General features: G+C 63.9%; 58 protein-coding genes and 1 pseudogene (1 of these 59 cut by a window edge). 36 read left to right on the forward strand and 23 right to left on the reverse strand.

Annotation, left to right across the window (positions count from 1 at the left end):
• The 3 genes from WCJ41_RS03755 to WCJ41_RS03765 all read left to right on the forward strand — a co-directional run.
• Positions 1-394 (forward strand): DUF1800 family protein (locus tag WCJ41_RS03755; RefSeq protein WP_336904494.1); only part of this gene is annotated, 394 nt, incomplete at its 5' end.
• A gap of 5 nt (positions 395-399) precedes the next feature.
• The gene (locus tag WCJ41_RS03760) at positions 400-1,038 is read left to right on the forward strand and encodes a hypothetical protein (protein WP_336904495.1); all 639 of its coding nucleotides are present in this window, start codon (positions 400-402) and stop codon (positions 1,036-1,038) included.
• Positions 996-1,829, forward strand: a complete 834-nt coding sequence (locus WCJ41_RS03765) for a DUF1501 domain-containing protein (protein WP_336904496.1) — start codon at positions 996-998, stop codon at positions 1,827-1,829. The genes WCJ41_RS03760 and WCJ41_RS03765 overlap by 43 nt, the downstream gene beginning before the upstream one ends.
• A 57-nt stretch (positions 1,830-1,886) precedes the next feature.
• Here WCJ41_RS03765 and WCJ41_RS03770 read toward each other — a convergent pair whose 3' ends face one another.
• Together WCJ41_RS03770 and WCJ41_RS03775 are read right to left on the reverse strand one after the other, a co-directional pair.
• Complete coding sequence (locus WCJ41_RS03770) at positions 1,887-2,318, reverse strand: RbsD/FucU domain-containing protein (RefSeq protein WP_336904497.1); 432 nt, start codon at positions 2,316-2,318, stop codon at positions 1,887-1,889.
• Positions 2,318-3,544: an ROK family transcriptional regulator gene (locus tag WCJ41_RS03775; protein ID WP_336904498.1), complete on the reverse strand. Its 1,227-nt coding sequence runs from the start codon at positions 3,542-3,544 to the stop codon at positions 2,318-2,320. The genes WCJ41_RS03770 and WCJ41_RS03775 overlap by 1 nt, the downstream gene beginning before the upstream one ends.
• 221 nt (positions 3,545-3,765) lie before the next feature.
• Between WCJ41_RS03775 and WCJ41_RS03780 the strand changes: the two genes are divergently transcribed.
• From WCJ41_RS03780 to WCJ41_RS03790, 3 genes are all read left to right on the forward strand, one after another.
• Positions 3,766-4,785, forward strand: a complete 1,020-nt coding sequence (locus WCJ41_RS03780) for a substrate-binding domain-containing protein (protein ID WP_336904499.1) — start codon at positions 3,766-3,768, stop codon at positions 4,783-4,785.
• 106 nt (positions 4,786-4,891) lie between these two features.
• Positions 4,892-5,977 (forward strand): ABC transporter permease, encoded by a 1,086-nt coding sequence (locus WCJ41_RS03785; protein WP_336904500.1) that lies wholly within the window; start codon positions 4,892-4,894, stop codon positions 5,975-5,977.
• Positions 5,978-6,016: 39 nt separating this feature from the next.
• Positions 6,017-6,805, forward strand: coding sequence for an ATP-binding cassette domain-containing protein (locus tag WCJ41_RS03790; protein WP_336904501.1), 789 nt, complete (start codon positions 6,017-6,019; stop codon positions 6,803-6,805).
• Positions 6,806-6,825: 20 nt separating this feature from the next.
• Here the strand turns inward: WCJ41_RS03790 and WCJ41_RS03795 are convergent, their stop codons facing one another.
• From WCJ41_RS03795 to WCJ41_RS03805, 3 genes are read right to left on the reverse strand one after another with little or no spacing between them, the layout of a single operon-like run.
• Entirely contained in the window at positions 6,826-7,764 is a 939-nt protein-coding gene (locus WCJ41_RS03795; protein WP_336904502.1) for a 3-hydroxyacyl-CoA dehydrogenase, read from the reverse strand.
• Entirely contained in the window at positions 7,761-8,786 is a 1,026-nt protein-coding gene (locus WCJ41_RS03800; protein WP_336904503.1) for an aldo/keto reductase, read from the reverse strand. Before WCJ41_RS03800 ends, WCJ41_RS03795 begins: the two co-directional genes overlap by 4 nt.
• Positions 8,783-9,514 carry a GntR family transcriptional regulator gene (locus tag WCJ41_RS03805; protein ID WP_336904504.1) on the reverse strand — a complete coding sequence of 244 codons (732 nt, stop codon included), beginning with the start codon at positions 9,512-9,514 and terminating at the stop codon, positions 8,783-8,785. The genes WCJ41_RS03800 and WCJ41_RS03805 overlap by 4 nt, the downstream gene beginning before the upstream one ends.
• 92 nt (positions 9,515-9,606) lie before the next feature.
• Between WCJ41_RS03805 and WCJ41_RS03810 the strand changes: the two genes are divergently transcribed.
• Entirely contained in the window at positions 9,607-11,112 is a 1,506-nt protein-coding gene (locus WCJ41_RS03810) for an altronate dehydratase family protein (protein WP_336904505.1), read from the forward strand.
• A gap of 173 nt (positions 11,113-11,285) precedes the next feature.
• Entirely contained in the window at positions 11,286-13,412 is a 2,127-nt protein-coding gene (locus WCJ41_RS03815; protein WP_336904506.1) for a penicillin-binding protein 1A, read from the forward strand.
• 190 nt (positions 13,413-13,602) lie between these two features.
• Here the strand turns inward: WCJ41_RS03815 and WCJ41_RS03820 are convergent, their stop codons facing one another.
• The 3 genes from WCJ41_RS03820 to WCJ41_RS03830 all read right to left on the reverse strand — a co-directional run bounded on the left by WCJ41_RS03820 (position 13,603) and on the right by WCJ41_RS03830 (position 16,256).
• Positions 13,603-14,352 (reverse strand): SprT family zinc-dependent metalloprotease, encoded by a 750-nt coding sequence (locus WCJ41_RS03820; RefSeq protein WP_336904507.1) that lies wholly within the window; start codon positions 14,350-14,352, stop codon positions 13,603-13,605.
• Entirely contained in the window at positions 14,300-15,574 is a 1,275-nt protein-coding gene (gene phaZ / locus WCJ41_RS03825) for a polyhydroxyalkanoate depolymerase (RefSeq protein ID WP_336904508.1), read from the reverse strand. The genes WCJ41_RS03820 and phaZ overlap by 53 nt, the downstream gene beginning before the upstream one ends.
• A gap of 73 nt (positions 15,575-15,647) precedes the next feature.
• A complete protein-coding gene (locus WCJ41_RS03830) occupies positions 15,648-16,256 on the reverse strand; it encodes an SCO family protein (protein ID WP_336904509.1) in 609 nt (202 codons plus the stop codon).
• A gap of 81 nt (positions 16,257-16,337) precedes the next feature.
• Between WCJ41_RS03830 and WCJ41_RS03835 the strand changes: the two genes are divergently transcribed.
• Together WCJ41_RS03835 and WCJ41_RS03840 are read left to right on the forward strand one after the other, a co-directional pair.
• Positions 16,338-17,687, forward strand: a complete 1,350-nt coding sequence (locus WCJ41_RS03835) for an ActS/PrrB/RegB family redox-sensitive histidine kinase (RefSeq protein ID WP_336904510.1) — start codon at positions 16,338-16,340, stop codon at positions 17,685-17,687.
• Between the two features lie 75 nt (positions 17,688-17,762).
• Positions 17,763-18,308 (forward strand): ActR/PrrA/RegA family redox response regulator transcription factor, encoded by a 546-nt coding sequence (locus tag WCJ41_RS03840; RefSeq protein WP_336904511.1) that lies wholly within the window; start codon positions 17,763-17,765, stop codon positions 18,306-18,308.
• On the opposite strand, the gene WCJ41_RS03845 is transcribed toward WCJ41_RS03840, so the two are convergent.
• Positions 18,309-18,773 (reverse strand): MmcB family DNA repair protein, encoded by a 465-nt coding sequence (locus tag WCJ41_RS03845; protein WP_336904512.1) that lies wholly within the window; start codon positions 18,771-18,773, stop codon positions 18,309-18,311.
• Between the two features lie 125 nt (positions 18,774-18,898).
• Between WCJ41_RS03845 and WCJ41_RS03850 the strand changes: the two genes are divergently transcribed.
• Complete coding sequence (locus WCJ41_RS03850; protein ID WP_336904573.1) at positions 18,899-20,296, forward strand: aspartate ammonia-lyase; 1,398 nt, start codon at positions 18,899-18,901, stop codon at positions 20,294-20,296.
• Here the strand turns inward: WCJ41_RS03850 and dhaK are convergent.
• Genes dhaK through dhaL form a run of 6 tightly spaced genes read right to left on the reverse strand, consistent with a single transcriptional unit; the run spans position 20,293 to position 24,554 of the window.
• Complete coding sequence (gene dhaK, locus WCJ41_RS03855; protein WP_336904513.1) at positions 20,293-21,276, reverse strand: dihydroxyacetone kinase subunit DhaK; 984 nt, start codon at positions 21,274-21,276, stop codon at positions 20,293-20,295. The genes WCJ41_RS03850 and dhaK overlap by 4 nt on opposite strands.
• Positions 21,273-21,707 (reverse strand): hypothetical protein, encoded by a 435-nt coding sequence (locus WCJ41_RS03860; protein WP_336904514.1) that lies wholly within the window; start codon positions 21,705-21,707, stop codon positions 21,273-21,275. The genes dhaK and WCJ41_RS03860 overlap by 4 nt, the downstream gene beginning before the upstream one ends.
• A gap of 1 nt (position 21,708) precedes the next feature.
• Entirely contained in the window at positions 21,709-23,289 is a 1,581-nt protein-coding gene (gene ptsP / locus WCJ41_RS03865; RefSeq protein ID WP_336904515.1) for a phosphoenolpyruvate--protein phosphotransferase, read from the reverse strand.
• Positions 23,279-23,572 carry an HPr family phosphocarrier protein gene (locus WCJ41_RS03870; RefSeq protein ID WP_336904516.1) on the reverse strand — a complete coding sequence of 98 codons (294 nt, stop codon included), beginning with the start codon at positions 23,570-23,572 and terminating at the stop codon, positions 23,279-23,281. Before WCJ41_RS03870 ends, ptsP begins: the two co-directional genes overlap by 11 nt.
• Entirely contained in the window at positions 23,569-23,955 is a 387-nt protein-coding gene (gene dhaM, locus WCJ41_RS03875) for a dihydroxyacetone kinase phosphoryl donor subunit DhaM (RefSeq protein WP_336904517.1), read from the reverse strand. The genes WCJ41_RS03870 and dhaM overlap by 4 nt, the downstream gene beginning before the upstream one ends.
• Positions 23,952-24,554 (reverse strand): dihydroxyacetone kinase subunit DhaL, encoded by a 603-nt coding sequence (gene dhaL / locus WCJ41_RS03880; protein ID WP_336904518.1) that lies wholly within the window; start codon positions 24,552-24,554, stop codon positions 23,952-23,954. The genes dhaM and dhaL overlap by 4 nt, the downstream gene beginning before the upstream one ends.
• Positions 24,555-24,720: 166 nt before the next feature.
• Here dhaL and WCJ41_RS03885 point away from each other — a divergent pair, with 166 nt between their 5' ends.
• Entirely contained in the window at positions 24,721-25,290 is a 570-nt protein-coding gene (locus WCJ41_RS03885; protein WP_336904519.1) for a tetratricopeptide repeat protein, read from the forward strand.
• A gap of 3 nt (positions 25,291-25,293) precedes the next feature.
• On the opposite strand, the gene WCJ41_RS03890 is transcribed toward WCJ41_RS03885, so the two are convergent.
• The gene (locus WCJ41_RS03890) at positions 25,294-25,905 is read right to left on the reverse strand and encodes a TetR/AcrR family transcriptional regulator (protein WP_336904520.1); all 612 of its coding nucleotides are present in this window, start codon (positions 25,903-25,905) and stop codon (positions 25,294-25,296) included.
• Between the two features lie 194 nt (positions 25,906-26,099).
• Between WCJ41_RS03890 and WCJ41_RS03895 the strand changes: the two genes are divergently transcribed.
• From WCJ41_RS03895 to WCJ41_RS03935, 9 genes are all read left to right on the forward strand, one after another.
• Positions 26,100-27,239, forward strand: a complete 1,140-nt coding sequence (locus WCJ41_RS03895) for an aromatic ring-hydroxylating dioxygenase subunit alpha (RefSeq protein ID WP_336904521.1) — start codon at positions 26,100-26,102, stop codon at positions 27,237-27,239.
• Positions 27,236-28,453, forward strand: a complete 1,218-nt coding sequence (locus tag WCJ41_RS03900; RefSeq protein ID WP_336904522.1) for an aromatic ring-hydroxylating dioxygenase subunit alpha — start codon at positions 27,236-27,238, stop codon at positions 28,451-28,453. The genes WCJ41_RS03895 and WCJ41_RS03900 overlap by 4 nt, the downstream gene beginning before the upstream one ends.
• Before the next feature lie 33 nt (positions 28,454-28,486).
• Positions 28,487-29,596, forward strand: coding sequence for a polyamine ABC transporter substrate-binding protein (locus WCJ41_RS03905; protein WP_336904523.1), 1,110 nt, complete (start codon positions 28,487-28,489; stop codon positions 29,594-29,596).
• Positions 29,597-29,600: 4 nt separating this feature from the next.
• The gene (locus WCJ41_RS03910) at positions 29,601-30,704 is read left to right on the forward strand and encodes an ABC transporter ATP-binding protein (RefSeq protein WP_336904524.1); all 1,104 of its coding nucleotides are present in this window, start codon (positions 29,601-29,603) and stop codon (positions 30,702-30,704) included.
• A 5-nt stretch (positions 30,705-30,709) separates the two neighbouring features.
• Positions 30,710-31,624, forward strand: a complete 915-nt coding sequence (locus tag WCJ41_RS03915; protein ID WP_336904525.1) for an ABC transporter permease — start codon at positions 30,710-30,712, stop codon at positions 31,622-31,624.
• 26 nt (positions 31,625-31,650) lie between these two features.
• Complete coding sequence (locus tag WCJ41_RS03920) at positions 31,651-32,460, forward strand: ABC transporter permease subunit (protein ID WP_336904574.1); 810 nt, start codon at positions 31,651-31,653, stop codon at positions 32,458-32,460.
• Complete coding sequence (locus WCJ41_RS03925; RefSeq protein ID WP_336904526.1) at positions 32,453-33,310, forward strand: dimethylsulfonioproprionate lyase family protein; 858 nt, start codon at positions 32,453-32,455, stop codon at positions 33,308-33,310. The genes WCJ41_RS03920 and WCJ41_RS03925 overlap by 8 nt, the downstream gene beginning before the upstream one ends.
• Before the next feature lie 88 nt (positions 33,311-33,398).
• Positions 33,399-33,548 carry a cbb3-type cytochrome c oxidase subunit 3 gene (locus tag WCJ41_RS03930; RefSeq protein ID WP_336904527.1) on the forward strand — a complete coding sequence of 50 codons (150 nt, stop codon included), beginning with the start codon at positions 33,399-33,401 and terminating at the stop codon, positions 33,546-33,548.
• Between the two features lie 162 nt (positions 33,549-33,710).
• Positions 33,711-35,372 carry an alpha/beta-hydrolase family protein gene (locus WCJ41_RS03935; protein ID WP_336904528.1) on the forward strand — a complete coding sequence of 554 codons (1,662 nt, stop codon included), beginning with the start codon at positions 33,711-33,713 and terminating at the stop codon, positions 35,370-35,372.
• Positions 35,373-35,687: 315 nt separating this feature from the next.
• Here WCJ41_RS03935 and WCJ41_RS03940 read toward each other — a convergent pair whose 3' ends face one another.
• Entirely contained in the window at positions 35,688-36,302 is a 615-nt protein-coding gene (locus WCJ41_RS03940; RefSeq protein ID WP_336904529.1) for a response regulator transcription factor, read from the reverse strand.
• Positions 36,303-36,472: 170 nt separating this feature from the next.
• On the opposite strand from WCJ41_RS03940, the gene WCJ41_RS03945 reads away from it, so the two are divergent.
• The 7 genes from WCJ41_RS03945 (at position 36,473) to WCJ41_RS03975 (ending at position 42,411) form a co-directional block, all read left to right on the forward strand.
• Positions 36,473-37,666, forward strand: a complete 1,194-nt coding sequence (locus tag WCJ41_RS03945; RefSeq protein WP_336904530.1) for an aminotransferase class V-fold PLP-dependent enzyme — start codon at positions 36,473-36,475, stop codon at positions 37,664-37,666.
• A 10-nt stretch (positions 37,667-37,676) separates the two neighbouring features.
• Positions 37,677-38,876 (forward strand): malate--CoA ligase subunit beta, encoded by a 1,200-nt coding sequence (locus tag WCJ41_RS03950; RefSeq protein WP_336904531.1) that lies wholly within the window; start codon positions 37,677-37,679, stop codon positions 38,874-38,876.
• Positions 38,873-39,760, forward strand: coding sequence for a succinate--CoA ligase subunit alpha (sucD, locus tag WCJ41_RS03955; protein ID WP_336904532.1), 888 nt, complete (start codon positions 38,873-38,875; stop codon positions 39,758-39,760). Before WCJ41_RS03950 ends, sucD begins: the two co-directional genes overlap by 4 nt.
• 7 nt (positions 39,761-39,767) lie before the next feature.
• Complete coding sequence (locus WCJ41_RS03960) at positions 39,768-40,115, forward strand: LuxR C-terminal-related transcriptional regulator (protein WP_336904533.1); 348 nt, start codon at positions 39,768-39,770, stop codon at positions 40,113-40,115.
• A gap of 21 nt (positions 40,116-40,136) precedes the next feature.
• On the forward strand, positions 40,137-41,114 hold the full coding sequence (locus tag WCJ41_RS03965; protein WP_336904534.1) for a CoA ester lyase: 978 nt from the start codon (positions 40,137-40,139) through the stop codon (positions 41,112-41,114).
• Positions 41,115-41,197: 83 nt separating this feature from the next.
• Positions 41,198-42,136, forward strand: coding sequence for a J domain-containing protein (locus tag WCJ41_RS03970; RefSeq protein WP_336904535.1), 939 nt, complete (start codon positions 41,198-41,200; stop codon positions 42,134-42,136).
• Entirely contained in the window at positions 42,133-42,411 is a 279-nt protein-coding gene (locus WCJ41_RS03975; RefSeq protein ID WP_336904536.1) for a chaperone modulator CbpM, read from the forward strand. The genes WCJ41_RS03970 and WCJ41_RS03975 overlap by 4 nt, the downstream gene beginning before the upstream one ends.
• A 132-nt stretch (positions 42,412-42,543) precedes the next feature.
• On the opposite strand, the pseudogene WCJ41_RS03980 reads toward WCJ41_RS03975, so the two are convergent.
• Both WCJ41_RS03980 and WCJ41_RS03985 read right to left on the reverse strand, forming a co-directional pair.
• Positions 42,544-43,116, reverse strand: a pseudogene (locus WCJ41_RS03980) (NAD(P)H oxidoreductase).
• Positions 43,117-43,136: 20 nt separating this feature from the next.
• Positions 43,137-44,195, reverse strand: coding sequence for a GlxA family transcriptional regulator (locus tag WCJ41_RS03985; RefSeq protein ID WP_336904537.1), 1,059 nt, complete (start codon positions 44,193-44,195; stop codon positions 43,137-43,139).
• Positions 44,196-44,366: 171 nt separating this feature from the next.
• Between WCJ41_RS03985 and WCJ41_RS03990 the strand changes: the two genes are divergently transcribed.
• Positions 44,367-44,966 (forward strand): TMEM175 family protein, encoded by a 600-nt coding sequence (locus WCJ41_RS03990; RefSeq protein WP_336904538.1) that lies wholly within the window; start codon positions 44,367-44,369, stop codon positions 44,964-44,966.
• Between the two features lie 10 nt (positions 44,967-44,976).
• Here the strand turns inward: WCJ41_RS03990 and WCJ41_RS03995 are convergent, their stop codons facing one another.
• Together WCJ41_RS03995 and WCJ41_RS04000 are read right to left on the reverse strand one after the other, a co-directional pair.
• Positions 44,977-45,771, reverse strand: coding sequence for an SDR family oxidoreductase (locus tag WCJ41_RS03995; RefSeq protein WP_336904539.1), 795 nt, complete (start codon positions 45,769-45,771; stop codon positions 44,977-44,979).
• A gap of 30 nt (positions 45,772-45,801) precedes the next feature.
• Positions 45,802-46,914, reverse strand: a complete 1,113-nt coding sequence (locus tag WCJ41_RS04000; RefSeq protein WP_336904540.1) for an iron-containing alcohol dehydrogenase — start codon at positions 46,912-46,914, stop codon at positions 45,802-45,804.
• A 106-nt stretch (positions 46,915-47,020) separates the two neighbouring features.
• Between WCJ41_RS04000 and WCJ41_RS04005 the strand changes: the two genes are divergently transcribed.
• On the forward strand, positions 47,021-47,722 hold the full coding sequence (locus WCJ41_RS04005) for a GntR family transcriptional regulator (protein WP_336904541.1): 702 nt from the start codon (positions 47,021-47,023) through the stop codon (positions 47,720-47,722).
• Entirely contained in the window at positions 47,719-49,245 is a 1,527-nt protein-coding gene (locus tag WCJ41_RS04010) for a GMC family oxidoreductase (RefSeq protein ID WP_336904542.1), read from the forward strand. The genes WCJ41_RS04005 and WCJ41_RS04010 overlap by 4 nt, the downstream gene beginning before the upstream one ends.
• An 11-nt stretch (positions 49,246-49,256) precedes the next feature.
• Here WCJ41_RS04010 and WCJ41_RS04015 read toward each other — a convergent pair whose 3' ends face one another.
• Positions 49,257-50,606, reverse strand: a complete 1,350-nt coding sequence (locus tag WCJ41_RS04015; RefSeq protein WP_336904543.1) for an ATP-binding protein — start codon at positions 50,604-50,606, stop codon at positions 49,257-49,259.
• On the reverse strand, positions 50,603-51,262 hold the full coding sequence (locus WCJ41_RS04020) for a response regulator transcription factor (RefSeq protein WP_336904544.1): 660 nt from the start codon (positions 51,260-51,262) through the stop codon (positions 50,603-50,605). Before WCJ41_RS04020 ends, WCJ41_RS04015 begins: the two co-directional genes overlap by 4 nt.
• Before the next feature lie 141 nt (positions 51,263-51,403).
• Here WCJ41_RS04020 and WCJ41_RS04025 point away from each other — a divergent pair, with 141 nt between their 5' ends.
• The 5 genes from WCJ41_RS04025 to WCJ41_RS04045 form a co-directional block, all read left to right on the forward strand.
• A complete protein-coding gene (locus WCJ41_RS04025) occupies positions 51,404-51,697 on the forward strand; it encodes a PepSY domain-containing protein (protein WP_336904545.1) in 294 nt (97 codons plus the stop codon).
• 219 nt (positions 51,698-51,916) lie between these two features.
• Complete coding sequence (locus tag WCJ41_RS04030; RefSeq protein WP_336904546.1) at positions 51,917-52,273, forward strand: hypothetical protein; 357 nt, start codon at positions 51,917-51,919, stop codon at positions 52,271-52,273.
• 34 nt (positions 52,274-52,307) lie between these two features.
• The gene (locus WCJ41_RS04035) at positions 52,308-52,781 is read left to right on the forward strand and encodes a DUF2271 domain-containing protein (RefSeq protein ID WP_336904575.1); all 474 of its coding nucleotides are present in this window, start codon (positions 52,308-52,310) and stop codon (positions 52,779-52,781) included.
• A 13-nt stretch (positions 52,782-52,794) separates the two neighbouring features.
• A complete protein-coding gene (locus WCJ41_RS04040) occupies positions 52,795-55,002 on the forward strand; it encodes a PepSY domain-containing protein (protein ID WP_336904547.1) in 2,208 nt (735 codons plus the stop codon).
• A protein-coding gene (locus tag WCJ41_RS04045) for an FAD:protein FMN transferase (protein WP_336904548.1) crosses the window boundary here: on the forward strand, positions 54,983-55,126 show its 5' end (the start). Its footprint extends 822 nt past the window's final position; the window shows 144 of its 966 coding nt (coding positions 1-144); its start codon is at positions 54,983-54,985; its stop codon lies off the right edge, out of view. Before WCJ41_RS04040 ends, WCJ41_RS04045 begins: the two co-directional genes overlap by 20 nt.

The raw sequence follows: 55,126 nt of genomic DNA on the forward strand, positions 1-55,126 counted from the left end.
CGTCGTTATTGGCTTCTTCGCGATTGATCATGAATTAAACCGGACACTACTGACCTCGATCATGCAAAAAGCCCGCGGCTTTCACTCGATCGTCGGCCAGCTTAGCCAGCCGACTTGGGGCAGGATTACGCCGGATGGCTATCCTGATGATGACTATTACTGGAGGAACCCAGGCTCCGCATTCGTCCGCAAGGATTTTGCATTTTCGATGATGCAATGGGCTCTCGGCGTCGACAAGATGGTGATCGACCCGGAATCGCGCGCCGCAGAACTGCTGCCCGGTGTCTGCTCTGCTGCGCTGACATCCACCATGGCCGAAATGAAAACGAAGAGAATCTACGCCGGCAGCAGGCTCGCGGTGCTCTTCTCCTCCCCCGAATACATGCTCAGGTGACACCCATGTCAGATCACGACCACGAAACGCCCGTTGTTCCGCAACACCTGCTCGATGCAGCTGCGGAAGGCTGTGAGGAATCACGCTTTCTCATCAACCGCCGCAACCTTCTTGGCCTTTCGGCGGGCCTCTTCGCCTGGGCCCACATGCCGCGGCACGCGGAAGCCGCCGGCACCGAGACTCGGCTTCTCATCGTCAACCTTGCTGGCGCACTGGACGGCCTGCATGTTGCCGTTCCGCTGAACGATTATGCCAACTACACGTCACTCCGGGGCGGGCTTGCACTTCCCAAGACTCTGCTGCTTCCCTTCGCATCGGAGTTTGCGCTCAACGCCGCAATGCCGAAGTTCCGCGACATGTTCCTCACCGGGGACGCAGCACTGGTGCAAGCCGTTGCTCCGCCCCTGCAGACAAACTCGCATTTCGAATGCCAGTATAATCTCGAGTCCGGCTTGCCCGGAGACGGACCCCGGTCCTGCACGACCGGCTGGATGAATCGCCTTCTCAATATCCTTCCGGCGGGAGCCGCCGTGAAGACCGATGCGATGCACGTTGGCCCGACCCCTTTCATCCTCGCTGGACCGGCACCCGCATTTCGTGGTTGCCCGGCCTTCGCTCCAACCCAAGCCTCACGGACCCGCTGACCAGCCTTTACCAGCGTGCTGGAAGTCCACTGTCGGTCGTGTTCGGTGAGGGTGTGCGCATATATCAACTCGCGGAGTCCGGAGCGTCAGGCACGACGACTCCCTCGACTGCGAGCGTCCTGATGAGGTCGTTCCTCGGCACCGCCCGTCTCCTGAAGGAACCCGCCGGGCCCCGCATCGCCGTGCTCAGCACCGTTGGTTGGGACACCCATGCCGGCCAGACCTCGATTCTCACAGAGAAGCTGAGCGAACTTGATGCCTGCCTCGATGCCTTCCGGATCGAGATGGGTGAAGCGGCCTGGAAGACGACCGCGGTTGTCTGCGTCACCGAAATGGGTCGAAGGGCATATGTCAACGGCACCTCGGGCACCGACCACGGTGTTGCATCGGTTGCTTTCCTGCTTGGCGGCGCCATCAACGGCAACAAGGTCTTTGGCAGCTGGCCTGGCCTCGCCAAGGCAGATCTCGTGAACGGCGTTTCGCTGCGCGCCACAACCGACATGCGTGCCGTCTTCAAGGGTCTCCTGCAGGATCACCTTGGTGTTCCACGCACTCTGCTTGACACGGAGGTCTTCCCGGCGAGCCAGACCGTTGCGCCGATGCAGGATCTGCTCAAGACGCCGACAGTGGCATCTGCCAGCCCTGTGCCCACCATGGCAGTCGCACGTTCCATGGCAGCGGCAGGCTCCACGGCAGCAGCACGCTCCAAGTCAGCGCGGGCCACCGCAAAGGCCAGCCCGCGCCGCGAAACGGCACTCGCGCGGTTCCGCAGGAAGAATGGTCTCAGCTGAAGCCGTGAGCGGCCAGTTGAATGGCCGACCGGGGCGTGATGCGCCCCGGTCGGACTGTCACGCCGGATAGATCACGCCTTTCTTGACGATAATGTTGCCATAGAGGCGCGGTTCGCTGGAGGCGACGATGGCGAAGCACGCCTTTACCTTGTTGTAGAAGGCATCGCCCACCAGCGGCACGATCTTCTGCTCGGGTTCATGCTTCAGCAGGACGGAGGCGAAGTCCTCGAACACCGGCTCCATGCGTTTGGGATCCATGTGGGCGGCGGGCCGCCACACGGCCTCCGGCACCATGTCGTCCACCGGCATCACGGAGAGGATGGCGTCGAGGATGCGTGGCGCGCCGTGGCCGTCGAGCCTGACGACACGCTTGCCATGCTCCTCGGCAGGATAGTTGCCGTCCACGATGGCGATCTCGTCGCCGTGGCCCATCGCGCGCAGCACGCGCAGGAGATCCGGGCTCAGCAGCGGATCGATACCTTTGAGCATCAGGCCTTCTCCTTGAACAAGACATTCCGGTTGATGATGAAATTGTCGAACAGTGGCAGGCTCGCGGCGCCGAGCGCGCGTGCGTCCGCGCCGATGGTACCTTCGAGGATCGGAAAGTCGGCCAGCCCCTGGCGATCGACGCGCGCCAGAGCCTGCTGAACCGCTTCCACGAAGCGGGCCCGCACATGGAGCGGCACTGCACCATCGATGATGATCGCCGAGCAGTCGAGAACGGCCATGACGCCTGAGGCAGCAGTTGCGACGTTGAAAGCCGCACGGGTGAGCCAGCGATCGAGTGATGGTCCCGCCCCGCGCCATTCGCCCAGATCGCGCCACAGCAGTTCTGGATCCCCACCTTCGCGCTTGATGTCGCGCTCAAGCGACGCAAGCGATGTCGAATGCACCAATTGTTCTGATTGTCCCAGTTCCGACGTCACCGGGAGCGAGGCCAGTGCGCCGGCATTGCCATGGCGGCCCAGATACAGGCTGCCATTCAGCACCACGCCGCCGCCGATGAAGTAGCCGAGATAGAAATAGGCGAAGTCCTGCAGATCACGGCCGCGGCCGAACAGCAACTCCGCCGCGCAGGCAGCGGAGGCATCGTTGCAGAAATGAATGGGCCAGGTGAAGCGCGTGGCGATTTCCGCCTGCAGGTCAAATCCCTTCCATGCCATCAGCACATCGGGCGGTGCGCCCACATCCTCTGCCCAGTTCCACAGCTCGAAGGGTGCGGCGATCCCCATGCCGCTGATCCGCCCGCGCTGCTCAGGCGTCAGCCCCGAGACGAGTTCTTCCACACCCGAGGTCACGAAGCTGATCATCTCGGTAGGCGAAGGGAAGGTGTAGGGCCGGTGGATGGTGTGGCGTACGTGGCCAGCGAGATCGACAAGCATCAGGTCGCCCGAACGTCGCCCCACCTTGAGCCCGATCGAGAAAGCACCATTCGGATCGAGCTCGAAAGGCACCAGCGGCTGGCCCACCTTGCCGCGCTGGGGGGTGCATCGCTTCAGCAGTCCGTCAGCCTCGAGCTGGCGTACGATGACCGAGACAGTTTGTGCAGAGAGGCCGGTCAGCCGCGCCATTTCGGCCTTCGGCAACTGCCCGTGCAGGCGGACGAGGGACAGGATCAGGCGTTCATTGTAGAGCCGGACGCCCGTCTGCGTGGTGCCACGCGAAAGCTCGGGGTAACTGTCCCCGCGCGTGCCGCTGGCCCATTCGATCGACATTGCAGTCCCGTTCCCTGTGCAGATGGCGCACAGATTTCCAGCAGCCCGGGAGACTGTCAATCAATAAATCATTCCGGTTTACTTATTGACAGTGGTCAATTTTTGAGTTGAGAATGCTCCCATGTGCAGGAGTGTGGACACACATTCCCCTCCCGCACCTGGAGTAACGAAACGTCACCTAACCCCTTGATAGGGGTAAAACAAACTGATGGGAGGCCTATGTGAAGACCCTTTTCAAAGCTGCTCTGCTCGGCGCTGCGGCGACCGCTGTTTTTGCCGTCACCCCCGCTCTTGCGGCTGATGGCGTCTGCCTGATCACCAAGAACAACACCAACCCCTTCTTCGTGAAGATGAAGGAAGGTGCAGAAGCCAAGGCCAAGGAACTCGGCCTCGAATTCCAGGCCTTCGCCGGCAAGGTCGACGGTGACGCCGGCCCGCAGATCGAAGCCATCGAGAACTGTGTCGCCTCCGGCGCCAAGGGCATCCTGATCACCGCGTCGAATGACTCGGTCATCCCCGCCCTCAAGGAAGCCCGCGGCAAGGGCCTGCTGGTCATCGCCCTCGACACGCCGATTGGCGATGCCGAAGCGGCCGACTCGACCTTCGCCACCGACAACTTCGAGGCTGGCGTCCTGATCGGCAAATGGGCCAAGGCCCAGATGGGCGATGCCGCCAAGGATGCCAAGATCGGCATGCTCAACATCAACAAGGACAACATCTCGGTCGACGTCCTGCGTGACACCGGCTTCCTCACCGGCTTCGGCATCGAAGTTCCGAACGGCAAGGTGATGGGCTCCGAAACCGATCCGCGCGTGATCGGCCACGAGACTTCGAACGCCAATCCCGAAGGCGGCCTCAAGGCAGTAGAAAACCTGCTCGCCAAGGAGCCGAATATGAACCTGATCTACACGATTAACGAGCCGGCAGCCGAAGGCGCCTTCCAGGCGATGAAGGCGGCGGGCAAGGAAGCTCAGGCTCTCATCGTCTCGGTCGACGGTGGCTGCCCGGGCGTGCAGAACGTGAAGGCTGGTGTCATTGGCGCAACCTCCATGCAGTTCCCGCTGCTGATGGCATCGAAGGGCGTCGAAGCCGTCGCTGCCTTCGCCAAGGATGGTTCCAAGCCGAAGAACTCGGAAGGTCTGACCTTCTTCAACACCGGCGTCCAGCTCATCACCGACAAGCCGGTCGATGGCCTGCCCTCCATCACCTCGGAAGAGGGCCTGAAGATCTGCTGGGGTTGATCCCAACGCAGTTTTTCTGAGTTGAACAGCATGAGGGGCGGCCTTAACGTCGCCCCTCATACAAGATGCGGAGAAACATCCGCACGTTATCACCGGGGATGGACAGATGAGCAACAGCGGTCAGCCGACGAAAACTATTCCTGACTTCGAAGGGACGCTCACCAAGGCCGACACCTCGGTTGCTTCGTTCGAGGCGGAACACTTGGGCGGTCTGCAGAGGCTGCGCATTTTCCTCCAGGCCTATCCGGTCGCGGTGCCGATCTTCGTTCTCCTGCTTTCAATCCTGCTTTTCGGATTCACAACCGACGGCAAGATCTTCCTGCCGGGTAATCTTTCAACCATCCTCAAGCAGATCACGCCGATCGGCATCATCGCAATCGCCCAGACCATCATCATCCTGACGGCTGGCATCGATCTGTCCATCGGCGCCATCATGGTCCTGGCCACCATCATCATGGGCAAGCTAGCAGTCCAGTCGGGCGTCCCCGCGCCTGCCGCCATGGCCATCGGTTTCTTCGCTGGCGGCGTCATGGGTTATTTCAACGGCTTCCTCGTCACGCGCTTGCGCTTGCCGCCATTCATCGTCACGCTCGGTACGCTCTATATCTTCCAGGCGCTGAAGCTCTGGTATTCGCAATCTGAATCGATCCGCAATGTTGATACCGAGGCAACGGCACCGCTGCTGATCTGGTTCGGCAAGGTCATCTCCATTGGCGGCTTCCAGATCCTCTATGGCACCATCGCGTTCCTGCTGCTGGCGTGGCTCATGTCATATATCCTCAAGCATACCGCATGGGGACGCCACGTTTACGCCGTCGGCGACGATTTGAACGGCGCCATGCTTTCAGGTGTGCAGACCGATAAGATCCTGCGCTCCGTCTATTCCGTGGCAGGCGTTATCGCTGCTTTCGCCGGCCTGGTTCTGATCGGGCGCGTCGGTGGCACGGTCACGCCGCTTGCGGGTGAAACCGCCAACCTCGACTCCATCACCGCCGTGGTGATTGGCGGCACCTCGCTGTTCGGGGGCCGCGGCACCATCGTAGGCTCTGTGCTGGGCGCCATCATCGTCGGTGTGTTTCGCTTCGGCCTGTCTCTGTCACGTGTTGACGTGCTCTGGCAGGACTTCACCGTCGGCATCCTGATCATTGCCGCCGTCGCCATCGACCAGTGGATCCGCAAGGCCTCGGCCTGAAAATTCCAACACGTCAACGCGTCAAGCACGGGCACCGTCATGAACACCACCGTCGAACCGATCCTCACGACGCGCAATCTGGTGAAGCGCTATGGCCGCGTCACCGCGCTCGATCACTGCGACTTCGACCTCTACCCCGGCGAAATTCTCGCGGTGATCGGCGACAACGGGGCGGGCAAGTCCACTCTCATCAAGGCCATTTGCGGCGCCGTGACGCCGGACGAGGGTGAGATCAGGCTGGATGGCAAGCCCGTGCACTTCCGCTCTCCGCTCGAAGCGCGCAATGCCGGGATCGAGACCGTTTATCAGAATCTTGCGCTGTCGCCCGCCCTGTCGATTGCCGACAACATGTTCATGGGCCGCGAAATCCGCAAGCCGGGCTTCCTCGGCAACGTGCTCAAGAAGCTCGATCACAAGGCGATGGAAAAGATCGCCCGTGACAAGCTCACCGAACTGGGCCTCATGACCATCCAGAACATCAGCCAGGCGGTGGAAACGCTGTCCGGCGGCCAGCGTCAGGGCGTCGCCGTGGCACGCGCTGCCGCCTTCGGCTCCAAGTTGGTCATCATGGACGAACCAACTGCCGCGCTTGGTGTCAAGGAATCACGCCGCGTGCTGGAACTGATCCTCGACGTGAAGCGCCGAGGCCTGCCCATCGTTCTCATCTCGCACAACATGCCGCATGTCTTTGAAGTGGCGGACCGCATCCATATCCACCGTCTCGGCAAGCGTCTCTGCGTGATCAACCCGAAGGATTTCACCATGTCGGATGCGGTGGCCTTCATGACTGGCGCCAAGGCACCACCTCCGGAATTGATGGCCGCCTGATAACAGAAACGAACGCCGCCTCAGCGCGGCGTTTTCTTTTCCTGCGCGCGCTTGTGCGCGGTGAGTGCCATCATCCGCCTGTCACGCCAGGCCGTGGCGTCTTCGAGCTTTTCCTTCGGCACGGCGGCCCGCCGTTCCACATCCAGGGTTGCGCCAATTGAGTCAGGCCAAGCAGCTGCAGCGGACTGGCTGTCACCAACGCGGCGAATGGTCGGTCCATAGCGCTCGAGGTAGTCTGCCACGCCTTGCGGCGCATTGAGGTCGATGGTCTCGATCGGACCCATGAAGCTCCAGCGCAACGCCAGGCCGTCCTTGATGGTCTTGTCGAGGTCTTCGGCAGACACATAGCCCTCTGCGATGAGCCTGAAGGACTCATTCAGGACGGCCAACTGCAGCCGGTTGAGGATGAAGCCCTCGATTTCACGCTTCACCGTGATCGGGGACATGCCGCAACTTGCCATGAAGTCGCCTGCCCGCGTGATGATGTCTGGCGAGGTAAAGTCCGCGCCGCAGAGTTCGACGATGGGTGCCAGGTGCGGCGGGTTCAGTGGATGCGAAACGAGGCAGCGCTGGCGGGTGGCGAGCCCGCCAAAGATAATCGATGGCATGATCGCCGACGTTGAACTGGAGATGATCGCATCGGCCGGGGCAAGCTTCTCCACTTCGGCGAACAGCTTCTGTTTGGGCGCTGCCCGCTCCACGATGTTTTCCTGAATAAACTCCACCCCTGACACTGCGTCGGCAAGGCTTGCAGCTCCGGTGATGCGCCTGCGCACGGTCTCTGCATCCTCGATGAGGCCTGCCTCCGCCATGTCGGGCAGGGTGCGCGCGATATGTGCAAGCGCCTTGTCCACCTGCGCGACGTCCTGGTCCCACAGCACCACCTCGTGTCCGCCACGGGCAAACACCATCGCCCATGACCGCCCAATCAGTCCTGAACCAAGGATCGCCGTCTTCAACGCGGCACCGGTGCGTTTGTGTGCAGCAGCCCCGCCGCCTTCAGGTCCTTCCACAGCGCCTTTGGGATCTTGGCGTCGAGGGTGGCCACGTTGAGCGCCACTTCCTTTGGACTGACCCCGCCGGGAATGACACTGACCACGCTCTTGTGATGCATCGGGAAGCGGAGTGCTGCCTGCGCCAGCTTCACCTTGTGTCGCTTGCAGATGGCCTCGATCTTCGCCACCCGCTCAAGGATCGCCTTGGGGGCATGATCATAATTGTACCACGCACCAGGCTTTGGGCCTGTGGCGAGAATGCCTGAATTATAAGGACCTCCAAGCACAATGCCGATGCCGCGATCCTCGCACAGCGGCAGGAAGGAGTTGAGTGAGTCCTGCTCGAGCAGTGTGTAGCGTCCGGCCAGCAGGAAGATGTCGACATCCGCATTCTTCGCCAGAACTTCGCAGACCTCCCATTCGTTGACGCCAGCGCCATAGGCCTTGATCACCTTTTCGCTGCGCAGCTTTTCCAGCGCCTTGATGCCGCTGTTGAGAATGGTCTTCACATGCGCGTCACGCGCCGCCACGGTCTTGTGGTTGAAGACATCGACGTCGTGGATGAAGATCACGTCGATGGAATCGACGCCGAGGCGCTCCAGCGAAAACTCGATCGAGCGCATGAAGCCATCATAGCTGTAGTCATAGATTTCCCGGCGTGAAGGCGTGGCGAAGAATTTTCCGATGCCGGTACGCTGCTTGGGGTCACAGACTTCGAACAGTCGACCTACCTTGGTGGAGAGCACATAGTCCTTCCGCTTCTTGCCAAACAGGAAGCGGTTGAGCCGCGTTTCTGACAGGCCGAGGCCGTAGAGCGGTGCAGTGTCATAATAGCGGATGCCAGCCTTCCAGGCCGCTTCCAGCGTCTTCTGGGCCTCTTCCTGACCCGTCGCCTTGTATAGGTTGCCGAGCGGTGCCGTGCCGAAGCCCAATTCGGTGAAGGAGATCGATTCTCCCGATGGCGCCCTGAAATTGCGCTTCTTCATGTCTCCGGTCCTCCCGTATTGTTGAGATCGGCGAAAAGCTCCGGCCTTTCGCGGGCAAATGTTTCGAGTTCTGCCATCACCGCATCGAGGTGACCGTACATGGCCCTCGCAGCGGCATCGCGATCATGTGCCTCCAGTGCCGCCACGATGACCTTGTGTTCGGAGAGCGTCAGTTCGAGGCGGCGACGCGTATTCAGCAACTGCCGCACACGGTCGAGGCCGAGGCGTGCTGTCTCGGTCGCGTTGCGGACCCGCTCGAAGCCAAGGTGGTCCTGCAGCAGGGCATGGAAACTGAGGTCAAAGCCGTGGAAGCCCTTCAGGTCCTGCGCTTCAATGGCTGCCTCTTGGTAGCGCAGGTTGCTGGCGAGCTGGTCGATGAGTTCCGGCGACGCTGTCGCCGCCAGCCTTCGCACCGTTTCCACCTCGAGGGCGCGACGCAGGAACATGTTCTCGCGGGTGTCGGAAATCTTGATGAGCGCAACGCGCGAGCCGCTCTGAGGAATGATGTCGACCAGCCCCTCGGCAGCCAGGCGGTTCATCGCTTCGCCGACGGGGAAGCGGGAAACCCCCATGCGTGCGGCGATGGCCTGCTTGTCGAGGAACTCGCCCGGTTTCAGGTCGAGCTGGACGATGGCTTCACGCAGGGCGGCATGCACGCGGGCCGTGGCGCCCTTGGCCGCAATTCGGCCTGGACTCAAGAAATCATAGGTGACGGAAGCCACTGGCATGCTAACATGTTAGCGTTATTCATAGGGCGGGCAAGCCCCGCAGCAGAGAAGCGAGCCTTCAGATGATTGCACCCGTACCAAAAACCCCCCGCATGCTCCGTCTGTCCAGCGCCGACAACGTCCTTGTGGCGATCGACACCGTCGACAAGGGGGCCGAGGCTCCTGAGGGCATTATCGCGCTGGACCGCATCGGCAAGGGCCACAAGATGGCGTCCGTGGCAATCAAGTCCGGCGAACCTGTGCGCAAGTTTGGCCAGATCATCGGCTTTGCCAAGCAGGATGTTCCCAAGGGTGCCTGGGTGCATGAGCACAACACCGGCATGCAGGACTTCGACCGCGACTACGCTTTTGCGCAGGATGCGAAGCCCGAAGACATTCTGCCGCTCGAGAAGCAGGCAACCTTCCAGGGCATCCGCCGCGCCAATGGCAAGGTTGGCACGCGCAACTACATCGGCGTCCTCACCTCGGTGAACTGCTCGGCCACCGTGGCGGGCTTCATCGCCGAGGAGGTGAAGCGGTCGGGCATGCTGGATGCCTATCCCAACATCGATGGCATCGTGGCGCTGAAGATGGACAATGGCTGCGTGGTCGACTACCGCGGCGTGATTTTCGACATCCTGAAGCGCACGGCGTGGGGCTATGCCACCAACCCCAACATGGGTGGCGTGCTGATGGTGGGCTTGGGCTGCGAAGGTTTTCAGATCCCGCGCTTCAAGGAAGCCTATGGCGTAGTCGAGAACGAGACCTTCCGCACCATGACCATCCAGGAGACGGGTGGCACCAAAAAAACGGTTTCAGCGGGCGTTGCCGCAATTCGAGATATGCTTCCGCATGTGAACAATGTGAAGCGCGAAACCTGTCATGCATCCGATCTCATCGTGGCGCTGCAGTGTGGCGGTTCGGATGGCTATTCAGGCATCACGGCGAACCCCGCGCTGGGTGCGGCGGTGGACATTCTGGTGCGGCATGGCGGCACCGGCATCCTGTCGGAAACGCCGGAAATCTACGGTGCGGAGCATCTCCTGACGCGGCGCGCCGCCAACCGCGAGGTGGGCGAAAAGCTCGTCGATATCATCAAGTGGTGGGAAGATTACACCAAGCGTAACAACATGGAAATGAACAACAATCCGTCTCCGGGCAACAAGCTGGGCGGGCTCACGACCATTCTCGAGAAGTCGCTGGGTGCAGCCGCCAAGGGCGGCACCACAACGCTCCGCCACGTCTATCGCTATGCCGAGCCGGTGACTGGCAAGGGCTTCGTTTTCATGGACACGCCGGGCTATGACCCGGTGGCGGCAACGGGTCAGGTGGCGGGCGGTGCAAACCTTCTGTGCTTCACCACGGGGCGCGGCTCGGCCTATGGCTGCAAGCCGGTGCCGTCGATCAAACTGGCAACGAACACAGACATCTATAACCGCATGATCGACGACATGGACATCAACTGCGGTGACATCCTCGACGGCGTGTCGATCGAGGAGAAGGGGCAGCAGATCTTCGAGCTGATGCTGAAGGTCGCGTCTGGTCACAAGACCAAGTCGGAAGAGCTCGGCTATGGCGACAACGAGTATGTTCCCTGGCATGTCGGCGCGATGATGTAGTTGCGTTTTCGCGTTGCTGCTGGATGCATTTCGGATGCTGCCCGAGCCATCATTGCACCATGATTGCGGAACAATGGTCTGCCCCAGCGGGAGACCTCCGGTTCACGGCATGTACGGCATGTAAAGTGGACCCCGGCTAGGTTTGGCCCCGCATCCGGTGTTCCGGGGGAGTGATGGGTCGGTCGGGTAAGAAAGGTCAGGGACGGCAGCGGGAGGAACCGCAGCTGTTCACGGGCAAGGCAAAGGCCAGGGCCAAGGGCCCGGGTAGCGGCTCGCAACCCGCCCGCGCGCCACGCGCCCGCCGTCGCCGGTCCTTCCTGTGGCCCATCATCCGTTTTGGCATCACCTTGGCCGTCATCGGCTGCATCGGCCTTGCCGGCCTCTTCGGCTATGTCTGGATGACGCTCGACAAGCAGGGACTGCTGCAGATCCCGGATCGCGACCCCGGCATCATGATCCTTGCCAATGACGGGTCGGTGCTGGCCGAGCACGGCTCGTTCAACGGCGACGAGGTGCGGATCGCCGACCTGCCGGACTATGTGCCCAACGCCTTCATCGCCATCGAGGACCGCCGCTTCCGCAGCCACTTCGGTGTCGACCCGATAGGGTTGGTCCGTGCCATGTATACGAACTACCGCTCCGGCCGCGTTGTGCAGGGCGGGTCGACGCTCACCCAGCAGCTGGCCAAGAACCTGTTCCTGTCACCCGACCGCACGCTGCAGCGCAAGCTGCAGGAGGTGGTTCTCGCCCTGTGGCTGGAGAAGCACTACTCGAAGGACGATATCCTCCAGCTCTATCTCAACCGCGTCTATTTCGGTTCCGGCGCCACAGGGATAGAGAAGGCCGCACAGGTCTATTACAAGAAATCCGCCTCCGACCTCACGCTTGCGGAAACGGCCACTCTGGCGGGCGTCGTCAAGGCGCCAAGCGCCAACAACCCGATCTCCGACCCGCAGGCCGCTGCCGAGCGCGCGAGGCTGGTGCTGCAGAGCATGGCGGACGGCGGCTTCATCACACCCGAAGAGGCCGCCGCCGCGATCAACAATCCGGCCGAGGCCAAGACCGACAGCTACATGTCGGCCAAGAATTTCGTCATCGACTGGATCGGCGAACAGCTGCCGGAATTCGTGAAGGACTACCAGCAGTCGCTCGTCGTCGAGACGACAATCGATCCCGCGATCCAGAACAGCGCAGAGCTCGCGGTGGCCAAGGAACTGGGCGCACAGGGGCAAAAGCTCAAGGTGTCCCAGGGCGCCATGGTGGTGATGGATGGTTCCGGCGCGGTGCTCGCCATGGTGGGTGGCCGGTCCTACAAGAAGAGCCAGTTCAACCGCGCCACCAAGGCCAAGCGCCAGCCCGGCTCGTCGTTCAAGCCCTTCGTCTATCTGGCCGCCCTCGAGCACGGCTTCACGCCCGAGTCGGTGGAGGTCGACGAGCCGATCCGCGTCGGCAGCTGGACGCCGGAAAACTATCGCAAGAAATATCTCGGCCCCGTGGCGCTGGAAACAGCACTGGCATTGTCGCTCAACACCATCTCGGTGAAGCTCGTGCTGCAGGTTGGGCCGCAGGCCGTCATTGCCGTGGCGCATCGCCTTGGTATCGTGTCGCCGCTCAAGGACGATGCTTCGATCGCACTCGGCACCTCGGAGGTGACACCACTTGAGCTGACGTCGGCCTTCACGCCCTTCTCCAATGGTGGCTATCCCGTGACCGCCTATGCGGTGACGCGCATCAAGACGCGCGACGGCACGGTGATCTATGAACGCAATGGTTCGGGCTTCCCCAAGGCCATCAACGACAATGACCTCTATGGCATGAACCGCATGATGCGGCTCGTCGTGACCGATGGCACCGGCACGCGCGCCGCCTTCCCGGGCTTCGACATTGCGGGCAAGACCGGCACCAGCCAGGATTATCGCGATGCCTGGTTCATCGGCTACACCAGCGAACTCATTGCCGGCGTGTGGGTTGGCAATGACGATAATTCGCCCACCAACAAGGTAACAGGCGGCCTGATCCCCGCGATGATCTGGCACGATGTCATGGAGCCTGCGCACCGCGGCCTGACCCCGCGACCGCTGCCGGGTACTCCGCAGGTGGCGCTGAGTGGCCCGGCGACGGTGACGGACCAGCAATATGACCAGGGCGCTGCTGAAGAGCCGGCACCGCCGCCTGAAATCAATGCCGGAGGCTTCCTCGAGCGCTTGTTCGGCGGTGGTCGCCAGAACAATCAGAATGCCCAGAAGAAGCACAACAGCGCGCGTGAGCGCGCGCTGCGTGACAAGCGGGACGAGCCTTAGGGGGCTCGCGAGGGCGGAGCCTTCTGTCTTCTCCCGCTTTCTCAGCGGGAGAAGAAGGGACCCGTTGCGGTACGCAACGGGGAGATGAGGGAAAACGCGTGCTGCGGTTTATTCGGCGTGTGCATTCCCTCACCTCCCCCAACTGCGTTGGGGCCCCGTCCTCTCCCGCGAGCGGGAGAGGACGAGAGTCCTACACCACCACGCGGTGGACGTCCTGGCCGTGGATGCGTAGCCAGTTTCGGGCGCGGGTGGCGTTGGGGCAGTGGGTGAGCACAACCCGCCAGAATCGCGGGCTGTGGTCGAGGTGGCGGAGATGCGCCACTTCATGCGCGGCGACGTAGTCCAGCACATAGTCGGGCGTGAGGATGAGGCGCCAGGAATAGGAAAGATCGCCGCCGGCCGAGCAGGAGCCCCAGCGGCTGCGTTGGTCACGGATCGTGATGCGGCGGAACTTCACGCCCATCAGTGCGGCATATTTCGTGGTGGCCCTGGTGAGATCGGCGCGCGCTTCGGCCTTGAGGAAATCAAGGACGCGGCGCGGCAAATGCGCGGGGTCGCCCGGCACGTTGATGTAGTAGCGGTCGCGGTCGGCCGTCACCACGCCGCGGCGGCCGGGAATGTGCTGGATGTCATGCTCGATGCCGCGCAGGGGCAACGCGCTGCCATGCGCAAGCTTGATGAGCCCGCCACGCGCCCGCACGCGGTCCTCGATCCAGCTGCGCGAGCGTTCGGTGAATTCAAGCGCGCGCGCGCGCGACACACCCTTCGGCACGGTCACCAGCACGCCGGTTCCCGTGGCGTTCAATCGCAGGACAAGGCGGCGTGCCTGGGCATGGCGGCGGAAGACAACCTCCAGCACCTCGTCGCCGACGAGGAGCCGGGAGGGTTCAAGCGGTCTTGGCGCGACCGTTCGCTGAAGGCTTCTGAGAAGTCCGATCATCAGCGTTCTTATTCACGAACGCGACGATTCGCGGAACGATTTCCTTGCGGAACCGCGAGCCGTTGAAAACGCCATAGTGGCCCACGCCCGGCTGCAGGTGGTGGAGCTTCTTTTCAGGCGCCAGGTTCGAGCACAGGTCCTGTGCGGCTTCCGTCTGGCCGACGCCCGAAATGTCATCACGTTCGCCCTCGATGGTCATCAGCGCGGTGCGGGTGATCTTGGAGGGGTCGACGCGAGAATTGCGGTGCGTCAGCGTGCCCTTGGGCAGGTCGTGGCTGACGAAGACCTTCTCTACCGTCTGCAGGTAGAACTCTGCGGTCAGGTCCATCACGGACATGTATTCATCGTAGAAATCGCGGTGCTTCTCGGCGGAGTCGCCGTCGCCGTCGACGAGGTGCCAGAACAGCTCGCGATGGGCATCGAGGTGGCGGTCGAGGTTCATGGTCATGAAGCCGCCGAGCTGCAGGAAGCCCGGATAGACATCGCGCATCATGCCGGCATGGGGTGCCGGCACCTTCATGATGACGTTCTTGCGGAACCAGTCCACGCCCTTTTCCTGGGCGAGGTTGTTCACGGCCGTCGGGTTGCGCCGCGTGTCGATGGGCCCACCCATGAGGATCATGGTCTTGGGCGCTGCCGGGTCCTGCGCCGCATTCATCAGCGCGACGGCGGCCATCACCGGCACCGAGGGCTGGCAAACCGCCATCACGCTGGTGTCGGGCCCGAGGAACTGCAGGAACTCGGTGACGTAGTCGACATAGTCGTCCATGTCGAAGCTGCCCTGCGACATGGGCACGCCGCGGGCATCCACCCAGTCCGTGATGTAGGTGTCATAATGGGGGAGCATAGATCCCACCGTGCCGCGCAGCAGCGTGGCATAATGGCCCGACATGGGGGCGACGATCAGCAGCTTGTGCTGCTTCTTTCGCTTTTCCCACTGTTTCTCGAAATTGAGCAGCGTGCAGAAGGGCTTGATGAGGACGTTGCGCTCCTCGATGGCGACGATGTCATCATCGATGATGACGTCTTGGATTTCGAAGGGCGGCTTGCCGTAGCGCCGCGTGGTGCGCTCGAACATTTCGAGCGACGCGGCCATGGACCGGCCCATCTGGGTTTCCGCGAACGGGTTGGCGGGGCTCCGCCAGAAGTTGAGGCTCGCATCGGCCGCCGCACGCCAAGGTGCAAGGGCCGCATGATTCATCTCGTAAAGATAGTACAGCACAACCGGGAAACCCCTCGTTAACGCTCGACGGTAGCAACTCCCCCGAATCGGGGCAACCCGTCAATTCTAGACTTTAGGGGGAAGTTCTAAGTGTTTCCTTCAGTTCCGTAGCAAGTTTCGCGGCATCCGTGGTGTAGGGCATGTGTTTCACGAAGCGCCCGTCCGGCCCCATCAGGTAGATGATGCTGGAATGGTCCATCAGATAGTCGGTCGCCGAGGCGCCGTTTCCTGCCTTAGCGTAATAGACCCGGTAGGCCTTGGCGATGGCGGCCACTTCCGCCTCCGTTCCGGTGAGGCCGATAAGGCGGGGGCCGAAATTGGCGACATAGGCCTTCAGCACCTCGGGCGTATCCCGCGCCGGATCGACCGACACGAAGACCGGCTGGATGCGGCTGGCCTCTGGACCGAGCTGGTCGAGCGCTGCCGTCATCACCTGCAGTTCGGTGGGGCAGACGTCGGGGCAATAGGTATAGCCGAAGAACACCAGCATGTAGTTCCCGAGGAAGTCCTTCTCGGTCACCCTCTTGCCGTCCTGGTTCACCAGCGAGAAGGGGCCGCCGACGAGGGCCACACCCGAACTCCGGGGTCCATGCAGTTCATGGCTCATCCAGGCATAGCCGCCCAACCCCGCAGCGATGAGCAGGATGAATGCGGCGAGGACCATGATCGGGCGGCGGGGCATCAGTCTTCTTCCTTCAATCCGTCTGCACATATGTCTAGACTGATCGGGACTCAACCGTAACCCGCCGTGACCCGAGAGCGCATGCCGCAGGATTTCGTGATCGACCCGAGGCCGGCTTCGAGCGGCGCCGAGATCGGAATGCTGCGCCTGCGCACGCTGGTGCGGCTGCGCTGGCTTGCCATCGTGGGCCAGGCGGGCGCGGTGCTGGGCGTGCACTTCGTGCTCGGTTTTCCGCTGCCGCTGGGCTTGTGCCTCGCGGCGATCTCGCTCAGTGCCTGGCTCAACATCTTCCTCACCATCCGCTGGCGCAAAAGCGTGCGCCTGCATGAGAGATATGCTGGCCTGCTGCTGGTCTATGACGTGCTGCAATTGGCGGTGCTGCTGTTCCTGACCGGCGGGCTGCAAAACCCGTTTTCCTTCCTGTTCCTCGTGCCGGTGACGATCTCAGCGACCTCTTTGCCGAACCGCTGGACATTGTGGCTGGGGCTTCTCGCCTTCGCCTGCGCCACCTTCCTCGCCTTCCAACACTTCCCGCTGCCATGGATGCCGGGTGAGGAATTTGCGCTTCCCGACATCTACATCGGCGGCATGTGGGTGGCCATCATGTGCGGCGTGGTGTTCTCGGCGATCTATGCCAGGCGCATCGCGGATGAGGCGCGGCAAATGTCGGCGGCCCTCTCCGCCACCGAAATGGTGCTGGCGCGCGAGCAGCGGCTCTCGGCGCTCGATGGCATGGCGGCTGCTGCAGCCCATGAACTGGGAACCCCGCTTGCCACCATCGTGCTGGTGGCCAAGGAGCTGAAGCGCGAGATGGCGCCTGATGCTCCGCATGCGGAAGACATTGATCTGCTCATCAGCCAGACGGCGCGCTGCCGCGAGATCCTTGCCCGGCTGTCGAGCCGCGAGGCGCAGACCGACGAGATGTACCAGCGCACGGCAATCCTCGTCATGATCGAGGACCTCGTGGCGCCATTGCGCGGCTCGGATGTCGTCATCGCGGTGACGAGTTCAGCCGATCTCGACGACAAGGCACTGGGCAGTGAACCCGTGTTCCGGCGCAATCCGGCCATTACCTATGGGCTTGGCAACCTGCTGGAGAATGCCGTCGACTTCGCGGAGAGCCGCGTCGAGGTCGATGCGCGCTGGACGCCCGCGCAGGTGTCAATCACCGTCCGCGACGACGGGCCAGGCTTCCACGAGAACATCTTTGACCGGCTGGGCGACCCCTTCGTGACCACCAGGCCCGGTTATGGCGAAGAGACAGGCGAAGCCGGCCAGCATGAGGGCATGGGCCTCGGTTTCTTCATCGCCAAGACGCTGCTGGAGCGCTCGGGCGCCACGGTTTCCCTCGCCAACCGGCCGACGCCGGAGCATGGCGCCGTCGTGCATGTCGTCTGGCCGCGCAGCCTGGTTGATCTCGGCCGCGCCTGACTGCGTATAGGGAAGTGTTTGAACCCGCGCCCTTAAGAGGCTAGAGAGCGCATTGAGCACTGAAACTGAAGCCACATGACAAACGCCGTGATCCCTGCCGAAAAGACACTGCTGCTCGTCGATGACGACCATCCCTTTCTCACGCGTCTGGCCCGGGCGATGGAAGCCCGCGGCTTCGAGGTGCTGATGGCGGAATCGGTGGCCGAAGGTGTCGCCCATGTGAAGCGTTCGGCGCCATCCTTCGCGGTGGTTGACTTGCGGCTGGCCGACGGCAACGGCCTCGACGTGATTGAGGCGTTGCATCAGGCCCGCCCCGAGGCACGCGCCGTGGTGCTCACGGGCTATGGCAACATCGCCACCGCGGTGACGGCGGTGAAGCTCGGTGCCATCGACTATCTCGCCAAGCCCGCTGACGCCGATGCCGTCCATGCCGCGCTGGTGGGCGACACCGACTCGCGTGCGGCCCTGCCTGACAATCCGATGTCGGCGGACCGTGTACGCTGGGAGCATATCCAGCGCGTCTATGAGCTGTGCAGCCGCAATGTTTCGGAAACGGCGCGCCGCCTCAACATGCACCGCCGCACCCTGCAGCGCATCCTCGCGAAGCGCGCGCCCAAATAGTCAGAGATTTTCCGCCAGCGGATCATAAAGCCCGTGGAGCCGCAGGGCCGCAGCCCTTGCGAAGGCGAGCGTTACCGCCTTGCGGCGTGACGCATGGAGGCTCGAGGCCTCCGCATGGCGCAGAATGTCAGCACCCCAGCTGTCGGCAATGATGAGGCCGGCATCGGCGGGCATGATTTCAGGCTGCATGTCGGTGGAAATGGCGAAGAACAGCCGGTCGCACCAGTCCCGGTATTCGGGCCATTTCGAATCGCTGCGGAAGTCTTCCGGGGAGGACTTGATCTCGACGATCCAGATTTCGCCCGCCTCGGAAAGTCCCACAACGTCCGCACGACGGCCCGAGGCGAGCGTGAACTCCGGCAGCACCGCGAAATTGGCGGCGCGCAGCAGGCGCGCGACGCCGCGCTGGATCATCAGCGCGGTGGCGGACTGGCGGCCGTCGGGCCGGGGCTGGGGTCGATCCATGGTTTTCCACCGGGGTGAGCCTTGCGCCGAATTCAGGGGCGGCAAGCTCCGTTCCATCCTATGATTGAATTATAAGGCAATAAACCGTCCCGGCAACGGGCAACGGCGAAATGGGAGCTTTGATGATGACCCGGCGCATGCGCACCGAACATGATTCGATTGGCGAAATGGCAATCCCGGCAGAGGCCGACTACGGCATCCACACCGCCCGCGCAGTGGAGAACTTCCCGATCACCGGCATCACCCTGTCGAACTTCCCCGAATTCATCGAGTCGCTCGCCATGGTCAAAAAGGCGGCGGCCCTTGCCAACCGCGATTTCGGCCGGCTGACACCCGAGGTCGCCCAGGCCATCGTCTCCGCCTGCGACCTCGTCATCGCGGGGGATGAGCACCATGACTTCGTGGTCGACATGCTGCAGGGTGGGGCAGGCACCTCAACCAACATGAACGCCAATGAGGTGATCGCCAACCTTGCCCTCAAGCTGCTGGGCAAGCCGCGCGGCGACTATGCCACGATCAATCCCAACGACCACGTGAACCTGTCGCAGTCGACGAATGACGTCTATCCCACGGCCGTGCGCCTCACCGTGCTGCGCGCCTGTCCTGCTTTGATCGAGGAGCAGAAGCTTCTCGTCGCGGCGCTGATGGCCAAGGCGGTGGAATTCGACGATGTCATCAAGGTCGGCCGCACGCAGCTGATGGATGCCGTGCCGATGCGGCTGGGCTCCGAATTCCGCGCCTTCGCGGTGACGGTTGCCGAAGACATCGAGCGGCTGAAGGAATTTGCCAGCCTCCTGCGCGAAGTGAATTTGGGCGGCACGGCCATCGGCACCGGCATCAACACGCCCGAAGGCTATTCCGAGCGCGTCATCCGCAACCTCGCGGAAATCTCCGGCGTGCCGATGGTGCCCGCGGCGGACCTGATCGAGGCGACCTCCGACCTTGGCGCCTTCGTCACCTTCTCCAGCGTGCTGAAGCGGATCGCGGTGAAGCTGTCGAAGATCTGCAATGATTTGCGGCTCCTCAACTCCGGCCCGCGTGCAGGGTTGGGCGAAATCAAACTGCCTGCCGTGCAGGCCGGTTCCTCGATCATGCCGGGCAAGGTCAACCCGGTGATCCCGGAGGTCGTCAATCAGATCGCCTATCAGGTGATCGGCAACGACCTCACGGTCACGATGGCAGCGGAAGCCGGGCAATTGCAGCTCAACGCCATGGAGCCCGTGATCGTGCTCAACATCATGCAGTCGATGCGCATGCTGCTCCGTGGCATGGCGGTGCTGCGCGAGAAATGCATCGTCGGCATCGAGGCCGACCGCGAGCGCTGCCAGGAGCTGCTGGAAGGCTCGCTCGTCACCGTGACGGCGCTCAACCCCTATATCGGCTATGACGCCGCAAGCCGCGTGGCCAAGGCGGCGCTGAAATCACGCCGTTCGATCCGCGACGTGGTGCTTGCCGAAGGGCTAATGACTGAGGAGCAACTTCAGCAGGCCTTCTCCGTCGCCAACCTGCTCGGCCAGCGCTAGAGGCCCCAGCGCAGGGCGGGGGTGTGCACCGGCGCATCCCAGCCCTTCGTGATCGTGTCATCCAGCATGGTGACAGTGATCGAGCAGCCCGCCATGTCGAGTGACGTGACATAGCTGCCCACCAGGGAGCGCACCGGCGTGATGCCGTGCTTGGCCAGCTGCGCGGCAGCCGCGTTGTACATGAGATAGAGCTCCATCGACGGCGTGCCACCGAAGCCGTTGACGAAGAGCAGCGCATTGCCCTTCACATTGAGGTCTCCGGCGATGGCGGCGACCATCTCCTCGGCGATCTCGTTCGCTGTGCGCAGCGCAACACGCCGGCGTCCCGGCTCGCCATGGATGCCCACACCCATTTCCATTTCGATGGCGCTGATGTCGAATGTCGGCTTGCCGGCGGCGGGCACTGTGCAGCTTGTCAGCGCCACGCCCATCGAGCGGGTGGCGCGGTTCACCTTGTCACCCAGCGCCTTGAGGCTCTTGAGGTCGGCACCTTGTTCGGCGGCGGCACCCACCACCTTTTCGACCACCAGCGTACCGGCAACGCCGCGGCGGCCGGTGGTGTAGAGCGAGTTCTCGACGGCGACGTCGTCATCGGTGATGACGGTCTCGATGTCGCGGCCCGCCATCTCGCGCGCCATGTCGAAGTTCATCACGTCGCCTTCGTAGTTCTTGACAATGAACAAGACGCCGGCACCGGTGTCGACGGCCTCCGCCGCGGCGATCATCTGGTCGGGCGTGGGCGAGGTGAAGACCTGGCCAGGGCAGGCGGCATCGAGCATGCCGTGACCGACGAAGCCTGCATGCAAGGGTTCGTGCCCCGATCCGCCGCCAGAGAGCAGCGCCACCTTGCCAGGCTTCAGCACCTTGCGCTGCACGAACTTGTGCTCCGCTCCGAGTGTGATGATGTCGCCATGCGCCGCCACGAAGCCATCGAGGCTCTCAGTCAGCACGTTCGATATGTCGTTGATGAGCTTCTTCATCGCCGTTTCCCTTTTTCCCGTTCGTCCTCGATCAGCCTTGCAATGTCCCGCACGAAAGCGCTGACCAGCCCGTGCAGTTTTCGGTTCTTCGCCTCGTCGCCGAGGTCCGGCAGTTCCACCGCAGCGGCGGCGCGTGCTGGCTTCTCCGCCAGCATCTTTTTCGGATGGGCGCGGGCATAGAGCCTGGTGAATTCCTGCCGTTCAGCGCTTGAGAAATGGCAGACCTCGAAGATCTGCGCCAGATGGCTCGCGGGGATCGGCGTCGGATAGGCGGGGTTGGTGATCTGGCTCACGAAGCTGCGGTTCTTGGCGAGGGCGGTGGCAAGCCGCTGGCGCGCGCCCGAGGGTCGACGGTCGATGATGGCGGCGAGCAGCCGCTTGTAGGCGGCAACCGCATCCTGTGGCGTCTGGTTTGCTGCAGCCTGCGCCATGTCAGAGCTCCGCAATCGCCGCCTTGAGGCGGGCAATGCGTGCAGGCGCCACGGAGAGGGAGGTGAGCCCTGCATCGAGGAGGGCTCCGAGGTGCTTCGGCTCGCTTGCCATGTCGCCGCACAGGCTGACGGGAATGCCGGCCTCGCGGCCATAGCGCGCCACCCGGGAGATGAGCGCGATCACGGCAGGGTGCGACGGATCGTTCAATGAAGCCACACGGGCATCGTCACGCGAGGAAGCCGTCACATATTGCGTGAGGTCGTTGGAGCCGATGGAGAAGAAGGCTGCGGCATCGAAGAGTTCCGGCATGACGGCGACGGCGGGAACCTCCACCATGATGCCGAGTGGTGGTCTCTGGCACGCCACACCCTGTTGGCTGAGCTCCGCCACGCAGGCATCGAACAGCGCGGCGCTGCGGGTGATCTCGTCCGGCACGGTGACCATGGGCACCATGACCTTGAGGTTGCCATGCACGGCGGCGCGTGCGAGCGCGCGCAGCTGGGTGCGGAACACATCCTCGCGGGTAAGCGTGAGGCGGACGCCGCGCAGGCCGAGGAAGGGATTGGCCTCGCCATCGGGTGTCAGCCCGCGCACCGGCTTGTCGCCGCCGATATCCAGCGTGCGAATGGTGACGGGCTTGCCGCCGGCCCATTCCACGAAACGGCGATAGGCGCGATACTGCGTCTCCTCGTCAGGCAGTGGTGCTCCGTCACGGAACAGGAATTCGGAGCGCATCAGGCCGATGCCGTCACAGGAAGCAGGATCGATGTGATCGAGTTCCTCGACACCGGCCACGTTGATCAGGATGTCGATACGTGAACCGCTGCGGCGCGTTGCGGGAGCAAAGCGGAACTTCTCTTCGAGGTCGCGCGCCTGCGCGTCGGAGGCAAGCGCGGCAGAGAACGCCGCGTGCTGTGCATCATCCGGGTCGGCGACGACGGTTCCGCTGCCGCCATCGACGACAAGTGTCGCAGCATGTTCGGGCAGCTCACCGAGGCCCACGACCATGGGAATGCCGCGCGCACGCGCCAGCATGGCGACGTGGCTGGTGGTGCTGCCGCGCATCAGCGCGATGGCGCCGCCGCCGCTCCAGTCGGTTTCAAGGAAGGTAGTGGGGGCGATGTCCTCGCCCACCAGCACGGCACCGGAGGCGATGCTGGAGGAGTCGCCACCCGAGAGATTGCGCAGCACGCGATCACGGATGTCGCGCAAGTCGGCAGCGCGGGCACGGAAGTAGTCATCGTCAGAGGCTTCATAGCCCGCGATCTCGCCGTCGAGTGCTGCGGACCATGCGACATGCGCAGGCGTTCCGCTGTCGAGTGCCGAGAGGGCGGGTGCTGCAAGCGCGTCGTCCTCCAGCATGGCCACCTGAAAGCCCAGAATGTCCTGCGCCTCGCCCTCGACGCGCTCCATCAGTCCTGCGAGATCTGTGACGGAAAGTGCTATGGCGTCCTGCAGCGCGGCGCGCTCGGTTTCGGAACTTCCGGTTCCCTGCCGCTCGGCCAGCGCGGAGCCGAGCCTGCGCAGCGGGCCGAGGAACAGCCCGTCGGAAGCGCCTGTGCCGTGGTGGCTAGTGCCCATCGCCCGCTTCGTCGAAGTCGCGGCGCACGAGCGAGATCACGGCATCGACGGCGGCCTGCGCATCCGCTCCGGCCGCGCGCACGAACAGCGTCGAATGCTGTTTCGCCTTCATCGCCATCACCTTGACGATGCTCTTGGCATCGATCCAGGGCCCTTCCGCCGATCCGCCGATTTCCAGCGTCGAAGTATAGCCCTTCGCAAGCTTGGTGAGCTTCACCGAGGGCCGTGCATGCAGGCCCACGTCATGGGTGATCACCACGGATCCGTTCGCGGTCTCGCTCATTGCGGTGACAACTCCTCAGCGGTGCGCTTCACGTCAGCCAGCGAGCCGCCGCCCCAGGCTTCGGTTGCGGCCATCACCGCACCCTCGACCACGGGGGCATTGCAGATGACGATCTTCTTCTGCTTTTCTTCGGGCAGCATCTCGATGGCCATTTCGCTGTTGGTTTCCGCCCCGCCGAGATCGACGAGGATTGCGATTCCATCCTCCGACCATGCGGCATCGATGGCGGCCATGATTTTTTCCACACTGGTGCCGAGGCCGCCATCCGGGTTGCCGCCGCAGAAGCCCAATGGCACATCGTTGCCGACCATCTGGCGCACCATGTCGGCAGCACCCTTGGCCACATCGGGTGAATGCGAGACGATGACGATGCCGACCGTCATGACTTGCCCTCCAGCACGTCGCAGACCGTGGTGATCATGATTTCGCTCGACCGCGCGCCGGGGTCCATGTGGCCGATGGAGCGTTCGCCGAGGAAGGATGCGCGGCCGCGGATCGCCTTCATGGGGATCGTCGCCTTCGCACTCTCTGTGGCGAGCGCGCGCACGCTGTCGAAGCTGGCCGAGCCGGATGCGAGGTGTTCCGCCACGGGGCTCAAGACGTCGAGCATGGTCTTGTTGCCCACCTCCGCCTTGCCGCGTGCTTTCAGCGCCACCACGGAGGCCTGCAGGGCGCGGCCGACATCAGCGAGGGTGGGATCTTCGGGGAGTTCCTTGCCGAGCGTCATGAACAATGTGCCATAGAGCGGGCCGGAGGCGCCGCCCACCTTCATGACAATCGTCATGCCAACGGTTTTGAGGGCCTCGCCGGTGGGCTTGGCAAGGATGTTTGCCCTGTCTGCCTGCACCGCCTCGAAGCCGCGCTTCATGTTGAGGCCGTGGTCGGCATCGCCGATGGCGGAATCGAGATCTGTCAGTTCATCGGCTGCGGCGATGATGCGCGCCGACAGCGTGTCGAGCAGGGGTTCGAGGGGAAGCGCCATCAGGCCATGATCCTCTGTTTAGTGATTATGTTTACTGAACACGAAATCACTAAACAGGCAAGGCCGTCGTCTCGCGGCTGCGAAGGGAAGGAATATGGCGGCGGCCCTCACCTTTTCCGGGAAATCCCGCTAGACTGGCGCCAACGTGATTCTCCTGGACGGCCGGATGAAACGAATTGTTGCGATCCTTGCCCTGCTTTTCTGGCTGCAGCCTGCACAGGCGGGCGAGCTGGCGCAGGGCCTGTCCGCCTATCGCGCCGGCAATTACCCGACGGCCATCGCACTGCTGAAGCCGCTGGCCCAGGCGGGCGACCCCTGGGCGCAATACACTCTGGCGGTGGCCTATGACGACGGCTTCGGCGTGCCGCGCAACTTCAAGCTGGCGCTCGAATGGTACAAGAGGGCGGGCTCCCAGGGTCTGGCGGATGCGCAATACATGGCGGGCCGCTTCTATGGAAATGGCCGTGGCGTAAGGCAGGATATCGCCAAGGCGCTGTTCTGGTTCGAGCTGGCCTCTGCCGGGGGCTTCCCGCTGGCGCCGCTGCTGCGCGACCAGCACTATAACCAGCTCAAGGACCCGGTGCGCCAGCGCGTGATGACGGATGCCACCGACTGGCAGGCACGGCACCCTCATCAGATGAACTGCAAGTTCAAGAACTGCATCTACCCGAGATGGACCAAGCGGCCGATGTGGTTCAGCATCGGCGACGACCAGTTCTATCCCGGATTCCAGTGAAGCCTAGCGGCCGAGCAGGCCTTCCGGCCCGAAATGGCGGGGATAGAGCAGCTGCGTGCAGGTCCACACGGTGGCCTTGGCTTCCCGCTCGTCATAGGGATTGAGCAGCGTCATCATCTCCAGCCATGTGCCTTCGATGGTGATGCGGACCAGCCGTGCAGCACGCGCCGGATCGATTGCGTAGCCATGCGCGGCATTCATCCCGGCGCAGACGCCCTCCAGCGTGCGGATGTAGAGCGCGTCATTCTCACCGCACTTTGAAAGGTAGAGCGGGCGACTCTGGCTTTCGCCCCAATAGGCGGACCAGGCATTGACGCGGCTCGGTTGGCAGACCTGCGGGCTGAAATCAGCATCGATGAGGGCGGCCAGTTTCTGCTCGGGAGCGGGGCCGGCGCCATCGAGCGCGGCCTGCCAGTTCGTCCTGTACTCGTCCGAAAGATAATCGAGTGTTTCGACGAGAAGCTTTTCCTTGGACTCGAAATGAAACAGCACCAGGCCATGCGAAAGGCCGGCACGGCGCGCCACTTCGGTGAGGGTGGTGTGGGAGAAGCCGCATTCTGCTATGGTGGCCAGCGTCGCTTCGAACAATTGCTTGCGGCGTTCTTCGCGGCTCAAGGTGCGCGGTGTACGAGGTGGTGAGGCAGAAACGGTGTTTGTCACGAAAGGACCTTGTTCATCCGTATTTTTTTAAACGATCATGTGAGAAGAGCAACCGGCAAGAAGTTGATTGACAGTTCAACCAGTCAAATGGCAGCCTGTCGATATCCGGTGCGACAGAAGACGGCTGTGCGCGCCCGGGAGAGATTGTAATGGGACTTGAACGCCACCCGCTTTCGCCGCGCCTTGCGCGCTGCCCGGAAGGCCTGCCGCGCGAGGCCTATGTCGACGCAGGCTGGTTTGCCCGCGAGATGGCGTCGATCTTTTCCAGCCAGTGGGTGATGGTCGGCAGGCTTGCTGATTTTACGCCGGGCCGCATGCGGCGGGTGCAGATGGGCACAGCACCAGTCATCGTTGCCCGCAGCGGTGATGGCGATGTGTCAGCCTTTCACAATTCATGCCCGCATCGCGGCTCCGAACTCTGCCGCGCGGAGGAGGAGCCCCTGGGCAAACTCATCCGCTGTCCCTATCACGCCTTCTCCTTCGCCGCATCCGATGGCGCCCTGGTCGCCACGGGCCATGCCGTGCCGACGTCCGACTTCGATCGCTCCGCACACGGGTTGAAACGCGTCGCGAGTCACGTGTGGAATGGTTTTCTCTTTCTCAATCTTGCAGCCGAGCCGGGCGAGTTGATGGCCGATGTGGGCCTCAACACCCTCGACAACTGGCCGATGGCGGAACTCGTCACCGGGCACCATTGGGAAACCGAGGTCGCCTGCAACTGGAAGACCTTCTGGGAAAATTACTCCGAGTGCCTGCATTGCCCGGGCATCCACCCCGAACTCTGCGACATGGTACCGATCTACAGCAAAGGGATCATGGGCCAGTCGGAGGCGCTGGGCTGGACGCCGGATGAACCCTCGCGGCCCAATCTGCGCGACGGCGCCAGGAGCTGGACGATGAGCGGTGATCCTTGCGGACCGGTGTTTCCAAATCTTTCCGATGCCGAACGTCTGGCAGGCTACAGCTTTGTCACTTTCTGGCCCACGACCTATGTCGTGGCGCATGTCGACTACGTGCGCTCGGTGCGCATCCAGCCGCTCGCACCGGAGCGCACCCGCCTCATCGCCGAATGGTATTTCAGCCCGGAGACGATGGCGCAGCCGGGCTTCGACGCAGCGGCCGTCGCCGGCTTCGCGAAGATCGTGATGGAGCAGGATGGCAAGGCCTCCGAGATGAACCAGCGCGGCATGTCTTCGCCCGCCTTCCGCGCGGCCCGCCTGATGCCCGAAGAATATGAAGTTCACCGTTTTCACCAGTGGGTGCTGAACAAAATGGAGACGCACGCATGACCGAATTGCCCTACGAGACGATTCCTGTTCCGAATGACTGGAACCGCAGGGGCCTGCCGGCCTGGACATATCATTCGCCCGCGCTGTTCGACCTCGAGCGCGAGAAACTTTTTCTCACCCACTGGCAGGTGGTTGGACATGTCGGTGACATGCCGGCCGCCGGAGACTGGCTCGCCTTCGACATGCTGGGCGAGCGCGCCGTCGTCATGCGTGGCAATGATGACGTGGTGCGCGCCTTCCACAATCTTTGCCGCCACCGGGGCGCCCGCGTCGTTGACGGCGAGAAGGGCCATTGCAAGGGTGCCATCGTCTGTCCGTTCCATGGCTGGGTCTATAATCTGGATGGATCGTTGCGTGGCGCGGCACGGCCGTCGAGCTTTGGCGAGTTGAAGCGCGAAGACTTCGGCCTGAAGCCCATCGAGATGGAAATCTTCCACGGCTTCATCTTCCTGCGTTTCAAGGACGGCCCGCAGCCGTCCGTCGCCGAATTGCTGGCGCCCTATGAGGCCGACTTCGCGGCCTATGGACTTGGCAATCTGCTGCCGGTGCGCAATCTCGACTGGACCGCGGAACTGCCGGTGAACTGGAAATCGGTGCGTGACGTCGACAACGAGGGCTACCATGTGGCGCTCGCCCACCCGAGCCTGCAGGAGCTTTATGGACGGACCTATCGCGACATGCACCTCAAGAATGGTCTTTCGGTGTCGATCGGCTGGTTCGATGAAGGCATGGCGCGCGGCTGGTCGGTGAAAAACTATGTCCGCATCTCGCCGCCGCGGCCGGATCTGCCGGCACACCTGCAGAAGGCATGGACCTATTACGGGCTGTTTCCCAATGCGGTCTTCGCCATTACGCCGGAAGGCGCGCAGTTCTATCAGGAGATTCCGATGGGCCCGGGCCGCACGCGGATCACCGGCCGCATGTATCGCTGGCCCGACGAGAGCCGCCAGACGCGGCTTGCCCGCTATCTCGCCTTCCGCATCGACCGCGCCACGTCGGCCGAGGACCAGCAACTCTCCATCTGGTCGAATGAGTCGATGAAATCGAAAGCCTTCGAGGGTTTCCACCTCTCCGACCTCGAGTACGGGTTGCGGCGCCACCATGATGGCCTGCGCAGATTGATGCCGGTCGTGACGCTTCCCGAGCCGCCATCGGAAAGCCAAATCTCCCGTTCGAACGAAGATTTAATTTGCCAGCCGTCCAACTCGTTCTAGGCTGACAAAAACAAAACCTTCCGGGAGGAATAGATGAAACTTACCCGACGTCACGCGCTCGCCACGATGGGTGCCGCCGCTGGACTTGCGATGCCCTATGTGCGCCGTGCACGTGCCGATGCCGGAACGGTGAACGTCTACAACTGGGCCGACTACATTGGCGAGAGCACCGTCGCCGACTTCACCAAGGAAACTGGCATCAAGGTCGTCTACGACATGTATGCCAGCACCGAGGAGATGGAGGCCAAGATGCTGGCGGGCTCGTCGGGCTATGACGTGGTGCTGCAGTCGGGCCTCGCCTTGCCCCGCATGGTCACGGCCAAGGTCTACCAGAAGCTTGACAAGGCAAAGCTCAGCAACTGGGGCAACCTCGATCCCGAGATCCTGACGATCCTTCAGGGCTTCGACCCTGGCAATGAATATGGCGTTCCCTACACCTGGGGAACGGTCGGCTTCACCTACAACATGGACCTCGTGAAGAAGGTGCTGCCGGACGCCGACTTCAACAGCCTCGACACCATCTTCAATCCCGACAATGCCCAGAAGCTCGCCTCCTGCGGCCTGTCCATCCTCGACAGCCCCAACGACATCGGGCCGGTCGTGATGAAGTGGCTGGGCATCGACCCGAACAAGGCCGGGCCTGATGACTACAAGAAGCTGGCCGAGGCCTTCGCCAAGATCAGGCCCTACATCGCCACCTTCGACAACACCAACTATCTTACCACCCTGCCCAACGGCGAGGTCTGTGCCGTCAACAGCTGGTCAGGCGACTATGGCGTGGCCAAGAAGCGCGCGGCGGACGCGGGCATAAAGCTCGATCTCGAATATTTCGTGCCGAAGTCCGGCGCTCCTGCCTGGTTCGACGTGTGGGCCATTCCCTCGGATGCGAAGAACGTCGACAACGCCTATGCCTTCCTCAACTACCTGCTGCGGCCCGAAGTGGTTGCCGCCGCCACCAACTTCATCGGCTATGCCAACGCCAACAAGGCGGCAACGGAGCTGGTCGACAAGGCGATTTCCGGCGATCCGGCGGTCTACCCGGATGCCGCCACCAAGGAGCGCCTGTTCACCCTTGCGCCGATGACGCCGGAGCAGGAAGAGGCACTCACCCGCACCTGGACTGAAATCAAGACGGGCGGCTGACATCATGGCCGCGGCGGGAGAGCCCTTCCTCAGGATCGACAACGTCTCCAAGTTCTTCGGTCCTTTCCAGGCGGTGAAGGACGTCTCGCTCGATGTGGCGAAGGGCGAGATCTTCTCGCTTCTCGGCGGCTCCGGCTGCGGCAAGACCACGCTGCTGCGCATGCTGGCGGGTTTTGAAGAGCCATCCTCGGGAAAGATCTTCCTCGACGGGCGCGACATGACCGGGGTTCCGCCATGGAGCAGACCCGTGCACATGATGTTCCAGTCCTACGCGCTGTTCCCCCACATGAGTGTGGAGAAGAACGTCGGCTACGGCCTGAAGCACGAGAGCATGAGCAGCGAGCAGAAGGCCGCGCGCGTGCGCGAGATGCTGGAGCTGGTGCAGCTCGTGCCCTATGCCACAAGGAAGCCGCACCAGATTTCGGGCGGCCAGCGCCAGCGCGTGGCGCTTGCAAGGGCACTCGCCCGCCAACCCAAGCTGTTGCTGCTCGACGAGCCGCTTGCGGCGCTGGACAAGAAGCTGCGCGAACGCACCCAGTTCGAGCTGATGTCGATCCAGCAGCGCACCGGCGTCACCTTCATCGTGGTCACCCACGACCAGGAAGAGGCGATGACCCTGTCCGACCGCATCGCGGTGATGGACAAGGGCGAGGTGAAGCAGATCGGCAGCCCCGGCGAAGTCTATGAATATCCCAACAGCAAGTTCGTCGCCGATTTCATCGGCTCGATCACGTCCTTCCCGGCAACCATCCTCGAACGCCAGGACTCGCAGCTTCGGCTGTCGGTACCCGCGCTGGGCGGCGAGGTGCTGGCACGCGACGTGCCGGGCCTGAGCGAAGGCCAGGAGGCGAGCCTCGCCATTCGGCCGGAGAAGTTGCACATCTCGAAGGAGCGGCCCGAAGGCCCCAATGCCTTCCAGGGCACGGTGAAGGACCTCGCCTATTTCGGCAAGGACAGCCTCTACCGCGTCATCCTGCCGTCCGGCGCACTGGTGCAGGCGCATGCGGTGAACGCCAAGCGTGGCGGCGAGGCGGCCCGCGCCGCCGACTGGGATGACCGGGTCTGGATTTCCTTCGTGCCGTCCTCCGCCATCGTGCTGGCGGAGTAGGATCGATGGAGGACTGGCAGCCGGCGCGCTGGTTCGACCGCAGGGGCTGGTCCGACGTGCTGATCGGCGCGCCCTATGTCTGGCTGCTGCTGTTCTTCCTCCTGCCCTTCCTGATCGTGGTGGCCATGAGCCTCGGCACCAAGACGCCGACGGCACCGCCCATCTCCTTTGGCGGCGATTATCCGCTGCTCAATTTCCAGGGCTATGTGCGCGCCGTCAGTGACACGCTCTACTTCCGCGCTTTCATCACATCGCTGGTCAGTGCCGGCATCGCCACCATCTTCTGCCTGCTCATCGGCTATCCCATGGCGCTGGGCCTCACCCGCGTGTCGAAGAGCTGGCGCAACATCCTGCTGATGCTGGTGATCCTGCCGTTCTGGACGTCTTTCCTGCTGCGCGTCTACGCGTGGATGGGGCTGATGGGCCGCTCCAGCTGGTTCAATGAAGGCATCACCAAGATCTGGAATGCCATCGTGCCTGCAGGCTGGGCCGTCGACTTCATGCCGATGATGCATTCGAACTTCGCCGTCGTGCTGGTGATGGTCTACACCTACCTGCCCTTCATGATCCTGCCGCTCTACGCGAGCCTCGAGCGCCTCGACCCGACGCTCGACGAGGCGGCACTCGACCTCGGCTCCAGGCCCTGGCAGGTGTTCCTCGACGTGACGTTGCCGCAGAGCATTCCCGGCATCGTGGCCGGCGGCATGCTGGTGTTCATTCCGGCGGCGGGCGAACTCGTGATTCCCACGCTCGTCGGCGATGCCTCGAGCCCGATGATCGGGCGGGTGATTTCCGACCAGTTCTCCTCGGCGCGCGACTGGCCGATGGCCTCTGCCATCGCAGTCGTGCTGCTGGTGCTGATGGTGGGGCCCGCCATGATCTACAGCCACTACCAGGCCAAGGCGGAGGGCTCCAAGTGAAGCGCCGCCACACCTTCCTTCTCAGCATGTTGGCGTTCGGCTTCGCCTTCTTCTACATCCCCATCCTCTCGATGATCGTCTATTCCTTCAACGCATCGCGGCTGGCCAGCGTCTGGGGCGGCTTCTCCACCAAATGGTATGTCTCGCTGTTCTCCAACAAGCAGGTGATCGATGCGCTGATCCTGTCGCTGGAGATTGCGCTCGTCTCCGCCACCATTGCCACCATTCTCGGCACCATGGCGGGCATCGCACTCGCCCGCTTCACCAAGTTCCGCGGGCGGCTGGTGTTCTCGGGGCTGGTCACCGCGCCCCTCATCATGCCGGAGGTGATCACCGGCATTTCCTCGCTGATGTTCTTCATCCTCATGGCACAGTGGATCGGCTGGCCCGCCCAGCGCGGCTTCACCACGGTGACGCTGGCACACATCACCTTCTCCATGGTCTTCGTCACCACGATCGTTCAGGCCCGCATGCTGCAGTCCGACCGCTCGATCGAGGAGGCGGCGATGGACCTGGGCTCTCGCCCCTGGGAGGTTCTGCGCGACGTGACGATTCCTGTCATTTCACCCGCCATCATGTCGGGCTGGCTCCTCGCCTTCACGATCTCGCTCGATGACGTGGTCATCACCTCCTTCACCACCGGCCCCGGCAGCACCACGCTGCCGCTGCTCATCTGGTCGAAGGTGAAGCTCGGCGTCACGCCGGACATCAACGCCCTGGCCACGCTGATGGTGAGCGTCGTCGCAGTGGGCGTCGTCATTGCCGGCATCGCCATGAACCGCGCCGAACACCGCCGCCAGCGTGACGAGCAGATGGCCTTCCGCGCCAATGGATGAAGCTCTTCGCCTGTTGCACACGCCGCTTGGCATCGCGGGCTCCGGCCGCGTGCGCTATGGCGCCGCCATGGAGCTGTTCCGCCGCGACGTGATGAGCGAGGCCCAGCTCGACGTCTATCGTGAGGCGTCGCCCTTCGACGCGCGCGACCCCGCCTTGCTTCTGGCGGAGCGAAGACTGCCACCCGCCCTGCCGCCATCCACCGGGCGGTGCGCCGCCATGAGCGCGCTGTTCAGCGAGGCACGGGACTATCTTGGATCCCTGTGGCATCCGGGCAGCGCGGAGGTGCAGGCCGGGCTGTCACGATGCGCGACCGAGGTGACGGGCGGGCCTGCAAGCTCGCACCCCGTGGCGGAGCGCTGGCTTCAGCCTGCCCTGCAGCAGGTGGAGATGACGCAGCCGCATCTCGCGCGGGCAATCGCCGCTGCCGCGCCACACCTCGCCTGGATCAGTTACGACCTCTATCCCCCCAAAGAGATTGGCGACAGCTTCGCCGAAGGTCACGCCTTTGCCCCCATTGCCGGCGGCGATGCCCCCTTGCGCGCGCAGGAATTCGAGCTCGGCCTGTTCCTGATCGCGCCCCATGTGCTTTATCGCGACCACTGTCACCCCGCACCTGAGCTCTATGCTCCGCTCACCGGCCCCCATGGCTGGCGCTTCGCGCCTGACAGGCCGCTCATCATCAAGCCGGCGGGAGAGCCGGTGTGGAACCCGTCGCTCCAGCCGCATCTGACGAAGGTGGGGCGCACACCCTTTCTCTGCATCTTCGCCTGGACGCGTGACGTGAATGCGCCCGCACGGGTGATACCGGCAGGTGACTGGAAGGAGCTGGAAGAACGGGTCATCGCATGAAGGGGCGGGCATTGGCCCCGGCGCATCATGAGCGTTGCCTCGGCACGGCGATTCGTGTTCTCGTCCTGCCCAGACGAGGAGAAGAACGATGATGCAGAATATCCTGTCCGCATGGTGGCTTTGGGCCGTGCCATTGGCCTTCGTGGCCGTGCTTGTCTATGCGCTGAACCCCAAGCGCAAAAAGGAATTTGAGGAAGAGGCCCGCGTGCCGCTGGAGGACGACCCTCCCGTCAAGTGACGCATCCTTGCCGGGGATTCGCGCAAGCTGTCTGCATGGCGCAGGCGCATTGCCCCGTGACGACGCTGGCGCCGTGAACGCCGTCTCCGAGTCTGATCGCTGCGCTTGACAGGAGCGGCACGCGAGTGTCTTCCTCCGGCTGAATGACGGAGCGACACGCAATTGGGAAAACTCACCCTTGCCCTCTATAACCGCCTGGCCGGACCGCTCTCGGCCGCGGGGCTGATTCTCGGTGCGCTGTTCTGGGCCGCTGCCCTGACGCCGAGCCTGATCCCGCGTGATGGCCTCTTGCAGGGTGCGATCGGCGGCTTGTGCTTTGCTGCGGGCTATGCGCTGGCTGTCGCCGTTCTGGCGCTGTGGGTGTGGCTCGGGTTGCCGGTTCTGCCAAGGCTGCTGTTGAATCCGATCCGTGTGCTGTCCGCCGTTGCCGCGGTCATCATCATGCTGGTCGCGGCCTTCAAGGGAGATGGCTGGCAGGACGAGGTGCGCCGCGCCCTCGACATGCAGCCCAATGGCGGAAACTGGCCGTTCATCCTCATCGCCGTGGGCCTGCTGCTCATCGTGGTGCTGATGCTGGCGGGGCGCTTCTTCGCGGCGCTGCGTGATTTCGTCAGTGCGCCCTTGCGCCGCGTGCTGCCGCCGCGGCTGGCTGTTCTCATCGCGGTGGTGCTTGCCTCCTGGGTGTTCTGGTCCATCGGCAACGGTGTCCTGCTCGATGCACTGCTGCGCGGGCTCGATTCATCCTACCGCCGGGTCGACGCATTGATCCCGCCGGAAGAGGCCCAGCCCGCGGACCCGATGAAGGCCGGCAGTGCCGCATCCCTTGTGCAGTGGGAAGATCTCGGTCGGCAGGGTCGGCTCCGCGTGCTGTCGCAACCGACGGCAACGGAGATCACCGCGATCACCGGCCACGAGGCGAAGGACCCGCTGCAGATCTATGTGGGCCTCAATTCCGCCGAGACGCCGCAGGAGCGCGCCGACCTTGCATTGGCCGAGCTGAAGCGCACCAACGCCTTCAGCCGCAGGTTCCTGGTCATTGCCTCGCCCACCGGCACTGGCTGGGTGGACCCAGCTTCCATGCTGCCGCTCGAGGTGATGACGGGCGGCGACCTCGCGTCTGTCTCGGTGCAGTATTCCTACCTGCCGAGCTGGCTCACACTGTTCGTCGATCCCATCTATGGCGAGGAGACGGCGGAGGCGGTGTTCGACACCATCTACGGCCACTGGCGCAGCCTGCCGCGCGACCAGCGCCCGCGCCTGTTCCTTTTCGGCCTCAGCCTGGGCTCGCTCAATTCGGATCTCGCCACCGATGCCTATGCACTGCTGGGCGACCCGTTCGAGGGCGCGCTGTGGGCGGGGCCACCCTTCGCCAGCCGCACCTGGAACCAGGTGACAGCGACGCGCGCAAAGGGTTCACCTGCCTGGCTGCCGCAGCCGCGCACGCCCGCCGTGTTCCGCTTCTTCAACGCGAGTGACCGCAGCGAGCTGGCGGCCCCTGGCTGGGGACCGGTGAAGATCGCCTATCTGCAATATCCTTCTGACGCGATCACCTTCTTCGAGACCGGCATGTGGCGCAGGGAGCCTGATTGGATGAAGGCGCCGCGCGGGGCCGGTGTTTCACCTGCACTCACCTGGTATCCCGGCATCACCTTCATTCAGCTCGCCTTCGACATGATGACGGCAACGACGGTGCCGAAGGGCCGCGGCCATGTCTATGCAGCGCGTGATTATGCGGCAGGCTGGCGCGCCCTCATCCAGCCGGAGAATTTCGGCGATGCCGAGATGCAGAAGCTCGACGACTGGATGGAAGCGAAGGATCTCTGAGAGCAATCACCCTGCCTCGTCTTCCACGTTCCGTCACCCCAGCGAAAGCTGGGGCCCAGCTTTCCGCGCCTTCACACAGATCAATTCGTAACGATTGCTTTTGGGCGTATCAGTAGGCATCTAGGACCCTAGCTGAGAGAGGAAGAAAGCCATTCAGCGGTCACCTGCGGCCTTTGTGCACCACTCTCTCTGCCATCATCCCTGCGAAGGCCGGGATCCAGCTGTCAACAAGCTCCAACGCCCAAAGCTGGACCCCGGCCTTCGCCGGGGTGACGCCAGGAAGGGGAGGGGTGGGGTGACGGCGTGACGGTGCGCCTACGACACCGCATTCGCATAATAGAAGGCAATCGCCTGCGAGCGGTTGTTGAGGCCGAGCTTCTCGTAAAGGTTCCGGAGGTGGAACTTCACCGTGTTGATCGATATATCGAGTTCGGCTGCAAGCTCGATGTTGGTGCGGCCCTTGGCCAGTGCGGCGAGCAGGGTCTTCTCGCGCTCCGTCAGGCTGTCGCGCGGGTCGCGCTTCAGCCCGCGCACATCCATGTAGGGAAACACCATGCGGCCCGCCGCCACCGTGGCGGCCACATCCAGCAGCTGCTGTTCCGGCGCATCGCGGGTGAGGAAGGCCGCCGCCCCCGCCGCCATGGCGCGGCGCGGCAGGTCCGGGTCGCTGCTGCCGGAATAGACGATGATGCGCGGAGCATCCGGCCGGTCACGCAAGATGCCCAGCAGCCGTTCGGCCCCCAGCTGCGGGATGGTCCAGTCCACGATGCCGATGTCGACCGGTACGCGCAGGCAGGATTCGAGGAAGCCCTCGGCCGTCTTGGAGGTGGCCACCAGGCTGAAGCGCTTGTCGCGCTCGAACAGGTCCGACAGGGCCTGGAGCATGATGGTGTTGGGGTCGGCAACGATGACACTGCGAATTTCTGTCATAAACCTACCCTATCGGGTGGGTGTAACCCCTGACAAGCGGAATTTACAGCCGGAAAAAATGGCAAAATACCCACCCTAACGGATGCCAAAAGGCTGGTTTTCCGGGTGTTTTCAAATTGCGCCTACCCGCCCATGGTGGGTGCAACAACAAAACACATGGGAGAAAATCAATGCCAGGAACTCGCGGCCTTTTCATTCCGGGCCCCACCAACGTGCCCCAGGCGGTCCGCCTCGCGATGGACATTTCGATGGAAGACCAGCGCGCGCCGGACTTGCCCGCCTTCACCCTGCCGCTCTTCGCCGACGTGAAGAAGGTGTTCAAGACCGAAAAGGCGCAGGTCTTCCTGTTCCCGGCATCGGGCACCGGTGGCTGGGAAGCCGCGATGACCAACACCCTGTCGCCCGGCGACAAGGTGCTGATCGCCCGCTTCGGCCAGTTCTCGCTGCTGTGGGCCGACATGTGCACCCGCATGGGCCTCGAGGTCGACGTGGTCGACGTGCCGTGGGGCGAGGGCGTTCCCGTCGAGATCTTCGCCGAAAAGCTCAAGGCCGACAAGGCGCATGAGTACAAGGCCTTGCTCGTCACCCACAATGAAACCGCCACGGGCGTGACCAGCGATGTCGCCGGCGTGCGCAAGGCGATGGATGATGCGCATCATCCCGCCCTCCTCTTCGTGGATGCGGTGAGCTCGCTCGCCTCCATCGATTTCCGCATGGACGAGTGGAACGTCGACATCTGCGTGTCGGGTTCGCAGAAGGGCTTCATGATGCCCGCCGGCCTCGCCATCCTCGCCGTCTCGGAGAAGGCGCTCGCCGCCCGCAAGGCCGCCGGCATGCGCCGCTGCTACTTCGATTTCGAAGACATGATGAAGACCAACAAGGACGGCTTTTTCCCCTATACCCCGCCGCTCCACATGCTCCGTGCACTGAGGGCCGCGACCGACCTGCTGCTTGACGAGGGCCTGGACAACGTCTTCGCCCGCCACTTCCGCCTCGCCGAGGGCGTGCGCCAGGCCGTTTCGGCCTGGGGCCTCAGGCTCTGTGCCGCAGCACCGAAGTGGCACTCCGATACGGTCAGCGCCATCCTGCTGCCCGAGGGCTTCGACAGTGCAGCCCTCGTGCGTCATGCCTACACCCGCTACAACATGTCGCTCGGCATGGGCCTCAACAAGGTGGCGGGCAAGGTGTTCCGCATCGGCCACCTCGGCGACCTCAACGAGATCATGTGCCTGCAGGCGATTGCCGGTTCCGAAATGGCCATGCGCGACCTCGGCGTGCCGGTGACGGCAGGTTCGGGCGTGGGGGCAGCCATTGAATATTATCGCGGCGCCACGACTGCCGCTTCGCTGAAGAACGCGGCCTGAGGAGACAAACATGGACATTCATGAGTATCAGGCCAAGGAAATCCTCGCCCGCTTCGGCGTGGCCACGCCCAAGGGTGCGCTCGCCTACAGCCCCGAGCAGGCAGCCTACCGCGCGCGCGAAATCGGCGGCAAGCTGTGGGTGGTCAAGGCGCAGGTGCACACTGGCGGCCGCGGCAAGGCCGGCGGCGTCAAGCTCTGCCGCTCGGAAGACGAGGTGGCCGATGCCGCCGACGAACTGCTCGGCAAGAAGCTGGTGACGCACCAGTCCGGCCCCGCCGGCAAGATCGTCGGCCGCATCTACATCGAGGGTGGCGTCGCCATCGCCAAGGAGCTCTATCTGGGCTTCGTGCTGGACCGCAAGTCCGAGCGCGTGATGGTCGTCGCCTCCTCCGAGGGCGGCATGGAGATCGAGGAGATCGCGGCGGAGAAGCCGGACTCCATCGTCAAGGTCAGTGTTGAACCCGCCGTTGGCATGCAGGCCTTCCAGGCGCGCGAGATCGCCTTTGCGCTCGGCCTCAAGCCGTCGCAGATCCAGTCGGCTGTCAACGCCATCATGGGCTGCTACCGCGCCTTCGAGGAACTCGACGCGACGATGCTGGAGATCAATCCGCTGATCGTCACGGAAGACGACCATGTCGTGGCGCTCGACGCCAAGATGACCTTTGACGACAACGCGCTGTTCCGCCACCCGGCCGTCGCCGAGCTCCGCGACAAGAGCCAGGAAGACCCGCGCGAGACCCACGCCAATGACCGCGGCCTCGCCTATGTCGGGCTTGCCGGCAAGATCGGCTGCATCGTCAATGGTGCGGGCCTCGCGATGGCCACCATGGACATGATCAAGCTGGCCGGCGGCGAGCCTGCCAACTTCCTCGACATCGGTGGCGGCGCAACACCCGAGCGCGTGGCCAAGGCCTTCAAGCTCGTCACCATGGACAAGAACGTCGAGGCCATCCTCGTCAACATCTTCGCCGGCATCAACCGCTGCGACTGGGTTGCCGAAGGCGTGGTCCAGGCGCTGGAGAAGAGCCCCGTAAACGTGCCGGTCATCGTGCGCCTGGCGGGAACGCATGTGGAGGAGGGCCGCCGCATCCTGGCGCGCTCAGGGCTCCCCATCATCCGTGCCAATACACTGGCCGAAGCCGCCGAGCGCGCGGTGGCAGCCTGGAAGAACAACGCCAACACCGTTGGCCTCAAGGTGGTGAACGCATGAGCATCCTTCTCGACCGTACCACGCCGGTTCTGGTGCAGGGCATCACCGGCAAGATCGGCTCCTTCCACGCAAAGGAAATGCGCGAATATGGCACCAACATCGTTGGTGGTGTGACCCCCGGCAAGGGCGGCACCATGCAGGACGGGCTTCCCGTCTTCGACACGATGAAGGAAGCCGTGGCGAAGACCGGGGCCGCCGCCTCGATCGTCTTCGTGCCGCCGCCCTTCGCGGCCGACTCCATCATGGAATCAGCAGATGCCAACATCCGCCTCTGCGTTGCCATCACCGATGGCATCCCCAGCCAGGACATGATCCGGGTGAAGCGCTACATGCGCCGCTACAGGGCGGAAAACCGCATGCGCCTGATCGGCCCCAACTGCGCGGGCCTCATCTCGCCCGGCAAGGCGATGATGGGCATCATGCCGGGCAACATCTACATCCCCGGCAACGTCGGCATCGTCGGTCGCTCCGGCACGCTGGGCTATGAAGCCGCCGCACAGATGATGGAACTCGGCATCGGCGTTTCCACCAGCGTGGGCATCGGCGGTGACCCGATCAACGGCTCCTCGTTCAAGGACATCCTCGAACTCTTCGAGGCGGATCCCGAGACCCATGCGGTCGTCATAATTGGCGAGATCGGCGGCCCGCAGGAGGCAGAGGCCGCGGAATACATCCGCGACCACATGACCAAGCCGGTGATTGCATATGTCGCAGGCTTGTCGGCGCCCAAGGGCCGCAAGATGGGCCATGCCGGCGCCATCATCCAGGCCTTCGGCGAGGGTGCCTCCGAGAAGGTGGAACTGCTGCGTGACGTGGGCGTTGCCATTGCGCCGACCCCTGCCGAAATCGGCAGCACGGCGCAGAAGGTCCTCAAGGCGGCGTGAGGTATCCATGAACCTGCCTCTGGAAACCCCCATGCGCCTGGGGCGCAGCACCACCGCGTCCGGCACGATCAACATCGTGCCGGAGCTCCGCTCCTACCGTTATGATCCCAAGCCCTGCCGCCTCTCGGCCATGCAGATGCTGGTGCTGCAGCTCGTGTGCTGCGGCCTCGCCGACAAGGAAATCGCATTCCTCCTCGGCGTGTGCAGCGCGACGGTGAAGGCTCACATGTCTCGCGCCATCCGCGAGATGGGTCTTTACCGCCGCCACCAGCTGGTGCGCTATGTCTTCGAGAACGGCCTCTTCGACCCCGAAGCGGCGCAGGCCGAAATCCTGCGCCGGCGCAAAGCCGCCTGACCTTTTACATTAGGAACAATCATGAGCTTCTTTAACGTCGAACAGGCGAAAGCCCGCCTGAACCGCAGCGAACTGGCCGTCCCCGGCAGCCAGCCCCAGATGTTCGAAAAGGCGGCGAAGTCCGCTGCCGACGTCGTGTTCCTCGATCTCGAGGACGCGGTGGCGCCCGATGACAAGGCGCAGGCCCGCAAGAACATCATCCAGGCCATCGGCGACATCGACTGGGGCAACAAGGCCCTGTCGGTGCGCATCAACGGCCTCGATACGCACTACATGTATCGTGACGTGGTCGATGTGCTGGAGCAGGCAAGCGATCGCCTCGACCTCATCATGATCCCCAAGGTCGGCACCGCGTCGGACGTCTATGCGGTGGACATGCTGGTGACCCAGGTCGAGACCGCGAAGAACCGCAAGAAGCGCATCGGCTTCGAACTCATCATCGAGACGGCCCTCGGCATGCAGAACGTGCACGAGATTTCGGCGGCTTCCAAGCGCAACGAGTCGCTGCATTTTGGCGTTGCCGACTATGCGGCCTCGACGCGCGCCCGAACCACCTCGATCGGTGGCGCCAATGCCGACTACGCCGTGCTCACCGAGCCGTTGGCGGATAATTCGCGGCAGGTGCACTGGGGTGACATGTGGCACTATGCCATCGCCCGCATGGTGGTGGCGGCACGCGCCAATGGCTTGCGCCCCGTCGATGGTCCCTTCGGCAACTTCTCCGACCCCGATGCCTTCAAGGCTGCCGCAGCGCGTGCCGCCGTGCTGGGCTGCGAAGGCAAGTGGGCCATCCACCCCTCGCAGATTGCGCTCGCCAACGAGGTGATGAGCCCGTCGGATGCCGAAGTGACGCGCGCCCGGCGCATCCTCGAAGCGATGAAGGAGGCGGAAGCCCAGGGCAAGGGTGCCGTCTCGCTCGATGGCCGCCTGATCGACTATGCCTCGATCCGCCAGGCCCAGGTGCTGGTCGAGAAGGCGGCGCAAATCGCCGCCCATTGAGGTGCAAGGCGCGGGGGGCAGTCCCCCCGACGCCTGTTCCTAAGCGAAAATTCGGTTTCGGTGAGCCCCTGCGCTGACCTATAATGGCCCCCTGCACCCGTTGGAGGGCTCGATTGAAAGATCCATATGACATTCTGGGCGTGGCCAAGACCGCGACGCCTGACGAGATCAGGTCGGCGTATCGCAAGCTGGCCAAGAAGCTGCATCCAGACCTCAACCCCGGCGACAAGTCGGCGGAGGAGAAGTTCAAGCAGGTGGCCGGCGCCTATGACCTGTTGTCGGACACCGAGAAGCGCCGCCGCTTCGATGCGGGCGAGATCGATGCCACGGGCGCTGAGCGCCAGCATGAGCGCTATTACAAGGACTATGCGGAGGCAGCCAGCGGTCGGCGCTACCAGAGCGCCTCGTCGGGCTTCGATGATTTCGCCCAGCAGGATGATTTCCTCGCCGAGCTGCTGCGCCGCCGTGAGCAGCAGGCCCGCCGGGCACCAGGTGCCGACCGCTCCTATGAACTCGAGGTCGATTTCCTCGATGCCGTGAACGGCGCCACGCGCCGCATCACGCTGCCGGATGGCGGCTCGCTCGACGTCACCATTCCGGCGGGGATCGAAGAGGGCCAGGTGCTGCGTTTGCGCGGCAAGGGTGCGCCATCTCGCGGCGAAGGCCCACCGGGTGATGCACTGGTGGCCATCACCATCCGCCCGCACCGCTTCTTCAAGCGCGAGGGCGATGACATTATCGTCGAGCTGCCCATCACCATTTCCGAAGCCCTGCTGGGCGGCAAGGTGAAGGTGCCCACGACGACAGGGGCCGTGATGGCCACGGTACCGAAGGGCTCCAACACCGGAACCACGCTGCGCCTCAAGGGCAAGGGCGTTCCGAAGCGGGGTGGCGGCCATGGCGACGAGCTGGTGAAGCTCAAGGTCATGGTGCCGAGCGAGCCTGACCCTGAACTCGAAAAATTCCTCTCCGGCTGGACGCCGGGGTCCAGCTATGATCCGCGTCGGGACATGCAGTCATGATCATCCCCAGAACCGAATTTCTGCTTCGCACCCACCTCGACCAGCAGACGCTGGAAGTGTGGATCCAGGAAGAGTGGCTGTCGCCCGAACAGGCAGACCCCGAGCCGCTGTTCTCCGAGGCCGACCTCGCACGCGCCGGATTGATCCGCGACTTGCAGGGCGACCTGGGCGTCAACAAAGAAGGTGTGGGCGTGATCCTCAATCTCGTCGACCAGATCCACAGCCTGCGTTGGGCGCTCTCCAACCGGATCGGAAGCACCAAGACGGAGGAGTGATTGGCTGCTTCGGCCTCCCCCACCTTTCATCGCGCCCGGGCTTGACCCGGGCGTCTTTTCTGGCGGCCACCACAAGGATGCCCGGGTCGAGCCCGCGCAGGATGAGTTGAGGGACGAGCGCGTGAGTTGAATTCAGAACCAGCTCGCACCCAGCTGCCGCGCCCTGTCCAGCAGGGCGCGGCGCGTGGCATCGTCCTCCATCACGTCATACATGATCTCGAGCTGCGACTTGGGGATGCCGCAATAATTCATGATGCCGACATTGAGCTGAACCCGCATCGCCTCGTCGTAGCCGCGCTTGGCATAGGTCTCGGGGCCACCTGATGCCGTGCCGATGAGCAATGCCGCGTTGAGCTTCAGCTTGCGTGAGCCATAGGCCCAGCCATTGTTTCACACGCGGTCGATCCAGCCCTTGGTGGTGGCGGGGAAGGACCACCACCACACCGGAAACACGAAGGCGATCGCATCATTGCGGGCAATGCGCGCCTGCTCGGCCAGCACATCCGGTGAATAGACCTTCTCATTGTCATCCCAGTCCGGCTCGTCATCGACGGGCAGCCGCGGGTCGAAGCCCTCGGCGCGGAGATTGGCGAGCTCGGGCACATGGCCTGCGCTCCGCAGTCCCGCCATCAGGCTGTCTGCCACGGCACCACAAAAGGAGTCCCGCCGCGGATGATCGAACACCACCAGCACTTTCATCTCCATCTCCTTTCACCCGCGAGGGTCTATGGCTTGTTTGGCTGCTGCCGCATCTTGAAGGATGGCACGACGCCGAAGCGCTGCCGATAGGCCTTGCGCAGCGCAGCCTGGGACTGGAAGCCGCAGGCCACCGCAATTTCCATCAGCGACATGTCGGTTTCCGAAATCAGGCTGTGCGCCTGGTCAACGCGGATGTCCCTCAGCCGCGCGGCGGGTGACGTCTTGAGGCGATCGTGGAACAGCCGCTCCATCTGCCGCCGGGACAGGCCATGCCTGGCCGCCAGGTGCTCGACATCGATGTCCCCGGCGAAGCCGGCGCGCATGTCGTTGAGGATGGCAGAGAGCTTGGGATGCCGCACACCAAGCTCGGCGGCAATCGAAAGCCGCTGCTTGTTGCCCTCCCCGCGCGGGATGCCATGGAGGCACATCTCGGCGACCTTGGTGGCAAGCCCCGTGCCGTGGTTTTCCTCGATCAGCGACACCAGCAGGTCGATGCCCGCATCGCCGCCGCCGCAGGTGATGATCTGCCCGTCGCGGCAGTAGATCTGGTTGGTGATGGGAAGATCGGGGAAGATCTCCTCAAAGGCCGGCTGGTTCTCCCAGTGCAGGGTGAAGCGCTTGTCCTGCAGCAGGCCGGCGCGTGCGAGCGTGAAGGCGCCGGTGCAGACCCCGCCGATGGTGCGGCCATGCCGTGCCTGGTCACGCAGCCAGGAGATCGTGCGCTGTGACGCTGCGAGATAGCCATCGACACCGGAGCACACGAACACCGTGTCGCCCGACTTCGTCTCCGTCAGCCCGCCGTCCACCACGATCGAGACGGCATTCGAGCAGCGCACGGGCAGTGCGTCCTCCGACAGCAGGTACCAGCGATAGAGGCATTTGCCCGTCAGCTGGTTGGCGATGCGCAAGGGTTCGACTGCGGCGGAAAAGGCCAGCATCGTCATCTTCGGCAGCATCATGAAATAGAAGTCGCGGGTTGCCGCCGGCTGGCCGAGCGAAAAGAAGGCCGCCCCCTTGCTCACGAAGCGGTCGCGGTCCGCCTCGCTCAGCTGTGTATCCGTTGTCGTGGCGTCTCGTAGCATCATTCAACCCGACCCGGCGCAGACCGGGCTTTGCGAGCCCGACTGTATCACGCCGCGCTGGCCGGAACAGCCTTCGTAGGCGGCCTGCCTTTTCCGGCCATGGCTTCCGTCCTTGCCCACGTGACGGGCGTGCCTTATCCAATATTGGTCCTATCGGAGTCTGGAGCGGCCGGGATGGTGGATGAGCTGAAGTCGACGGGCGTATCGAAGCAGAGGCTCGATGCGCTGACGGATGGCGTCTACGCCTTTGCCATGACGCTGCTGGTGATCAGCCTCGATCTGCCATCGGGCGATCAGGTGTCCAACACCGATCAGCTGCTCGCCCTGCTGGGGCAGTTGCAGGACAACCTCCTCGTCTATGTGATCTCCTTCACCGTTCTCGGTGCGCGCTGGCTGAGGAACGCCAGGGACCATGGCTCGGATGGCTGGTGCAGCAACGGCTATGCCTGGGCGGTGATCGTCCACCTGTTCTTCGTGACGCTCACGCCCTTCGCCACCAAGCTCGTCGGGCTCTATGGCGATCTCTGGCCGGCGATCTGCCTCTATGCGGCGGTCACCGTCTTCGCGGCCCTCTCCTCACGGCGTGCTGCCGAACTGCTGGCAGCACAGGAAACGCCGGGCAAAGCCGTGGGGGGCAGGTTCGATCTCACGGTTCTGATCGTCACCGCACTGCTGTCCTGTGCGCTAGCCTTCGTGGCGCCGCGCTACAGCATGTATGCCTATCTGCTCAACGCGGCGAGCCCGTTCCTGCAGCGCATCTTGCGTCGCGCCTAGGAGCACTGGTTCAGCGCAGCGTCAGTCCACCATCGATGGTGATGATTTCGCCGGTGGTGAAGCTGGCCGCGCCCGATGCCAGATAGACGGTGGCGCCCACCAACTCATCGACACTGCCGATGCGGTTCTGCACGGCGCCCTTCGCCCATGAATTGTTGACGACGTCCGGGTGCTCGCGCAGCACCTCCTCGGTGAGTTCCGTCAGGATGTAGGCGGGCGCGATGGCATTGACCCTGATGTTGTGCTCGGCCCATTCGGTGGCCAGGCACTTCGTTAGCATGTGCACACCGGCCTTCGAAACATTGTAGGCGGCATGGCGGAAGGGCCAGTTCACGATCCGGCCGGACATGGAGCCCACCGAAATGATGGAGCCGGATTTCTGGCGGATCATCTGCTGCCCCACCGCGCGCGACATCAGGAACACGCCATCGAGGTTCACTGCCATGGTGCGGCGCCAGTCGTCGAGGGTGCAGTCCTCCGCGGCGGCGGGCAGCACGATGCCCGCATTGTTGACCAGAATGTCGATGTGGCCCCAGCGTGCGGTCACCTCATCGGCGATGCGTTGGGTGTCGGCCTCGCTGGAGACATCGGCCTTGATGACCATTGCCTCGCGGCCCTGGGCGCGGATCGAGGCCGCCACGGCCTCGGCGCGGTCCACCGTCTCGCGCACCATGATGGCAACATTGGCGCCATGGGCTGCAAACCCTTCCGCCAGCGCCTTGCCGATGCCGCGAGAGCCGCCGGTGACGATGGCGGTCTTGCCCGCGAGACTGAAGATCGCACGATAGTCGGCGGTGGCGGACATGTTGTCTCTCCCGGGTTTGTTCGGTTGTAATCAGAAGGCTTCGCGCATGATGGTGAGGTAGTCGGCGGCGGCGGGCGTGCGCGGATTGGTGGCGTGGCAATGGTCCTTCAACGCCTCTTCCGCCACATGCCGCATCATCTCCTCGGTGAGGCCAAGCGCACCCAGCCCGGCGGGAATGCCGATGGCGCGGTTCAGCTCCGCGATGGCCACATCAGGTGGCTGCCCGAAGAAGGCGGTGAGCCTGTCCCACTTCGGCCCGATGGCCTCACGGTTGAAGCGCAGCACGGCGGGCATCAGCACCGCGTTCAGCGTGCCGTGGTGCAGGTTGAGCTGGCGGATGGCGCCCAGCGGATGGGTGAGTGCATGGACGGCACCCAGTCCCTTCTGGAACGCCATCGCGCCTTCCAGTGCACACATCATCATGTCGGCGCGCGCCGCCTTATTGGCTCCGTCGCGCACCGCAGCGGCCAGCGAACGCCAGCCGCGCACCAGCCCGTCGAGTGCGATGGCATCCGCCGGTGGGTTGAAGGCCGATGCCATGAAGGTCTCGAGGCAATGCGATACCGCGTCCATGCCGGTGGCGGCAGTGAGGAAGGGCGGCAGCCCATAGGTGAGCTCAGGGTCGCAAAGCGCGATCGACGGCAGCATGTGGGGCGATATGATGCCGAGCTTGCGTCCCTCGGCGGTGATGATGACGGCGGCGCGGCCCACCTCGGAGCCCGTGCCCGAGGTTGTCGGGATCGCGATCATCGGGCAGATGCGCCCGTGGATGCGTGACAGGCCGCCGGCCACCAGCGTGTATTGCGCCAGCGGGCTATCATGGCCGGAGAGCAGGCGCACGCCCTTGGCGAGGTCCAGCGCTGATCCGCCGCCCAGCCCGACAACCCCGTCGCAGCCGGCCTGCCTGTAGAGTGCATGGGCCTCGAGCACCGCGTCCTCGGTCGGGTTGGCCGGGGTTGCGTCGAACACGATGGGTGGCGTTCGCAGCAGACCGGCGATCCGCTCAACAAGCCCAGTCGCCACCAGGCCGCGGTCGGTGCAGATCAGGGGGTTCTTCACGCCCAGCAGGTCGAGGGACTCCTGAAGGCGCTTCACCTCGCCTTCGCCGAACTCCACGCGGGTGAGGTAGGAGATGGTGCTCATGAGCCGTCTTTCTGCTTGTCAGGCCAACTGATATATGAGTTACTAGGCACAGATCGGTGAATGACTGTCAATCACCTTCTGTATGTAGACCAAGCTATTGAAATCAATGTCGATCAAGCCATCGGGCAAGCCAGATAAAATATATGAGTTGCTGCGCCGGGATATCGTGCGCCTGGACATGGCGCCGGGCGCCCCGATTTCCGAGAAGGACCTCTGCGCGCGCTTCGAGGTGTCGCGGACACCGGTGCGCGAAGCCCTCCAGCGACTTGCCGAGGAAGACCTCGTCGACATTCTCCCGCATTCGGGCACCTGGGTGAGCCGCATCTCCTTCGCGCTGGCGGAGGAGGGCTTCGTGCTGCGTCGGGCGCTGGAAATCGAAAGCGTGCGCCGGGCCTGCAGCACGATCACCGATCAGGACATGGCTGAACTCGACGCGCTCGTCGCCGCCATGCGCCGCATCCTCGATGAGGACCGGCTGGCCGACTACCTCGAGATCGACGATGCCTTCCACGCAGCGATTGCGCGGATCAGCGGCTACCCGCGCATCTGGAAGTTCATTGGCCTCGCCAAGGTGCAGCTCGACCGCATGCGCCAGCTGTCAGCACCGGTGCCCGGCCATCTGGCCGAGGTGACGGAACAGCATGCCGCCATCGTGCAGGCGCTGGCGCGGCGCAATGTCATGCAGGCCGAACTCGCGATGCTCATCCATCTTGATACGTCCTTCGAGGTGATGGCTGCCATCTATCCCGGACAGCCCGAGCTCTTCGCGGATGCCGTGGCCAGCACAGAGAACGAGAGGGTCGGATGAACGGTTTGAAGGCGTCCTATGACGTGGTGATCGTCGGCGCTGGCGTGGGTGGCGGGGCCATGGCCAACCGGCTGGCCCGCGCAGGCGTCAGGGTGCTTGTCATCGAGCGCGGCACCAGGCTGCCGCGCGAGGCCGACAACTGGAGTGTGAAGGCTGTCTTCCACGACCGCAAATATTCGACGCGCGAAACCTGGCGTGACCGCAGCGGCGCCGAGTTCACGCCATCGACCTATTACTACGTCGGCGGCAACTCGAAGTTCTTCGGCACCGCCACGCTGCGCTTTCGCGCGCAGGACTTCGAAGGCATGGAGCATGAAACGGGCACCACCCCGCGCTGGCCCGTAGGCTACGCCGAGTTCGAACCCTATTACGCCATCGCCGAGCAGCTGATGGGAACCCATGGCGAGGCGGGCCTCGACCCGACGGAGCCGCCGCGCTCGGGCCCCTTTCCGCATCCAGCGATCGGGCACGAACCGGAGATCGAGGCCCTCAACACGAAGCTTCGCAAGAAGGGGCTTCATCCCTTTCCGCTGCCGGTCGCGATCGATCTTCATCCGGGCGGCATATGCATCCGCTGTCGCACCTGCGATGGCTTTGCCTGCAAGCTCGGCGCCAAGAACGATGCCGAGGTGCGCCTCGTCGATCCGGCCCTTGCCACCGGCAACGTCGATCTCATTCTCGAAACCTTCGTGCATCGCTTCATCACCGATGCCTCGGGCCGCAGGGTGACGGGCATCGAGGTGGAGCAGAAGGGCGAGCGCAAGGTCATCGCGGCGGAGGTCTTCATCTCCAGTGCCGGCGCCATCAATTCGGCGGCCCTGCTGCTGCGCTCCGCCAATGAGCGGCACCCGAAGGGGCTTGGCAATTCATCCGACCAGCTGGGCCGCAACTACATGGCCCACAACAATACCGCGATGATGGCGGTGAACCCGCTGCGCCGGAACAATGTCGTGTTCCAGAAATCGCTGTGCATCAATGATTTCTATCTGAAGAACGACGTGAAGCCCTATCCCCTCGGCAATGTCCAGGGCCTCGGCAAGCTGCAGGGCGGCATGCTGACGGCCAACATGCGCTGGGTGCCGGAGAGCCTGATGAGCTGGTTTGCGGAGCGCAGCGTGGACTGGTGGATCATGTCCGAAGACCTGCCAAGCCCCGAAAATCGCGTCACCGTCGATGGCGACGGCAAGATCCGTGTCTCCTATACGCCCAACAACCTCAAGGCCCATGGCGAGCTGGTGCGCCACTGGACGGGGCTGATGAAGAGCATGGGCTATCCCATCGTCATCACCCAGAAGATGGACATCACCGTGGCCATGCACCAGTGCGGAACCGCCCGTTTTGGAACCGACCCGAAGACCTCTGTGCTCGATACCAACTGCAAGGCATGGGACCTCGACAACCTCTATGTGGTCGACGCATCGTTCCTGCCGTCATCCACCGCGGTGAACCCCTCGCTCACCATCGTCGCGCAGGCAGTGAGGACGTCGGACCATCTGCTGAAGGATGTGTTCAAGACCGCTTGAGTCTCAAGGTGTCAGCGCGCTTCCGATGAGCCGCTGTCGAGGGGCAGGGCGATCTCTACCTCGAAGCCCTGGTCGCTGCCCGTGCGCGGTGAACGCAGCATGAGCGGGCTTCCCAGCCGCTCTGAGATGGCGGCGACGATGGCGAGGCCGAGGCCGCTTCCTTCATTTCCCGCATCGCCACGCTCGAAGCGCGTGGTCAGTCGCGACAGGATTTCGGGCGGTACGACAGGGCCGTCATTGGCAACCGTGAGGAGGCCTGGGGGCGTCAGCACGACATTGATAAGTCCGCCTTCGGCACCGTGGCGCAGCGCATTGTCGATGAGGTTGCGCAGCAGGATGCCGAAAGCATCAGGGTCGAGGTCGGAGACGACGGGCGCATCGGGCAGCGCCACGGCAAGGCGATCGGGCGCGGCGGCGCGGCCCGCATCCTGCGCGACGATGCGGGCTGCCATGCGAAGGTCGCTCGGCGTGTCGACGCGCAGCCGGCCGCCTTCGGCGCGGGCCAGCTGCATCAGTCGTTCCGAGAGGCGCGTGAGGCGCTTGAGCGTTGCTTCAATATCGGCGGCACGGGTGGCGGCAGCCGGGTCGTTCGTCTCACCGCGCAGGCGCTGCGCTTGCGCGATGGCACCGGCGAGCGGTGTCCTCAACTCGTGCGCAGCATGCGAGGCAAAGCTGCGTTCGGCTTCGAACGCCGCCTTCAGCCTTGCGAGAACGCCGTTGAGTGTTGCGGCCACCGGCGCGATCTCGGTGGGAAGATCAACCAGTGGCACCGGCGAGAGATCGCGCCCGCCGCGCACCGAGAGCCTGGCGCGGAACCGGCGCAGCGGCGCGAGGCTGGCCCTGACCGCCAGCATGATGGCCACGAGGGCAATCGGAATGACCAGCAGCAGCGGCAGTCCGAGGGCAAGGATCACCTCCCAGAACACCGTGGCACGGTGGCTCATCGGCTCTGCTACCGAGATGCGCACCGAGCCCTTCAGCGCATCGTCGTTGTAGATCCGGAAGCCTTCGGTCTGGCGGAAGCCCGGGCCGTCATAGGGCGGGAAGATGTTGGGGTCGGCAAGGTGCGACTGCAGCAGGATGTGCCCCGTCGGGTCGCGCACCACATAGGTGAAGTATTCATCGCGCTGGCGCAGCGCGCCCAGCCGCTGGGTGACGCCGTCATCCTCGCGGTCGACGATGTCGTGGACGGCGAGCGGCAGCAGGCGCTCGGCGGTTTCCTGCAGGGCGGAATCGAAGACCTGGTTGATCTCGCCGCGCAGCAGCAGTGCCGTTACCGAGGCAGCGGCGATCCAAAGCAGGGTGAGCAGCAGGCCGAGCGAGATGCTGAGGCGTGCCTGCAGGCTCAGGGGCCTCCTCACGGCACGCCCAGCCGGTAGCCGAGGCCGCGCTCGGTGTCAATCACGTCATTGCCGAGTTTCTTGCGCAGCCGGCTGACATGCACCTCGATGGTGTTGCTCTCCACTTCTGAGTCGAAGGCATAGAGCTTCTCCTCGAGCTGCGACTTGGAGAGGAGCTGGCCCGGCCTTGCGAGGAAGGCATCGAACAACGCCCACTCGCGCGCGGTGAGCGCCACGGGCTTGCCGTCGCGCCTGATGCTCTTTGCGGCGCGGTCGATCTCCAGTGTGCCGTGAGTGATGATGGGATTGGGGTTGCCTGTGTAGCGGCGCGCCACCGAGCCGATGCGGGCGGACAGTTCGGCGAGGTCGAAGGGCTTCACCAGATAGTCGTCGGCCCCCGCATTGAGCCCGTCGATGCGGTCCGACACCTGGTCGAGTGCGGTGAGGATGATGACCGGGGTGACCTCGCCGCGGCCGCGCAGCGCCTTGAGGAAGGTGAGGCCGAGGCCGTCGGGCAGCATCAGGTCGAGCAGCACCAGGTCGAAGGCGGCACCGGCCAGCGCGTCGCGCGCCGTGTCGAGGCGCATCACCCAGTCGACGGAATGGCCGTCGGCGGCAATCTGGTCGCGGATGGCGGCGCCCAGAATGGTGTCGTCCTCGATCAGCAGGATTCGCATGGTGCTCCGATCGCTTTGCCCGGCCTGTCTTGTCCGCGGTGGCTGACACCTGCCTGACGCGCCCTTGCGCAGGGCTTCAGGCTGCTGTCAGCTTGGCGGCGCACAAACCGGCTTCAACCCGCCGTAACATGGAAGTGCCCGATGCGGAAGACACTGATGATCATGGCCTTTCTGGCAGCGATGCCGGCCGGCGCCGCGCTGGCCGAGGAGGGTTGCTTCGTGCCGATGTCGGACTGGCAGCCGCGCGCCGCAGTGGCACAGCTCGCCAAGGACAAGGGCTGGACGGTGCGCCGCATCAAGATCGACGATGGCTGTTACGAGATCGACGCGAAGGATGGCGACGGAAAGAGCATCGAGGCGACCATCCACCCGGCAACGCTCGAGGTTCTCAAGATCGAGCACGAGCAGCCGGAAAAGGCCGAGGAAGAGGACTGAGGCAGTCCCGTCCGATCAAGAACTTAGGCGAAAAAGCCAGAACACGGAAAATAATCCTTGACAGCGCGCGCTGTCTGGGGTATGAAGGCGCATCCTCCCCACATAGGCCCCGAGTGGCCCTTCCGATCCTGACGCCAAGCTGAAGCTGATTTCACGCGGCTGTCAGGAAGCCCTCAGTTGCTGCGGCCAGAGTGCTGCCATCGAAACAGGAGACCAGCGATGACCAAGACAAAGACCCTGACCCTTCTCGTTGCTTCCGCCGCCCTCACCGCCGCGATCGGCCTGCCGGCCTGGAGCGCCATGCACCAAGCCGCAGAAGGTGAAGCCATAGCACCGCTGAGCAGCCTCCTCGGCAGCGACCAGGCTGCGCGCCCGATGATCCTTGCCGACAACGAGAACGACGACGAAGACGCAGCCGGCGCCAGCAACCGTGCCGGTGATGACGACGAGGACTCCTGCGAGGAAGACGAAGGCAATTGCGGTTCCGCCGCAGCGGCCCCAGCACCTGCGGGAAGCGTCGCCCCGCCGCAGAACGGATTGTTCGGCACGGAGCCGGCCCAGGTCCAGGTGAAGTGACGAACGACAAGCGCATCGGAGCAGACAGAACATGATAAAATCCATTCTCGCCGCCCTCGCCCTGACAACGGCGCTGAGCTTTTCCGCCGCCGAGGTCATGGCGAAGCCCGTGACCTTCATCACCACCATCAAGAACTACGGTGGCAACAATGCCTATCTGGCGTTGTATGTCACCGACAAGTCGGGGAAATATGCCGGCAGCCTGTGGCTCGCCGGTTCGCGCACCCGCTACTTCGATCATCTGGCCGGATGGTACCGCGCCACGGGTGGTGACACCGCGCAGGTCAACGGCATTACGGGTGCCAGCGTCGGTTCCGGCCGCACCCTCAAGGTGACGCTCGATCTCAAGGATGCGCTGTTCGATGCCGGTTACACGCTGCACATCGATGCCGCCGCCGAGAACATGCGCGAGAGCCCGAACGACGTCGTGCTGCCGCTGACCACGGCCGGTGCCGGCAATGCCGTAAAGGGCCGTCGCTACATCTCGTCCTTCACCTACGGCATGTAAGGAAGACCCGGCGATGATCCGTCTGCTGCACCGTTGGCCGGGGCTCATCGCCCTGCTGCTCGTCATGCTCCTGTCGCTGAGTGGCGCGGCCCTGTCGGTGTTTCCGGCGGCCGACCACCTCTCGGCACCACAGGCCGAAACAAGCATGACCGTCGCGGAGCTCGCCTCGCACATCAAGGCGAACTATCCGACTGTCGAGCAGATCAAGCGTGCGCCATCGGGGCGGACCACCGCCTATTGGTTCGAGGGTGACGTCGCCAATGCCGCCACCATCGACCCCGCCACCGGCAAGGCGCTGGGCTCCGCCGATCCCAATCCGGTGCAGCGCTGGCTCACCACGCTGCACCGCTCATTGTTCCTCGATGACAGCGGTCGCATCGTGATGGCCGTTGGCGCCGTTGCCATGATGGTGCTGTCGCTGTCGGGCATGTTGCTCGTGGCACGGCGCGCAGGCGGCTGGCGGCGCTGGTTCTCGCCCCTCAAGGGCCCGTTGGCCGGGCGTCTCCATGTTGAGATCGCCCGCATCGCGGTTGCCGGTCTCATGCTGTCATCCGTCACGGCACTGTGGATGACCGTCTCGACCTTCGGCTTTTTGCCCGACCAGCCCGCAGCGATCACCATTCCAGCCGACGTCAGCGGCCAGACCGGCATCGAGGTCTCCGCGATGACGGCCCTTCGCACCACGCCCGTCGCCAGCCTGCGCGAACTCTCATTCCCTGTGGCAGATGATCCGACCGACGTGTTCACCCTGAAGACCGACAAGGGCCAGGGCTATATCGACCAGGGCACCGGTGCGATGCTGGTGTGGAGCGATCTCGGTGGCTGGGAGCGCGTGTCCGAAACCATCTACATGCTGCACACCGGCCAGGGTGCCGCGGTGCTTGGCCTGCTGCTCGGCTATCTGGCACTTGGCGTTCCGGTGATGGCCGTGACTGGTTTCGTGATGTGGCTGTCCGGCCGCCGCAGCCGTCCGCGCATCCGCGCCAATGCGGCGATCGGCAAGGCGCAGACCGTCGTTCTCGTCGGCAGCGAGGGTGGCAGCACCTGGGGCTTCGCCGCAACCTTGCACAAGGCATTGCATGATGCGGGCCAGAGCGTGCACACGGCCGCACTGTCGCGCTTCGATGCGGCACAGCTGGGCCATGCGCAGCATGTCATCATCCTCGCCTCCACCTATGGCAATGGCGATGAGCCGGCCTCCGCCAAGGGCTTCCTCGCCAAGCTTGAGGCGATGACGGCGGCACCCGGAGCCTCGCTCGCCGTGCTGGGCTTCGGTGACAGCAGCTTCCCGCAATTTTGTGGCTATGCCGAGAAGATCTCGCAGCTCGCCGCGCGCAAGGGCTGGCGCGAGCTTCTCGACCTCGCCACCGTCGACCGCCAGTCGGCCCAGGACTTTGCCCGCTGGGGCAGCGACCTCGGCACGGTGCTGGGCCTTCCGATCGAACTCCATCATCAGCCCGTGGCTCCTGCCACGACGGCTCTCACGCTCGTCTCGCGGCGCGACTATGGGGCCGAAGTCCAGGCACCCAGCGCCATCCTGCGCTTCAGCCTGCCGCGCCTCAGCCTGTGGCAGCGCCTGACGGGATCGGGTTTCGCACGCTTCGAAGCGGGCGACCTGCTGGGCGTCATTCCGCAGGGCTCCACCGTGCCGCGCTTCTATTCGCTGGCATCCGCCGCGACAGATGGCTTCATCGAGATCGTGGTGCGCCGCCAGCCGGGTGGCCTGTGCTCGGGCCAACTCACGGCACTCGAACCCGGTGACAGCATGTCAGCCTTCTTGAAGTCCAACCCCGCCTTCCGCCCTGGTGAAGGCGAGACCCCGGTGATCCTGGTGGGCGCGGGCTCGGGCATCGGGCCGCTCGCAGGCTTCGTGCGCGCCAATGGTACCCGCCGCGCCATGCACCTGTTCTTCGGCATGCGCAACGCGACGAGCGACTTCCTCTATGGCGAGGAACTGGCGCAGTGGCAGGCCGAGGGCCGCCTTCGCAAGATATACACCGCTGCCTCGCGCGGGCAGCGCCCGCATTATGTGCAGTACGCACTCCACATGCAGCGTGCCCATGTGATGGACCTGATCGGGCAGGGCGCGCGCATCATGGTGTGCGGCGGCCGCGAGATGGCGGCTGGTGTTTCGGAGGCGCTGGCTGATATCCTCGCTCCCGCCGGGCTGACACCGGCCATGCTGCGAGCCCAGGGGCGATATGTCGAAGACGTCTACTGAACTGACCCGCCACGCCCTCAACGGGCCGACCATGGGAACTCGCTGGTCGGCGCTGTTCTTCACCGATCCCGGCTTCGATGTTTCACCCTTGAACGCTGCGCTGCAGGCGGCGGTGGAGGAGGTC

The organism is Aestuariivirga sp., from assembly GCF_037139295.1.
Taxonomy (GTDB): Bacteria; Pseudomonadota; Alphaproteobacteria; order Rhizobiales; family Aestuariivirgaceae; genus Aestuariivirga.

Bases quoted from the DNA above. Each gene is read 5' to 3' on its own strand.
- WCJ41_RS03760 (WP_336904495.1), top strand. From the start codon at position 400: ATGTCAGATCACGACCACGAAACGCCCGTTGTTCCGCAACACCTGCTC.
- WCJ41_RS03770 (WP_336904497.1), bottom strand. From the start codon at position 2,318: ATGCTCAAAGGTATCGATCCGCTGCTGAGCCCGGATCTCCTGCGCGTG.
- WCJ41_RS03775 (WP_336904498.1), bottom strand. From the start codon at position 3,544: ATGTCGATCGAATGGGCCAGCGGCACGCGCGGGGACAGTTACCCCGAG.
- WCJ41_RS03785 (WP_336904500.1), top strand. From the start codon at position 4,892: ATGAGCAACAGCGGTCAGCCGACGAAAACTATTCCTGACTTCGAAGGG.
- WCJ41_RS03790 (WP_336904501.1), top strand. From the start codon at position 6,017: ATGAACACCACCGTCGAACCGATCCTCACGACGCGCAATCTGGTGAAG.
- WCJ41_RS03800 (WP_336904503.1), bottom strand. From the start codon at position 8,786: ATGAAGAAGCGCAATTTCAGGGCGCCATCGGGAGAATCGATCTCCTTC.
- WCJ41_RS03805 (WP_336904504.1), bottom strand. From the start codon at position 9,514: ATGCCAGTGGCTTCCGTCACCTATGATTTCTTGAGTCCAGGCCGAATT.
- WCJ41_RS03810 (WP_336904505.1), top strand. From the start codon at position 9,607: ATGCTCCGTCTGTCCAGCGCCGACAACGTCCTTGTGGCGATCGACACC.
- WCJ41_RS03815 (WP_336904506.1), top strand. From the start codon at position 11,286: ATGGGTCGGTCGGGTAAGAAAGGTCAGGGACGGCAGCGGGAGGAACCG.
- WCJ41_RS03820 (WP_336904507.1), bottom strand. From the start codon at position 14,352: ATGATCGGACTTCTCAGAAGCCTTCAGCGAACGGTCGCGCCAAGACCG.
- WCJ41_RS03830 (WP_336904509.1), bottom strand. From the start codon at position 16,256: ATGCCCCGCCGCCCGATCATGGTCCTCGCCGCATTCATCCTGCTCATC.
- WCJ41_RS03835 (WP_336904510.1), top strand. From the start codon at position 16,338: ATGCCGCAGGATTTCGTGATCGACCCGAGGCCGGCTTCGAGCGGCGCC.
- WCJ41_RS03840 (WP_336904511.1), top strand. From the start codon at position 17,763: ATGACAAACGCCGTGATCCCTGCCGAAAAGACACTGCTGCTCGTCGAT.
- WCJ41_RS03845 (WP_336904512.1), bottom strand. From the start codon at position 18,773: ATGGATCGACCCCAGCCCCGGCCCGACGGCCGCCAGTCCGCCACCGCG.
- WCJ41_RS03850 (WP_336904573.1), top strand. From the start codon at position 18,899: ATGACCCGGCGCATGCGCACCGAACATGATTCGATTGGCGAAATGGCA.
- dhaK (WP_336904513.1), bottom strand. From the start codon at position 21,276: ATGAAGAAGCTCATCAACGACATATCGAACGTGCTGACTGAGAGCCTC.
- WCJ41_RS03860 (WP_336904514.1), bottom strand. From the start codon at position 21,707: ATGGCGCAGGCTGCAGCAAACCAGACGCCACAGGATGCGGTTGCCGCC.
- ptsP (WP_336904515.1), bottom strand. From the start codon at position 23,289: ATGGGCACTAGCCACCACGGCACAGGCGCTTCCGACGGGCTGTTCCTC.
- WCJ41_RS03870 (WP_336904516.1), bottom strand. From the start codon at position 23,572: ATGAGCGAGACCGCGAACGGATCCGTGGTGATCACCCATGACGTGGGC.
- dhaM (WP_336904517.1), bottom strand. From the start codon at position 23,955: ATGACGGTCGGCATCGTCATCGTCTCGCATTCACCCGATGTGGCCAAG.
- dhaL (WP_336904518.1), bottom strand. From the start codon at position 24,554: ATGGCGCTTCCCCTCGAACCCCTGCTCGACACGCTGTCGGCGCGCATC.
- WCJ41_RS03885 (WP_336904519.1), top strand. From the start codon at position 24,721: ATGAAACGAATTGTTGCGATCCTTGCCCTGCTTTTCTGGCTGCAGCCT.
- WCJ41_RS03895 (WP_336904521.1), top strand. From the start codon at position 26,100: ATGGGACTTGAACGCCACCCGCTTTCGCCGCGCCTTGCGCGCTGCCCG.
- WCJ41_RS03900 (WP_336904522.1), top strand. From the start codon at position 27,236: ATGACCGAATTGCCCTACGAGACGATTCCTGTTCCGAATGACTGGAAC.
- WCJ41_RS03905 (WP_336904523.1), top strand. From the start codon at position 28,487: ATGAAACTTACCCGACGTCACGCGCTCGCCACGATGGGTGCCGCCGCT.
- WCJ41_RS03910 (WP_336904524.1), top strand. From the start codon at position 29,601: ATGGCCGCGGCGGGAGAGCCCTTCCTCAGGATCGACAACGTCTCCAAG.
- WCJ41_RS03915 (WP_336904525.1), top strand. From the start codon at position 30,710: ATGGAGGACTGGCAGCCGGCGCGCTGGTTCGACCGCAGGGGCTGGTCC.
- WCJ41_RS03920 (WP_336904574.1), top strand. From the start codon at position 31,651: ATGTTGGCGTTCGGCTTCGCCTTCTTCTACATCCCCATCCTCTCGATG.
- WCJ41_RS03925 (WP_336904526.1), top strand. From the start codon at position 32,453: ATGGATGAAGCTCTTCGCCTGTTGCACACGCCGCTTGGCATCGCGGGC.
- WCJ41_RS03930 (WP_336904527.1), top strand. From the start codon at position 33,399: ATGATGCAGAATATCCTGTCCGCATGGTGGCTTTGGGCCGTGCCATTG.
- WCJ41_RS03940 (WP_336904529.1), bottom strand. From the start codon at position 36,302: ATGACAGAAATTCGCAGTGTCATCGTTGCCGACCCCAACACCATCATG.
- WCJ41_RS03945 (WP_336904530.1), top strand. From the start codon at position 36,473: ATGCCAGGAACTCGCGGCCTTTTCATTCCGGGCCCCACCAACGTGCCC.
- WCJ41_RS03950 (WP_336904531.1), top strand. From the start codon at position 37,677: ATGGACATTCATGAGTATCAGGCCAAGGAAATCCTCGCCCGCTTCGGC.
- sucD (WP_336904532.1), top strand. From the start codon at position 38,873: ATGAGCATCCTTCTCGACCGTACCACGCCGGTTCTGGTGCAGGGCATC.
- WCJ41_RS03960 (WP_336904533.1), top strand. From the start codon at position 39,768: ATGAACCTGCCTCTGGAAACCCCCATGCGCCTGGGGCGCAGCACCACC.
- WCJ41_RS03965 (WP_336904534.1), top strand. From the start codon at position 40,137: ATGAGCTTCTTTAACGTCGAACAGGCGAAAGCCCGCCTGAACCGCAGC.
- WCJ41_RS03970 (WP_336904535.1), top strand. From the start codon at position 41,198: ATGGCCCCCTGCACCCGTTGGAGGGCTCGATTGAAAGATCCATATGAC.
- WCJ41_RS03975 (WP_336904536.1), top strand. From the start codon at position 42,133: ATGATCATCCCCAGAACCGAATTTCTGCTTCGCACCCACCTCGACCAG.
- WCJ41_RS03985 (WP_336904537.1), bottom strand. From the start codon at position 44,195: ATGATGCTACGAGACGCCACGACAACGGATACACAGCTGAGCGAGGCG.
- WCJ41_RS03990 (WP_336904538.1), top strand. From the start codon at position 44,367: ATGGTGGATGAGCTGAAGTCGACGGGCGTATCGAAGCAGAGGCTCGAT.
- WCJ41_RS03995 (WP_336904539.1), bottom strand. From the start codon at position 45,771: ATGTCCGCCACCGCCGACTATCGTGCGATCTTCAGTCTCGCGGGCAAG.
- WCJ41_RS04000 (WP_336904540.1), bottom strand. From the start codon at position 46,914: ATGAGCACCATCTCCTACCTCACCCGCGTGGAGTTCGGCGAAGGCGAG.
- WCJ41_RS04005 (WP_336904541.1), top strand. From the start codon at position 47,021: ATGTCGATCAAGCCATCGGGCAAGCCAGATAAAATATATGAGTTGCTG.
- WCJ41_RS04010 (WP_336904542.1), top strand. From the start codon at position 47,719: ATGAACGGTTTGAAGGCGTCCTATGACGTGGTGATCGTCGGCGCTGGC.
- WCJ41_RS04020 (WP_336904544.1), bottom strand. From the start codon at position 51,262: ATGCGAATCCTGCTGATCGAGGACGACACCATTCTGGGCGCCGCCATC.
- WCJ41_RS04025 (WP_336904545.1), top strand. From the start codon at position 51,404: ATGCGGAAGACACTGATGATCATGGCCTTTCTGGCAGCGATGCCGGCC.
- WCJ41_RS04030 (WP_336904546.1), top strand. From the start codon at position 51,917: ATGACCAAGACAAAGACCCTGACCCTTCTCGTTGCTTCCGCCGCCCTC.
- WCJ41_RS04040 (WP_336904547.1), top strand. From the start codon at position 52,795: ATGATCCGTCTGCTGCACCGTTGGCCGGGGCTCATCGCCCTGCTGCTC.